The organism is Halosimplex yunnanense (assembly GCF_054504345.1).
Window position 1 is genome coordinate 220029 of record NZ_JBTJEL010000034.1, and the last position, 55074, is coordinate 275102.

The 55074-nt window shown below is 68.2% G+C and carries 60 protein-coding genes (2 of these 60 running past the window's edge); 25 read left to right on the forward strand and 35 right to left on the reverse strand.

The features are described from left to right. Together AB2U09_RS12445 and AB2U09_RS12450 are read right to left on the reverse strand one after the other, a co-directional pair. Positions 1-130: the 5' end (the start) of a TM2 domain-containing protein gene (locus tag AB2U09_RS12445; protein ID WP_459193044.1), read on the reverse strand. 320 nt of this gene lie to the left of the window's left edge; the window shows 130 of its 450 coding nt (coding positions 1-130); the start codon lies at positions 128-130; its stop codon lies off the left edge, out of view. Positions 131-202: 72 nt separating this feature from the next. Further along, positions 203-1003 (reverse strand): alpha/beta fold hydrolase, encoded by an 801-nt coding sequence (locus AB2U09_RS12450; protein WP_459193045.1) that lies wholly within the window; start codon positions 1001-1003, stop codon positions 203-205. A gap of 247 nt (positions 1004-1250) precedes the next feature. Here AB2U09_RS12450 and AB2U09_RS12455 point away from each other — a divergent pair, with 247 nt between their 5' ends. Next, positions 1251-1580: a hypothetical protein gene (locus AB2U09_RS12455; RefSeq protein WP_459193046.1), complete on the forward strand. Its 330-nt coding sequence runs from the start codon at positions 1251-1253 to the stop codon at positions 1578-1580. Between the two features lie 161 nt (positions 1581-1741). On the opposite strand, the gene AB2U09_RS12460 is transcribed toward AB2U09_RS12455, so the two are convergent. From AB2U09_RS12460 to AB2U09_RS12490, 7 genes are all read right to left on the reverse strand, one after another. Beyond that, the gene (locus AB2U09_RS12460) at positions 1742-1879 is read right to left on the reverse strand and encodes a hypothetical protein (protein ID WP_459193047.1); all 138 of its coding nucleotides are present in this window, start codon (positions 1877-1879) and stop codon (positions 1742-1744) included. Between the two features lie 2 nt (positions 1880-1881). Next, a complete protein-coding gene (locus AB2U09_RS12465; protein WP_459193048.1) occupies positions 1882-3648 on the reverse strand; it encodes a nitrite/sulfite reductase in 1767 nt (588 codons plus the stop codon). A 209-nt stretch (positions 3649-3857) separates the two neighbouring features. After that, positions 3858-4421 (reverse strand): molybdenum cofactor guanylyltransferase, encoded by a 564-nt coding sequence (mobA, locus tag AB2U09_RS12470; RefSeq protein WP_459193049.1) that lies wholly within the window; start codon positions 4419-4421, stop codon positions 3858-3860. A gap of 1 nt (position 4422) precedes the next feature. Continuing rightward, a complete protein-coding gene (locus AB2U09_RS12475; protein WP_459193276.1) occupies positions 4423-5730 on the reverse strand; it encodes an MFS transporter in 1308 nt (435 codons plus the stop codon). Positions 5731-6239: 509 nt separating this feature from the next. Beyond that, complete coding sequence (nasA, locus tag AB2U09_RS12480; protein WP_459193050.1) at positions 6240-8396, reverse strand: assimilatory nitrate reductase NasA; 2157 nt, start codon at positions 8394-8396, stop codon at positions 6240-6242. 227 nt (positions 8397-8623) lie between these two features. After that, positions 8624-9385: a ParA family protein gene (locus AB2U09_RS12485; protein ID WP_459193051.1), complete on the reverse strand. Its 762-nt coding sequence runs from the start codon at positions 9383-9385 to the stop codon at positions 8624-8626. A gap of 117 nt (positions 9386-9502) precedes the next feature. Then, positions 9503-9940 (reverse strand): HIT family protein, encoded by a 438-nt coding sequence (locus AB2U09_RS12490; RefSeq protein ID WP_459193052.1) that lies wholly within the window; start codon positions 9938-9940, stop codon positions 9503-9505. 725 nt (positions 9941-10665) lie between these two features. Between AB2U09_RS12490 and AB2U09_RS12495 the strand changes: the two genes are divergently transcribed. Together AB2U09_RS12495 and AB2U09_RS12500 are read left to right on the forward strand one after the other, a co-directional pair. Further along, complete coding sequence (locus tag AB2U09_RS12495; protein ID WP_459193053.1) at positions 10666-11004, forward strand: cupin domain-containing protein; 339 nt, start codon at positions 10666-10668, stop codon at positions 11002-11004. A gap of 84 nt (positions 11005-11088) precedes the next feature. Next, the gene (locus tag AB2U09_RS12500) at positions 11089-11463 is read left to right on the forward strand and encodes a NifU family protein (RefSeq protein ID WP_459193054.1); all 375 of its coding nucleotides are present in this window, start codon (positions 11089-11091) and stop codon (positions 11461-11463) included. A 108-nt stretch (positions 11464-11571) separates the two neighbouring features. Here the strand turns inward: AB2U09_RS12500 and AB2U09_RS12505 are convergent, their stop codons facing one another. Then, on the reverse strand, positions 11572-12654 hold the full coding sequence (locus tag AB2U09_RS12505; RefSeq protein ID WP_459193055.1) for a presenilin family intramembrane aspartyl protease PSH: 1083 nt from the start codon (positions 12652-12654) through the stop codon (positions 11572-11574). 309 nt (positions 12655-12963) lie between these two features. Between AB2U09_RS12505 and AB2U09_RS12510 the strand changes: the two genes are divergently transcribed. Together AB2U09_RS12510 and AB2U09_RS12515 are read left to right on the forward strand one after the other, a co-directional pair. Beyond that, a complete protein-coding gene (locus tag AB2U09_RS12510) occupies positions 12964-14517 on the forward strand; it encodes a sulfatase (RefSeq protein ID WP_459193056.1) in 1554 nt (517 codons plus the stop codon). Between the two features lie 2 nt (positions 14518-14519). Next, the gene (locus AB2U09_RS12515) at positions 14520-15545 is read left to right on the forward strand and encodes a lysylphosphatidylglycerol synthase transmembrane domain-containing protein (RefSeq protein ID WP_459193057.1); all 1026 of its coding nucleotides are present in this window, start codon (positions 14520-14522) and stop codon (positions 15543-15545) included. A gap of 60 nt (positions 15546-15605) precedes the next feature. Here AB2U09_RS12515 and AB2U09_RS12520 read toward each other — a convergent pair whose 3' ends face one another. The 6 genes from AB2U09_RS12520 to AB2U09_RS12545 all read right to left on the reverse strand — a co-directional run bounded on the left by AB2U09_RS12520 (position 15606) and on the right by AB2U09_RS12545 (position 19923). Beyond that, complete coding sequence (locus tag AB2U09_RS12520; RefSeq protein WP_459193058.1) at positions 15606-15848, reverse strand: DUF8593 domain-containing protein; 243 nt, start codon at positions 15846-15848, stop codon at positions 15606-15608. 114 nt (positions 15849-15962) lie between these two features. After that, complete coding sequence (locus tag AB2U09_RS12525) at positions 15963-16112, reverse strand: hypothetical protein (protein ID WP_459193059.1); 150 nt, start codon at positions 16110-16112, stop codon at positions 15963-15965. An 87-nt stretch (positions 16113-16199) separates the two neighbouring features. Then, positions 16200-18056 (reverse strand): UvrD-helicase domain-containing protein, encoded by a 1857-nt coding sequence (locus AB2U09_RS12530; protein ID WP_459193060.1) that lies wholly within the window; start codon positions 18054-18056, stop codon positions 16200-16202. 175 nt (positions 18057-18231) lie between these two features. Further along, the gene (locus AB2U09_RS12535) at positions 18232-18531 is read right to left on the reverse strand and encodes a DUF7521 family protein (protein ID WP_459193061.1); all 300 of its coding nucleotides are present in this window, start codon (positions 18529-18531) and stop codon (positions 18232-18234) included. 219 nt (positions 18532-18750) lie between these two features. Beyond that, positions 18751-19101 carry a winged helix-turn-helix domain-containing protein gene (locus tag AB2U09_RS12540; RefSeq protein WP_274322473.1) on the reverse strand — a complete coding sequence of 117 codons (351 nt, stop codon included), beginning with the start codon at positions 19099-19101 and terminating at the stop codon, positions 18751-18753. 645 nt (positions 19102-19746) lie between these two features. Then, the gene (locus AB2U09_RS12545) at positions 19747-19923 is read right to left on the reverse strand and encodes an HVO_0416 family zinc finger protein (RefSeq protein ID WP_459193062.1); all 177 of its coding nucleotides are present in this window, start codon (positions 19921-19923) and stop codon (positions 19747-19749) included. A 159-nt stretch (positions 19924-20082) separates the two neighbouring features. Here AB2U09_RS12545 and AB2U09_RS12550 point away from each other — a divergent pair, with 159 nt between their 5' ends. Beyond that, positions 20083-21390, forward strand: a complete 1308-nt coding sequence (locus AB2U09_RS12550) for an outer membrane protein assembly factor BamB family protein (protein WP_459193063.1) — start codon at positions 20083-20085, stop codon at positions 21388-21390. A 48-nt stretch (positions 21391-21438) separates the two neighbouring features. On the opposite strand, the gene crcB is transcribed toward AB2U09_RS12550, so the two are convergent. Then, a complete protein-coding gene (gene crcB / locus AB2U09_RS12555) occupies positions 21439-21795 on the reverse strand; it encodes a fluoride efflux transporter CrcB (RefSeq protein WP_459193064.1) in 357 nt (118 codons plus the stop codon). Beyond that, positions 21783-22172 carry a fluoride efflux transporter FluC gene (locus AB2U09_RS12560; RefSeq protein WP_459193065.1) on the reverse strand — a complete coding sequence of 130 codons (390 nt, stop codon included), beginning with the start codon at positions 22170-22172 and terminating at the stop codon, positions 21783-21785. The genes crcB and AB2U09_RS12560 overlap by 13 nt, the downstream gene beginning before the upstream one ends. 156 nt (positions 22173-22328) lie before the next feature. Between AB2U09_RS12560 and AB2U09_RS12565 the strand changes: the two genes are divergently transcribed. Then, entirely contained in the window at positions 22329-22775 is a 447-nt protein-coding gene (locus AB2U09_RS12565; RefSeq protein WP_459193066.1) for a DUF7382 domain-containing protein, read from the forward strand. Positions 22776-22824: 49 nt separating this feature from the next. On the opposite strand, the gene AB2U09_RS12570 is transcribed toward AB2U09_RS12565, so the two are convergent. The 3 genes from AB2U09_RS12570 to AB2U09_RS12580 all read right to left on the reverse strand — a co-directional run bounded on the left by AB2U09_RS12570 (position 22825) and on the right by AB2U09_RS12580 (position 24938). Further along, complete coding sequence (locus tag AB2U09_RS12570) at positions 22825-23571, reverse strand: protein-L-isoaspartate O-methyltransferase family protein (protein ID WP_459193067.1); 747 nt, start codon at positions 23569-23571, stop codon at positions 22825-22827. A gap of 85 nt (positions 23572-23656) precedes the next feature. Next, positions 23657-24283, reverse strand: a complete 627-nt coding sequence (locus AB2U09_RS12575) for a protein-L-isoaspartate(D-aspartate) O-methyltransferase (RefSeq protein WP_459193068.1) — start codon at positions 24281-24283, stop codon at positions 23657-23659. A 1-nt stretch (position 24284) separates the two neighbouring features. Further along, complete coding sequence (locus AB2U09_RS12580; RefSeq protein ID WP_459193069.1) at positions 24285-24938, reverse strand: HVO_0476 family zinc finger protein; 654 nt, start codon at positions 24936-24938, stop codon at positions 24285-24287. Between the two features lie 217 nt (positions 24939-25155). On the opposite strand from AB2U09_RS12580, the gene AB2U09_RS12585 reads away from it, so the two are divergent. Beyond that, the gene (locus AB2U09_RS12585) at positions 25156-26157 is read left to right on the forward strand and encodes a CPBP family intramembrane glutamic endopeptidase (RefSeq protein WP_459193070.1); all 1002 of its coding nucleotides are present in this window, start codon (positions 25156-25158) and stop codon (positions 26155-26157) included. Positions 26158-26161: 4 nt separating this feature from the next. Here AB2U09_RS12585 and AB2U09_RS12590 read toward each other — a convergent pair whose 3' ends face one another. The 4 genes from AB2U09_RS12590 to AB2U09_RS12605 all read right to left on the reverse strand — a co-directional run bounded on the left by AB2U09_RS12590 (position 26162) and on the right by AB2U09_RS12605 (position 29122). Further along, a complete protein-coding gene (locus tag AB2U09_RS12590; protein ID WP_459193071.1) occupies positions 26162-27118 on the reverse strand; it encodes an aminopeptidase in 957 nt (318 codons plus the stop codon). Between the two features lie 336 nt (positions 27119-27454). Then, the gene (locus AB2U09_RS12595; RefSeq protein ID WP_459193072.1) at positions 27455-27841 is read right to left on the reverse strand and encodes a methylglyoxal synthase; all 387 of its coding nucleotides are present in this window, start codon (positions 27839-27841) and stop codon (positions 27455-27457) included. 94 nt (positions 27842-27935) lie between these two features. Next, on the reverse strand, positions 27936-28223 hold the full coding sequence (locus tag AB2U09_RS12600; RefSeq protein WP_459193073.1) for a HalOD1 output domain-containing protein: 288 nt from the start codon (positions 28221-28223) through the stop codon (positions 27936-27938). Positions 28224-28657: 434 nt separating this feature from the next. Further along, entirely contained in the window at positions 28658-29122 is a 465-nt protein-coding gene (locus AB2U09_RS12605) for a deoxyuridine 5'-triphosphate nucleotidohydrolase (RefSeq protein ID WP_459193074.1), read from the reverse strand. 281 nt (positions 29123-29403) lie between these two features. On the opposite strand from AB2U09_RS12605, the gene AB2U09_RS12610 reads away from it, so the two are divergent. After that, positions 29404-31380: an aconitate hydratase gene (locus AB2U09_RS12610; protein WP_459193075.1), complete on the forward strand. Its 1977-nt coding sequence runs from the start codon at positions 29404-29406 to the stop codon at positions 31378-31380. A gap of 320 nt (positions 31381-31700) precedes the next feature. Beyond that, entirely contained in the window at positions 31701-32219 is a 519-nt protein-coding gene (rimI, locus tag AB2U09_RS12615; protein WP_459193076.1) for a ribosomal protein S18-alanine N-acetyltransferase, read from the forward strand. 1 nt (position 32220) lies between these two features. Here rimI and AB2U09_RS12620 read toward each other — a convergent pair whose 3' ends face one another. Together AB2U09_RS12620 and AB2U09_RS12625 are read right to left on the reverse strand one after the other, a co-directional pair. Then, positions 32221-32508 (reverse strand): hypothetical protein, encoded by a 288-nt coding sequence (locus AB2U09_RS12620; RefSeq protein WP_459193077.1) that lies wholly within the window; start codon positions 32506-32508, stop codon positions 32221-32223. Positions 32509-32597: 89 nt separating this feature from the next. After that, positions 32598-33854, reverse strand: a complete 1257-nt coding sequence (locus AB2U09_RS12625; protein ID WP_459193078.1) for an alkaline phosphatase family protein — start codon at positions 33852-33854, stop codon at positions 32598-32600. 189 nt (positions 33855-34043) lie between these two features. On the opposite strand from AB2U09_RS12625, the gene AB2U09_RS12630 reads away from it, so the two are divergent. Further along, positions 34044-35570 carry an aldehyde dehydrogenase family protein gene (locus AB2U09_RS12630; protein WP_459193079.1) on the forward strand — a complete coding sequence of 509 codons (1527 nt, stop codon included), beginning with the start codon at positions 34044-34046 and terminating at the stop codon, positions 35568-35570. Between the two features lies 1 nt (position 35571). Beyond that, on the forward strand, positions 35572-35949 hold the full coding sequence (locus tag AB2U09_RS12635; protein ID WP_459193080.1) for a hypothetical protein: 378 nt from the start codon (positions 35572-35574) through the stop codon (positions 35947-35949). 23 nt (positions 35950-35972) lie between these two features. Here AB2U09_RS12635 and ileS read toward each other — a convergent pair whose 3' ends face one another. Both ileS and AB2U09_RS12645 read right to left on the reverse strand, forming a co-directional pair. Continuing rightward, entirely contained in the window at positions 35973-39281 is a 3309-nt protein-coding gene (gene ileS, locus AB2U09_RS12640) for an isoleucine--tRNA ligase (protein ID WP_459193081.1), read from the reverse strand. Positions 39282-39749: 468 nt separating this feature from the next. Continuing rightward, entirely contained in the window at positions 39750-40283 is a 534-nt protein-coding gene (locus tag AB2U09_RS12645) for an 8-oxo-dGTP diphosphatase (RefSeq protein ID WP_459193082.1), read from the reverse strand. A gap of 231 nt (positions 40284-40514) precedes the next feature. Here AB2U09_RS12645 and AB2U09_RS12650 point away from each other — a divergent pair, with 231 nt between their 5' ends. The 3 genes from AB2U09_RS12650 to AB2U09_RS12660 all read left to right on the forward strand — a co-directional run bounded on the left by AB2U09_RS12650 (position 40515) and on the right by AB2U09_RS12660 (position 42253). Further along, the gene (locus AB2U09_RS12650; protein WP_459193083.1) at positions 40515-41642 is read left to right on the forward strand and encodes an ORC1-type DNA replication protein; all 1128 of its coding nucleotides are present in this window, start codon (positions 40515-40517) and stop codon (positions 41640-41642) included. An 81-nt stretch (positions 41643-41723) separates the two neighbouring features. Continuing rightward, the gene (locus tag AB2U09_RS12655; RefSeq protein WP_459193084.1) at positions 41724-42002 is read left to right on the forward strand and encodes a type II toxin-antitoxin system HicB family antitoxin; all 279 of its coding nucleotides are present in this window, start codon (positions 41724-41726) and stop codon (positions 42000-42002) included. Positions 42003-42007: 5 nt separating this feature from the next. Next, positions 42008-42253, forward strand: a complete 246-nt coding sequence (locus AB2U09_RS12660; protein WP_459193085.1) for a type II toxin-antitoxin system HicA family toxin — start codon at positions 42008-42010, stop codon at positions 42251-42253. Between the two features lie 2 nt (positions 42254-42255). Here the strand turns inward: AB2U09_RS12660 and AB2U09_RS12665 are convergent, their stop codons facing one another. The 3 genes from AB2U09_RS12665 to AB2U09_RS12675 form a co-directional block, all read right to left on the reverse strand. Further along, on the reverse strand, positions 42256-42654 hold the full coding sequence (locus tag AB2U09_RS12665) for a universal stress protein (RefSeq protein ID WP_459193086.1): 399 nt from the start codon (positions 42652-42654) through the stop codon (positions 42256-42258). A gap of 21 nt (positions 42655-42675) precedes the next feature. Beyond that, on the reverse strand, positions 42676-43638 hold the full coding sequence (locus AB2U09_RS12670) for a DUF8054 domain-containing protein (RefSeq protein ID WP_459193087.1): 963 nt from the start codon (positions 43636-43638) through the stop codon (positions 42676-42678). 81 nt (positions 43639-43719) lie between these two features. After that, a complete protein-coding gene (locus tag AB2U09_RS12675; RefSeq protein WP_459193088.1) occupies positions 43720-44415 on the reverse strand; it encodes a glycerophosphodiester phosphodiesterase in 696 nt (231 codons plus the stop codon). Positions 44416-44550: 135 nt separating this feature from the next. On the opposite strand from AB2U09_RS12675, the gene AB2U09_RS12680 reads away from it, so the two are divergent. The 7 genes from AB2U09_RS12680 (at position 44551) to AB2U09_RS12710 (ending at position 50099) form a co-directional block, all read left to right on the forward strand. Next, positions 44551-46176: an extracellular solute-binding protein gene (locus AB2U09_RS12680; protein ID WP_459193089.1), complete on the forward strand. Its 1626-nt coding sequence runs from the start codon at positions 44551-44553 to the stop codon at positions 46174-46176. A gap of 1 nt (position 46177) precedes the next feature. Continuing rightward, the gene (locus tag AB2U09_RS12685) at positions 46178-47158 is read left to right on the forward strand and encodes a carbohydrate ABC transporter permease (protein WP_459193090.1); all 981 of its coding nucleotides are present in this window, start codon (positions 46178-46180) and stop codon (positions 47156-47158) included. Further along, entirely contained in the window at positions 47158-48114 is a 957-nt protein-coding gene (locus tag AB2U09_RS12690) for a carbohydrate ABC transporter permease (RefSeq protein WP_459193091.1), read from the forward strand. Before AB2U09_RS12685 ends, AB2U09_RS12690 begins: the two co-directional genes overlap by 1 nt. A 3-nt stretch (positions 48115-48117) precedes the next feature. Further along, on the forward strand, positions 48118-49320 hold the full coding sequence (locus tag AB2U09_RS12695; protein WP_459193092.1) for an ABC transporter ATP-binding protein: 1203 nt from the start codon (positions 48118-48120) through the stop codon (positions 49318-49320). A gap of 2 nt (positions 49321-49322) precedes the next feature. Further along, entirely contained in the window at positions 49323-49526 is a 204-nt protein-coding gene (locus AB2U09_RS12700) for a DUF8005 family protein (protein ID WP_459193093.1), read from the forward strand. A gap of 103 nt (positions 49527-49629) precedes the next feature. After that, complete coding sequence (locus AB2U09_RS12705) at positions 49630-49872, forward strand: hypothetical protein (protein WP_459193094.1); 243 nt, start codon at positions 49630-49632, stop codon at positions 49870-49872. Between the two features lie 71 nt (positions 49873-49943). Continuing rightward, positions 49944-50099: a hypothetical protein gene (locus AB2U09_RS12710; RefSeq protein WP_459193095.1), complete on the forward strand. Its 156-nt coding sequence runs from the start codon at positions 49944-49946 to the stop codon at positions 50097-50099. A 72-nt stretch (positions 50100-50171) separates the two neighbouring features. Here the strand turns inward: AB2U09_RS12710 and AB2U09_RS12715 are convergent, their stop codons facing one another. Both AB2U09_RS12715 and AB2U09_RS12720 read right to left on the reverse strand, forming a co-directional pair. Continuing rightward, complete coding sequence (locus AB2U09_RS12715) at positions 50172-50423, reverse strand: hypothetical protein (RefSeq protein WP_459193096.1); 252 nt, start codon at positions 50421-50423, stop codon at positions 50172-50174. A gap of 71 nt (positions 50424-50494) precedes the next feature. Then, positions 50495-51064, reverse strand: a complete 570-nt coding sequence (locus AB2U09_RS12720; protein WP_459193097.1) for a rhomboid family intramembrane serine protease — start codon at positions 51062-51064, stop codon at positions 50495-50497. A gap of 87 nt (positions 51065-51151) precedes the next feature. Here AB2U09_RS12720 and AB2U09_RS12725 point away from each other — a divergent pair, with 87 nt between their 5' ends. Further along, a complete protein-coding gene (locus AB2U09_RS12725) occupies positions 51152-51613 on the forward strand; it encodes a GIY-YIG nuclease family protein (RefSeq protein WP_459193098.1) in 462 nt (153 codons plus the stop codon). A gap of 79 nt (positions 51614-51692) precedes the next feature. After that, positions 51693-54104: a sensor histidine kinase gene (locus AB2U09_RS12730; protein WP_459193099.1), complete on the forward strand. Its 2412-nt coding sequence runs from the start codon at positions 51693-51695 to the stop codon at positions 54102-54104. A gap of 69 nt (positions 54105-54173) precedes the next feature. Here the strand turns inward: AB2U09_RS12730 and AB2U09_RS12735 are convergent, their stop codons facing one another. Next, the gene (locus AB2U09_RS12735) at positions 54174-54449 is read right to left on the reverse strand and encodes a HalOD1 output domain-containing protein (protein WP_459193100.1); all 276 of its coding nucleotides are present in this window, start codon (positions 54447-54449) and stop codon (positions 54174-54176) included. Positions 54450-54960: 511 nt separating this feature from the next. Here AB2U09_RS12735 and AB2U09_RS12740 point away from each other — a divergent pair. After that, positions 54961-55074, forward strand: partial view of a helix-hairpin-helix domain-containing protein gene (locus AB2U09_RS12740; RefSeq protein WP_459193101.1) — the beginning only. The gene runs 540 nt beyond the window's last position; the window shows 114 of its 654 coding nt (coding positions 1-114); it begins with the start codon at positions 54961-54963; the stop codon falls past the right edge of the window.

Consider the following 55074-nt stretch of genomic DNA (forward strand, 5'->3'; position numbering starts at 1 on the left):
CGCCCGCGCGGCCACCGTCGGCCGATTCGCCTTCGAGACTGGTATCGTCCACGCTGTCGCTGACCCAGCTGTCGTCGGCGCCGTCGTCGTCCGGCCCGTCCCGACCGTGACCCGAATCCTCGCCTGACATGCCTCCATAGAGGCGTATCACGCGGGTAAAACTACCGGGAGAGTCACAGACTACTGGGATGGTGAACGACGGTCAGCCGTCGAAGTCCCCGAGGAGCGCGTCGTTGACGGCCGCGCTCTCCTCGATAAAGCAGAGGTGGCCACCTTCGACGGCCGTGAACTCCCCCCGGGGAAGGTCGTCGGCCAGGTCTCGACCCGCCTCCGTGGGAACTACCGCGTCGTCGACGCCGTGGTAGACCCGCGCTGGCGTCGTGACCTCGTAGAGCGAGTCCGAGCGATCGAACTCGCGCATCGCCGCGGCCTGCGCCTCGAACCCGACGCGGTCGGCGTCTTCCTCGCGGCGCCAGCCGACGATTTCGTCCGCCACGTCCTCGTAGGCGTCGACGTTCGCGGCGAAGGCGTTCCGCAGCGACGCGCGGAGCGCGTTCGGATCGTCCCGCGGAGCGAACAGCGAGTCGAGCGCGTCGGCGTCGACGCGGTCACCGCTCGCCGCGGTACCGAACAGCGTCAGCGTCGCGGCGCGACCGTAGCGGTCGGCGTACGCCAGCGCGACCATCCCGCCGAGTCCCGCGCCGACGACGTGGACGTCGCTGACGCCGTGGTCGGCGAGGACCGCTTCGAGGTCGTCGGTCAGCGTCTCGACGCTGTAGGGGCCCTCGGGCGTGCCCGACCGCCCGGTCCCCCGGAGGTCCCAGACGACCGTCTCGAAGCCCTCGACCAGCGCCGCGTGTTGCCAGCCCCACACCCACGCGCCGTAGCCCGCCGGGTTGACGAATACGACCGTATCGGCTTCTCGCTCGGCGTCCTCGGGCGGGTTCGGATCCCCTTTCGCCTCGTAGTAGAGGTCGACGCCTCCGTCCGTGACGACTGCCATTGCCTCGACGTTCGAACGCCCGCGGTAAGGGGCTCCCGGTTCGCGGTAAGACGCGCCTTCGGGCTTCGAGAGGCGCTGTACTGCCCGTCAAGGGGCCTGATCGTGCGACTTATTGCCGCAACGTGTGGTACCGCTTCGAACTGTAACTAATTGTTTACTCTGATCCGAGTAAGACTTTTAACCCCGCCATATCCTACGGTAGGTCGATGACAACGCAGACGCCCAACGACTCGAACGGTGACGGAAAATGATCTGGCAGGACCTCGTGTTCCTCTGCGGCAGCGTCTTCTCGCTGTGTGTCCTCATGCCGACGCTGCGCGACGCGAGCGCCCGCGTTCCGCTGGGGACGGCGCTTCCCTCCGCGTGCATCGGCCTCGTCTACGGCACGACGTTCTTCACGCTCGGGATGACGATGTCCGCCGTCGGTTCCATCTGCGCCGGGACGATGTGGTCGCTCATCGCGCTCATGCGCTCGCCGCACCAGTACAACCCCACAAACGGTGCCGCTGCCCGCGCCGCCCAGACCGACACCCAGTCGTCGAACGACTCCGGCGGCTACGCTTCGCACGCGGACTGAGATCGGATCTTCCGGGCCGGCACGGCGGTCGAACCACTCCTGCGAATTTCGCGGTTTTCCGAATGACGTCCCGCTAGCGGGCGAACGGGAATAGAACTCGAACAGGCGTCCCGAGCTACAGCAGGGAGAACGGAGCAGAGCGTAGATGCGGATCCCGGGGCTTACCGCGCGGTATCGTCCGCGATCCGGCGTCGCTCATCGGATGTCGCGGTCGCGCCGAACAGTTCCGGTGCCACGTCGAAGGCCGCCTCGGGTGCGGCGTCGCCGCCGTGCCCGGTGGACTCGCAGTCGGGCCGCATGGTCAGTCGTCCGCCGAGAGCGGTTGGCCCTCGGCGTCGGTGGGCGCGGGGCTCTCGCCGTCGGCGAAGGGGTACCACGACTGCTTGGCGTCGGTGAGACAGGGGTCCTCGTAGCCCTCGACCTCTTCGGGTTCGGCGAGTTCGACGATGGTCTCGTGGCCGGTGGCGTCGACCCACTCGCGGAAGGTCTGGCCCTCCTCGCGCAGCGCGGCGTAGGCCTCGACGAGGTTGGCGATCATCCCGGGCACCTCGTCGGCGGGGACGCGCTGGCGCACCCACTCGATGAACGACGGGTCCTCGCCGACGCCGCCGCCGACGCCGACGTCCATCGCCTCGACCATCTCGCCGTCCTTCCGGGCGCGCATGCCCTGCATGCCGATGTCGGCGGTCATCGCCTGCCCGCAGTCGGCCGTACACCCAGAGTAGTGCATCTTGATGCGGTCGACGTCGTCGGGCAGGTCCACGTTCTCGCCGAGCCACTGCAGCATGCGCGCCATCCGCGTCTTCGTTTCGGTCAGCGCGATGGAGCAGAACTCCGTGCCCGTACAGGCCATCGCGCCCTGCACGAACGGGTTGGGTTCGGGCTGGTAGGTGTCGAGCAAGTCCTCGTTGAGCAGGTTGGCGAGCTGGCCGTCCGGCACGTCCATCACGAGGGGGTTCTGTCGCCGGGAGAGGCGGACCTCGCCGGAGCCGTAGGCGTCGGCCAGGTCGGCGAGTTCGATGGCGTCCTCGGCGGGCATGCGCCCGACCGGGACCGACAGGCCGACGTAGTTCCTGTCGTCTTTCTGGTCGTAGACGCCGACGTGGTCGTGGGCGCCGCGGTCGGCGGACTTCCCCGCGTTGTACGTGTACTCGCCGCGGAGGTCCGTCCCCGCGCGTTCGAGTTCGAAGTCGAGGCGCTCGTCCATGGCCTCACGGATCTCGTCGGTGCCCCGCTCGTCGACGAAGAAGCGCGCGCGGTTCTTCGAGCGGTTCTCGCGGTTGCCCTCCTCGTGGTAGAGCTCGACGAACGCCCGGACGGTTTCCTTGGCCTGCTCGCGCGTAACGAAGATGTCAAGCGGGCGCGCCTCGCGCGGCTCCCGGCCGCCGAGACCCCCGCCGACGCGAACGTTGAAGCCCCTGACTTCCTCGCCATCGATCAGCTTGCGCGCGGGTTCGAGCCCGATGTCGTTGAGCGAGTCCTGGGCACAGCCCTGCTTGCACCCCGTCACCGAGATGTTGAACTTCCGGGGCATGTTGGCCAGGTCGTCGTCGTCGCGGATGTCGGCCTGGATCTCGTCGAGCAGTTCGCGGCTCTCGACGTACTCCTCGGCCTTGCCGGCGACGGGGCAGCCGGAGATGTTGCGCATCGTGTCCCCGCCCGCAGACCGCGAGGAGACGCCGACGGCCTCCAGCTTCTCCCAGATCTCGGGGACGTCCTCCAGTTTGAGCCAGTGGAGCTGGATGGACTGCCGCGTCGTGAAGTCGACCCAGCCGTTGCCGAACTCGGGGTTCTCGACGGGGCCTCTGGCGTAGTCGCGTGCAACCTCGCCGATGGCGCGCAACTGGCCCGGTTCGAGCACGCCACCGCAGTTGGTCAGCCGCATCATGAAGTAGCTCTCCTGACCGCTGCGGTGGTGGAACACGCCCCAGAACTTGAAGCGAGCGAACCACTCCTCGCGCTCGTCTTCCGGGATCGACTCCCAGCCCTGCTCCGCGAACTCCTCGAGTTTCTCGCGTACCTTGTCGCCGTACAGTTCGTCTTTCCAGGCTTCCTTCTTGTGTGGCATTGGATCGTCCTCCGTTTGTGTTTGTTCGAAATTTCGGCAGATACTCGAACGAACGTCTTCCGTTTTACGTTTCAACTAGCTAACTGCGACGAACATAAGCGTAATCGTTTACAAAATTCGAATACCTCTCGGAAATCCGGACGATCGGTCGAAATACAAACACCTTAAACGCATTTGGGTGGGGTCCGGGAGCGGCCGTCGCCGGTCGGTCAGGGGCCGAGTCGGTCGGTGGCCGGCGCGAGGTCCGCGCGCGAGCCGCGGGCCAGCGGGTAGGCGTCGACGTCGGGCGCTTGCGCGTCGATCACGACCGGATCGAGCCGCGAGAGCACGTCGTAGAGCCGTCCGGACCCCGAGGCGAGGGTGTGGTCGCAGGCGACGCGGGCGGCGTCTGCGTCGTAGACCGCGTGGAGCGGGTGCAGTCGGCGGTCGCTCTGGGGGACCGCAGCGGGGTCGCACGCCTCGAAGAGGTCCTCGAGCAGCGGCGCGTCGACCGTCGGCACGTCGCCGGCGACGACCGCGACCGCGTCGCCGCTCGCCACGCGGACGCCGGTCCGGATGGACGCCACCGGGCCGTCGTCGGCGACCGGATCGACCGCGAGCCGGTGATCGATATCCTCCAGCGCCTCCTCGACTGCCTCCCGGTGGTCGTTGCGACAGGCGACGACGACCTCGTCGACGACCGGCTCGACGGCGGCGCCCACTCGTCCGAGCGGCGAATCTACTGTCTCCGGGTCCGCATTTCCGATCTCGCTCAGCAGGAGCGCCGACCGCATCTCAGTCGTCCCCCGGGACTCGCGACTCGGCGTTCGGGCTGGCGTTGACGAACCCGCTCTCGGTCGCGATCTCGGCGATGTGGGGCTGGAACACCCACGCCGCCAGCAGGACGATCGGGATCATCGAGGCGGCGACGATGGAGTAGCCGAGGTGCAGGTTCGCCAGGAACGGCGCCGAGTAGACCAGCGGGTAGACGATCCCGCCGACCGTGCCGACGCCGCCGACGACGCCCGCGACGGCGCCGGAGCTGTTGGGGAACATCGCCGGCACCTGCGCGAAGATCGAGCCCTCGGCGAACGCGCAGGCCATCCCGACCACGAAACCCGCGCCGACGGCGACCAGTACCCGTCCCGAGAGGCCCGCGAGGGTCATGCCGAACATCGACAGGACGACGAACGACAGCGTCACGAACGTCCACTGCTCGCGGTAGCGCCCCTCGAACAGCGGGATGATGTTCTTCTCCTTGCGGGCGAGCAGGTCGCTGACGTAGCCGCCGATGGGCCGCAGCAGGCCAGCCGCGACGGAGAACGTCGCCGCGAACGTCGAGGCGAGCACGAGGTTGTCCGTGTCGAAGCCCTCGCGGTAGTAGGTCGCGAGCCAGCCGTTCATCGACAGTTCGAGGCCGAAGGTCATCACGTACGCGAGCGCGAGGACGACCGTCCCGTAGCGGGTGGCGGTGTAGAACCACCCCTTGAAGCTGGCGTTGTCGGCGGTGGCCTGGCGCTTCTCCTCGCTCTTGGCGGCCTCGCCGAGCGCGTAATAGACGACGGCCAGCAGGATGGAAACGACGCCCGTGTAGAAGAACGCGGCCCGCCAGTTGGTGTCGAACAGCGGTCCGCTCCAGTTCGACCCGAACACGCGGGGCAGGATGAGCGCGCCTCCCGCGGCGCCGGCGTTGCCGATGCCCGCGTAGATGCCCTCGGCCGTCCCCAGCTGTTCCTCCTCGAACCACTCGGAGACGTGCTGGATGCCGATGACGAACGTGATCCCGGCCGTCGCGACGATGAGCCGCTCGACGAAGAACACGGCGTAACTCTGGGCGAACGCGCTCGCGATCGAGAACACGCCGACGTACGTCAGCACGATGGCGAAGACGGCCGGCGCGCCGAACTTGTCCGAGAGCCAGCCCGTCAAGATCCGACCGAACGGGGCCAGCCAGATGGCCGCGCTCGCGAGGATCCCGATCTCGGCCAGCGAGAGGCCGAACTCCTCGGCCATCGGCCCCGTGAACGGGGCGAACGAGAACCAGATCAGGAACGAGAAGTTGAACCCGACCGTGGCGAGCACGAGCGTCCGCCACTTGGTCATCCTGATCAGTCCCACGCGTCTCCCACCTCCCCGGTTGCGGGTGCCGTAGCCGTCGCGCCCGACACTCCATCGACGGTTGCCGATTTTCCTGGCCGACAGATCGCCGAACCATAATCAATCACTATTTCCGTCTGTCCGTTCAGTATTTCACTCGATCTCATTTCGAACGTCCACCTTTCTACGGGTATATGCTGGACTGGCCAAACATATAACGCTAGTTGTTCAATTTGTAAAGATTAAATCGCTGCCGTTGGACGGACGGACGATATTAGGACGGATACTGTAGATATAAGGATGTAATTCGTCGAATCAGTGGACGGTAAACCTGACAGTTGTCGACTTCGAGCGGTCGGTCCGAGGCTCGCTGGGCAGATACTGAAGGCAAGCGGCGCGCGCCGGACGCGGGCCGGCATCGCCGTCTCACGGACAGCACTGATCGCCCGGAACGACGGGAAAACGGACGGGCAGACGACTCAGCGAGTCGAAACAGGTGAATCTCGGATCGAGAATCAATCGTCGGCGCGCACCGGCGCGTCGGCGGTGACGACCGACTCGTCGGCGGGCGCGACCAGCCGGACGGCGCACTGCTTGAAGTTCGGTTCCTTCGACTGGGGGTCCAGCGCATCGACGGTCAGCCGGTTCGTCGCGGGGTGGTGGATCGGAAGCCAGACGAGTCCGTCCGGGACGGCGGGGTCCGGATCGACGGACGCGCGGACCGCGTCGCGGCGGGACTCGACCACTACCTCGCCGTCCCTGATCGCCTCGCTGTCGGCGACGGTCTCGGGGTTGACCCGCGCGACGACCGGATCGAGGTCGTCCACGTCGCGCGAGCGGACGCCCGTGTTGTAGGCCTCCGACTCGCGGGCGGTCGTCAGCGTCAGCGGGTAGTCCTCGTCGACGGGTTCGGGGAGTTCCTCCTGTCGCCCGGTCGAGAAGCCGGCGCGCCCGCTCGCGGTCGGGAACGACCACGACTCCTCGCCGGTGTCCGGCTCCGATTCGACTCCGTTGTCGCCATCGCGCGGGACGTACCCGCGGTTGCCGTCGTCGCCGTCGTAGTAGCGATAGCCGGCGTCGGTCTCCGCGTCGGGCGCCGGCCAGCGGAGCGCCTTCAGGTCTTCCAGTCGGTCGTAGGTGATCCCCGACATGTCGGCGACGGTGCCCGCCGTCATGCCCGCGAACTCGTCGAAGAGGGTCTCGGGGTCGGGATCCGAATCGTCGAACAGCTCCGGGAACAGGCGCGCGCCGATGGTGGAGACGATCCGCAGGTCGGTCCAGACGCCGCTGGGCGCCTCCGTCGCCGCTCGCACCCGCGAGACGGTCCGCTCCATGTTCATCGCGGTCCCTTCGGATTCGCCCCACGTCGCGGCCGGCAGCACCACGTCCGCGAGATCGGTCGTCTCCGTCCGGAAAGCGTCCTGTGCGACGAGGAAGACGTCTTCGAGGTTCTCTTTGGCGACGCTCGCGTCGGGCATCCCCGCGACCGGGTTCGTCGCGACCGTGTAGGCCACGTCGATCTCGTCCCCGAGTCCGTCGGCGATGCCGACCGGTCCCGGACCGGGATCCGGCGGCAGACGTTCGACCGGGATCCCCCACTCCTCGGCGACGGTCTCGCGCTCGTCAGGGTCCTGAAACGGGCGGTGCCCCGGCCACGTGCCCTTGCAGGAGCAGACGCGAGTGCCCATCGAGTTGGCCTGCCCCGTCAGCGAGAACGGGCCGCTCCCCGGCCGGAGGTTCCCCGTCGCGAGACAGAGGTCGATGAGCGCCCGCGCGATGTCGGTGCCCTGGACGTGCTGGTTGACGCCCATCCCCCAGTAGCAGAGGGCGTCGCGCTCGAACGCGTCGGCGAGTCGCTCGACGTCTTCGGCCGAAACACCGGCGCGCTCGGCCGCCGCGTCGCTGTCAGGCAGGGTCGCCCGGAGCTCCTCGAACCCCTCGGTCGCCTCGGCGACGAACGCCTCGTCGACCCGGTCGGTCTCGACGATGCGCGCGAGGACGGCCCGTGCGAGCGCGAGGTCTTGCCCGGGTTCGGGCGCGACGTGTGCGTCGGCGTGTTCCGCCGTCTCGGTTTCCACGGGGTCGACGGCGAGCAGTTCGACGCCGCCCTCGCCGGCGGCCTGGCGGATCCACCGAAACATCACCGGGTGAGCGGCCGCCGGGTTCGCCCCCCAGACGACGTGCGCCTCGGCCTCGGGGATGTCGTCGTAGCTACAGGGCGGCGCGTCGCTGCCGAACGCCTGGTAGTAGGCCGTGACCGCGCTGGCCATGCACAGCGTCGTGTTCGCGTCGTAGTACCGGGTTCCAAACCCGCCGCGGGCAAGTTTCCCCAGCGCGTAGGCGGCCTCGTTGGTCTGCTGGCCGCTCCCGAGGACCGCTACCTCGCCGTCCCCGTCGAGCGCCCCCTGGAAGGCCCCGAGCGCCTCCGACAGCGCCACGTCCCAAGTGGTCGAGACGAGTTCGCCTCCGCGGCGGACCATCGGCCGGGTCAGCCACTCCCCGTCCGGGTCGGCGGTCTCCCTGACGCCGCGCTGGCAGGCCAGCCCCTGATTGACCGGGTGGGCGGCGTCGCCGCGGACGACGTCGATGCCGTTGCCGATGTCCGCGCCGCGCTGGAGGTGGCCACAGCCCACCGCACATCGCATGCACGTCGTCGGCACCCAGTCGCTCATCGATCGATCACCGTCTGTCGATAATCTATTGGCGATCGTACCGATCTACCACTATATCGTAGACGAACGCAAACCATTCTGTCGTATCGTATGCCATATTCACCGTACTAAACGCTATCCCTTGAACAATTAAAACACGATCTCACATGTTCGGCGGGACTTTGTATCGATGGTCCAGTTGCTACCGGCCGTCGCATCCAGTCGAGTACGAACGATCGGCCGTGTCTCTATTCGCGACCGGGCAGATAATCGGTCACCGACGAGGAGTCGGGTTCGGGCAGGTCGGGGTCGACGCCGGTGAGCGACTCGACCGCCGCCCCGAGCGCGGTGGTGAAGGCCGACGGCTCGACGGCTGTTGGCGCTTCGGAGAGCGCGGTCGCTTCGCTCGTCGGGATCACGGCGTCGGCCGCCTCGACGGTCGGAGAATCGGGGTTCCCTTGGTTGGCGACGATCGCGTCCACGCCGGCGTCGACGTCCCCGAGGCGGTCGCAGTGGCGCGGGACGGCCTCGACGCCCCGCTCGGTGTCGGGCACGACCAGCGCGACGGCGTCGGCGGCGGTCACCGCAGCGACCGCCTGGTTCGCGCCCACCGGCGGCACGTCGACGAAGACGGCGTCGTATCGGTCGGTCGCCGCCGACAGCCGTTCGGCGAGTCGACGCGCGCACTCGCTGGTCTTGGCCCGCGCCAGCCGCTCGAAGGCGGCCAGCGCCGGCGCGACGGTCACCGACCCCGGGACGTCCAGCGACAGCGTCGTTTCGGCCTCGGCCAGCGGCCGGTCCTCGGTGAGGACGCGCGTCACGTCGGGGTCGATCCGCTCGGGTACGAACGCGGCCAGCCCCTGCGTCGTGAACGACGCGTCCACGACGGCCGCATCGTAGCCGTCCCGTGCCAGCGCCGCCGCGAACTCCACCGAGAGCCGCGTCGCCCCCGCGCCACCGACGCCACTCACAACTGCATACACTTCACCACTCCCCTGCGTTCCGGTCATGTACCGCCATTGCCTCCTTCCAGTTGAAAAACCTACGTGTCCGCTGGCGGTCGATTCGACCGTCACAGGAGGGCGAGCGGATCCGGAGAAATGCCCACTGACAGCGTCGAAAACGCGTCAGTCGTCGACGCCGTCGGCGATCGAGGCCGCGATGTCGTCGAGTTCGTCGTCGTCGAGGTCGGGACGCCCGCCGCCGAAGATCGCGTGGATCGGTCCGCCGCCGCCGCCCTCGAATCGCGGGATGATGTGGCCGTGCGCGTGCGGTACTTCCTGTCCGGCCTCCTCGCCGTTGTTGAACGCGACGGTCGTCGCGTCGGCGTCGACGGCCGACTCGATCGGCTCGACGAGCCGGTGCATCACTGCGAACACCTCGCCCGCGAGGTCGCTCGGTACGTCCTGGACGTGTTCGTGGTGGTCCTTCGGGATGACGAGCGTGTGCCCCGGCGCCAACGGATTGGCGTCGAGGAACGCCAGCACGTCGTCGTCCTCGTAGACCGTCCGACTCGGTATCTCTCCGGCCACGATCTGACAGAAGATGCAGTCGTCTGCGCTCATGTGCGAGGGGTCGAAGGCCGACTAAATCAAGCTTAGCCATCTTTTTCCCCACCCGAGTTTCCTCGGCGCGCGAAGCGCGCCTGCGGGGAACCCGGCCGGCAAAAACATGGGTGAAAAAGGCCGCTCGCGCTCTGCGCGAGCGGTGAACCGGCGCCTGCGGCGCCGGATGCTTACAGCAGGGGACACCCGGACTACGGTGGCGCGCGCTGTCGCGCGCTTTCATGCGCGCGACGGAGCCGTGCGAGGGATGAGGGAGCGGAGCGAGCGAATCGGCTGGGGAGGCGTGTGGCCGTCTGCAGTGCTGTGGCGGTGCGGGTGCGGTTGCGGCCCTGGTGGACTGAAAGGGCGAGGCGCGCTCGCGTTTATTGTAGTCGCCTGAGCGACCACTACCCGAGTGCAACGAAGGTATGTCGCTTGGTTCGAGAGAGCTTCGCTCTCTCGTCATCCCGAAAATCTCCGATTTTCGGAGACAGCGACCGCGAGCGCGCCGAGGGCTTTCATCGCTTACTGATTCCTGCGGTAGCACCTCCGAGCGAGCGCGCCGAGGGCTTTCATCTCCTGCTGTCCGCGGCAGTCGAATCAGTTGTTAGCGAGCGCATCGAGGCCTTTCAGCGTCTACGGTCGACAGCGATCACTCTCGCTCGTGATCGACCTCTAATAACTCCCGAACAGACCCGCCGTAGTCACCACCCACGCTTAGGTGCGCTCGCGTCCACCAGGCACCTATGCAGGTCGAAGCACATTCGGCGAACGAGACGGTCGAAGTGGTCGACGGCGTCTACCTCACACAGCTGGCGGTGGGCGAGCGGACGAGCGTCCAGCACGTCCACATGGAGCCGGGGGCGGTGGTCCCGGAGCACAGCCACGAACACGAGCAGGTCGGGTACATCACCAGCGGGTCGGGCGTGTTCGTCGTCGACGGCGAGGAGTTCCCCGTCAGTTCGGGCGATTCCTACCACCTCGCGGCCGACGAACCGCACAGTCTGGAGAACACGGGCGACGACCCGCTCGATGGGATCGACGTGTTCGCGCCGCCGCGTGCGAATCCCGACTGGCAGGACTGAGACGGTCGAAACCGCGGCGACGCGGGGGCAGCAAACACGTGAGTCCAAAGGTCTAAGCCCCGTCGTCGCTAACGTCGAGACACTATGAGCACCGAAACCGAGGGCGGCGACGACCTCGAAGAGCGCATCTCGAACTTCCTGCGGCGCAACTTCCCGCAGATCCAGATGCACGGCGGCAGCGCGGCGATCGAGGAGATCGACCGCGAGGACGGCTCGGTCACCATCCAGCTCGGCGGCGCGTGTTCCGGCTGCGGCATCTCCCCGATGACCATCCAGGCCATCAAGACCCGCATGACCAAGGAGATCCCCGAGATCGAGACGGTCAACGCCCGCACCGGCGGCGGCATGGGCGGCGGCGAAGGCATGATGGGCGCCGACACCGGCCCCTCGATGCCCGGCGAGTCCCGCGGCGGCGAGATCGGCGGCGACGACGACGAAGGCCCCGAAGCACCGTTCTAAGCGCCGCCTCCTCGGTCGACTTCTCGTATTTTCGACTGCGTAGTTGCGACGCTGGACGTCGACGGCGCGCGTGAAACCTATCCGCGTTGCGTGGGCCCCTCGGTGCCGTTAGAGCCCGAGCGCCGACGTGATCGGGATCCCGGCCGCGACCGCACCGATCAGGTAACCGCCCAGTACCCCGGCGTTCAGCGGCGGGAGGCCGGCGTGGGCGCCTTCGACCCGGTGGACCAGATAGAGGAGGCCGCCCATCCCGACGAGGCCGCCGACGAGCGCGCCGAGTGCGGGCGCGTTGGCGTTCAGTGCGGGGACGATGGTGGGGGCGTCGAGGAACTCGCCGGCGCTGACCGCGAGCATTCCGGGGATGATCGCGTCACCGAGCCCGAGCAGGGCGATCTGGGAGCGCGCAGGGCTTTCGGTGTCCGCTGCATCGACTTCGGCCTCTTCCCCGTTTTCGGCCTCTTCCCCGGTCTCGGCGCCCTCGCCGTCCCCGTCGCCCATGAGGTCGAAGTCCGGGTCGCGCATCGAGAACTCGAGCGAGTGCGGGACCACGAAGACGATGGGCGCCTTGAGGTCGCCGAGGCCGCCGGCGAGTTCCTGCATGTGGCCGGAGACGTACACCGCGTAGGCGTCGTAGCCGGCCCACGCCACGAGGAGGACGACCACCGGAAGCGGGCCGAACCCGAGCCCGATCATCGGGATCGCCGCCGCGCCGAAGATCACCGCCGCGACGTCGTTGACGTACCACTCCGGGTAGACCCAGAGGACGACGAAGGTGACGGCCGCGACGGCGATGGAGGCGGGACTCGTCGGCAGGCCCATCAGCGCGCTTCCGGTGGAGGCGATCTCGCCGACCCCCGTGATCGCGACGAACGCGACAGCGGTGAGCGTGCTCGCGGACCCCAGCAGGAACGCCCGGATGAGCGCCTCGCCGTAGCCGTAGCGGAACGCACCGACCATGACGCCCGTCGCGACCAGCAGCATCACCGCGAAGACGCCCACGTTGCCGACGTCTCCGGGGTCCTCGAACATAGCCAGTCCCATCGCCGCGACCTCGTCGGTCAACACGAGTCCGAGGACGATCGTGGCCGCGTAGCACGCCACGATCCCGACGTAGGCGTACGTGCCCGACGGGATCCCGGTCGAGTTCGCGGCGCCGTCGGCGGTCGCGTCGTTCGTCGCGCGGTCGCTCATCGCTCGGCCCCCTGTTCCATCGTCTCCCCGTGTGCCGCCAGCCGTTGCATTGTCGAGTCCGACGGCCACCGCGTGCAAATATGTCTCGGACTGTTGCGAGGTGCTGGTGATACCCAGGTCGCCGTCCCGTCTGCGGCGGAACAGCGACGGAGCGAGGCTTTTGTGCTGATCTGGACGGGAGTCCACAGTCACCGTCGATTCCGTCCGCGAGCACGGGAACGGTGTCGTTGACGGCCGACGCAAGCACAGATCGACACCATCGATGACGGAATCACGGACTTTAATTCCGTGCGTGGCGGTTCTCTCTCTATGAGCGAGACAGACGGTCCGGGGAACGTCCTCTTCGTCGTCACGGACACGGTCCGGAAGAGCCACCTCTCGGTGTACGGCTACGACCGGCCGACGACGCCCAATCTGGAGGCGTTCGCCGACGACGCGCGGGTCTTCGAGCACGCCGTCGCGCCGGCGCCCTGGACCCTCCCCGTCCACGCCTCGCTGTTCACCGGCCTGTACCCCACCCAGCACGGTGCAACCCAGGAGAACCCCTATCTAGAGGGCGCGACCACGCTCGCCGAATCCCTCAACGCCGCCGGGTACGCCACGGCCTGCTACTCCTCGAACGCCTGGATCACGCCCTACACCAACCTCACCGACGGGTTCGACGACCAGGACAACTTCTTCCAGGTCATGCCCGGTGAGTTCCTCTCGGGCCCGCTCTCGAAGGCCTGGAAGACGATGAACGACAACGACACCCTCCGGAGTCTCGCCGACAGGCTCGTCGAACTCGGTAACACCGCCCACGAGTACTTCGCCGAGGGCGGCGGCGGCGACTCCAAGACGCCCGCCATCGTCGACCGCGTCCGGGACTTCGTCGAGGAGAGCGAGGCCGACGGCGACGAGTGGTTCACGTTCGTCAACCTGATGGACGCCCACCTGCCGTACCACCCGCCCGACGAGTTCGCCGAGGAGTTCGCCCCCGGCGTCGACTCGACGGAGGTCTGCCAGAACTCCAAGGAGTACAACTCCGGCGCCCGCGACATCGACGACGGCGAGTGGGAGGCCATCGAGGGGCTCTACGACGCCGAGATCGCCCACATCGACCACCACCTCGGGCGCCTGTTCGACTGGCTCAAGGAGACCGGCCGCTGGGAGGACACCCTCGTCGTCGTCTGTGCCGACCACGGCGAACTCCACGGCGAACACGACCTCTACGGCCACGAGTTCGGCATCTACGACCCGCTCGTGAACGTCCCGCTCATGGTGAAACACCCCGACCTCGACGCCGAGCGCGACGAGGAGACCACCGTCGAGTTGCAGGACCTCTACCACACCGTCCTCGACCACGCGGGCGTGAGCGCGGCCGCGGGCGGCGAGCCCTTCGACACCGCGCGGTCGCTCCTGCGGGCCGACTACCGCGAGTTCGCGAGCGTCGACGGACCGACCGGCGCCGAGTCCCGCTTCTCGGCCCACGACGACGGCGAACTGGACGACTACGCGTTCGTCGACTACCACCGCCCCATCGTCGAGCTGAACCAGCTCGAGAGCAAGGCCGAGGCGGCGGGGATCGAACTCGACGCCGACTCCCGGTTCTACTCGCGGATGCGCGCCGCCCGGCGGACCGACGGGAAGTTCATCCGCAACGAGCGCATCCCCGACGAGGCCTATCGGATCGACACCGACCCCGACGAACTGGAGGACGTGGCCGGTGACGAGGACGACGTCATCGCCGCCACCGAGGAGGCGCTGGTGACCTTCGAGTCGGAGATGGACGGCGAGTGGGCCGACGTCACCGACGAGGACGTCCTCGACGACATGGGCGAGGAGGCGAAAGACCGCCTCTCGGACCTGGGGTACATCGAGTAATCGTGCCCGAGTCCGAGGGGTTCACCGACCTTGCCGACCGCCGGACGGCGCTGAAGATCCTCGGCGGGTTCGCGGTCGCGCTCGTCGTCCTCGCCCTGCTCGCCTACGGTATCGGGCTGGAGAAGATCCAGCGCGAACTCGCCCGCGCGGACCCCCGGTGGCTCGCCGCCGGCTGTCTCTCGACCGCCGTCGGCCTCGTGGCGTGGGCGAAGGCCTGGCAGGTCGTCCTCCGCGTCGTCGGCTACGACGTCCCCTTCCGCGATCTGGTCGTCACCTACTACGCGGCGACGTTCGCCAACTACGTCACGCCGCTCGGGCAGGCCGGCGGCGAGCCGTTCATCGCCTACGTCCTCTCGCGGGACACGGAGGCCAGCTACGAGGACTCGCTGGCGTCGGTCGTCACGGCCGACCTGCTGAACCTCCTCCCCTTCTTCACGTTCGCCGCCATCGGGACGATCGTCCTCTTCGTACAGACGACGCTCTCCGGTCGAGTACAGGGTGTCGCGGGCATCCTCGCGGTGTTCGCCGTCGGCGCGCCCGTCGTGGCGGTGCTGGGCTGGCGCTCGCGCCGGCGCGTCGGTCGCTTCGCGCTCCGCGTAGTCGCCCCGGTCGCCAGTCGCACCCGCTTCGTCAGCGTCGAAGGAATCCGCGAGCGCCTGCGCGAGCTCAACGAGGCGTTCGAGCGCATCGCCGCCGACCCGCGAGCGCTCGCCCACGCGCTGGTCTACTCCTACGTCGGCTGGCTGTTCTTCGCGCTCCCGCTGTACTTCGCTGTCCTCGCCGTCGGCCGGGAGATATCGCTGTTCCTCGTGTTCTTCATCGTTCCCGCGAGCACGCTCGCCGGGCTGACCCCCTCGCCCGGCGGCCTCGCCGGCGTCGAAGCCGCGCTCGCGGGACTCCTCGGCACCCTCGCCGGCTTCTCGTTCGCGACCGGCCTCTCGATCGCCATCGTCTATCGGCTGGCGAGCTACGTCTTCGCCGTCCTGCTGGGCGGCCTCGCCGCGATCTGGGTCGTCACGCGCTCCTGAACCGTATCGACGGCACCCCGCCTCCCGTATCCGGCGAAGACGGCGGACAACGGAGCCTGTTCAGAGCGATCCGAGCCGTATCTCGTCGTCTGTGACCGATTCGATGTCGCTCTCGTCGAGCGGGAAGCTGTCTTCGCTGCGACTGCCCCACCCGAGCTTCGACATCACCGTGTCCGAGACGCCCGGATCCGGCTCGATGTGCGCCTGCCCGCCGCGGACTTCGACGACGCGACCGATCTCCTCGCCGCCGCTGTCGACTACTTTCTTCCCTTCGTCGGCGTCTGTGATGCTGGTGTCTGCCATTGCGTCTCCGCGTACGCCGGTACGTGACCTGTACCTCTGCCTTGCTGGCGCAGGCCACGCACCCGGAGCGCGATCGCGATCGCCGAGTGAACTCCGCGGGTACCCGTCGCCCGGTCACTCGACGAGCGGTTCGAGTTCCGCCTCGTAACACGAACGGCAGACGTAGCGGTCGAAGGTCCCGGCGTCGCTCTGCGTGTTGACGATCAGGTGGACAGTCTCGGCGAACGGGACCGTCTCGCCGCAGATACCACACTCCTCGGGCACTGTCGCTCTAACTGCGTGGGTAGGTCACACACTGCAAAGAAGGTGCGGGTCAGCGGAGTGCCGGCGGAAACCGACGGGACGGAGGTCTCAGTCCGCGGCGACGGCGTCGTCGAGTTCCTGAGCGTTCGCGATGACGTCGTCGATGGAGTCGCCGGTCGGCTCGTTGTTCAGCAACACGTCGATGGGCAGCGTCGGCGCGCCGTCGACGAGGTTCTCCATGATGATCAAGCGCTCGCGGGCCCGGGACATCCCGACGTAGAACACGCGGCGTTCGTTGTCGGTGAGGGTGGGGACCGGCGAGGTGTGCTTGGTGAACTCCTCGTCGCCGGGCACCTCGCGGTCGGACTGGTCGACGGTCGCGGCCATCTGCTCGACGACCTTCTCCGTGAGGTCGGTCGCGACGAAGACGTGGTCGGCCTCGCGACCCTTCGCGCTGTGGATGGTGCCGACGCGGACGCGGTCGGTCTCCATGCCCGTGTACTCGCCGCTGAAGTACGCCTCGACGCTGCGCTCCTGGAAGCTCGTGACCTTCCGGAGCATGTCCGCGGCCGCTCGCGGGTCCGGGACGAACGGCGCGAAGTCGCGGATCGTCTCGGGTTCGACCGACAGCTCTTCCAGGTCCTCGACGTCCGCCGCCTCCTCCATCTCGTCGAGCTCGTCGAACAGGTCGTCGCGCTCGCCGGACCCGAACGCCGAGTCGGCGAGCATGTCGGCCAGCCGGCGGGCCTGCAGGCCCGTGACCGACTCGTCCTCGTCGAGCGACTCGATGGCCTTGACGTACTGGGTGAGCCGGTCGGTCCACATCCGCTGGTCGGTCAGGCAGGTGAAGGGGATGCCCTCGTCGATGAACTCGTCGATGAACTGGAACATCTGGTAGCGAGCGCGGAAGAGGATCATCGCCGTCCCTTCCTCGTCCTGCTCGATGGTCCGCCGGACGTTCCTGACGAGGTCGATCATCGAAGGGTTCTGGACGCCCTCGACGCGGCCGCCCTCCTTGCGCGGATTGAGGTCTTTCTCCTGGCGCTTCTCGATGTGGCTGACCTCGCGGTTGACGACGTTGAGGATCCGGGAGGGCAGTCGGTAGGAGTTGGGCAGGATGTTGTCGTCGGTGACGTCCTCCTCCAGCAGGAGGTCGGGGTCGGCGCCCTGCCAGGCGTAGACGACCTGGTCGTCGTCGCCCGCGATGAGGACCGTCTCCATGTGGGGGCGCCACTCCTGATAGACGTCGTACTGGAGGGTCGTGATGTCCTGGAACTCGTCGATGACGAGGTAGTCGACGCTGGGGAGCAGCGACCGCTGGGCGACGCGCTCGAGCATGTCGGCGAAGCCGACCACGTCGTTTTCGCCCTTGTACTCGCGCCACGCGCGGATGGTCTCAGGGACGCTGATCCGGTCGTCGTCGCTCGGCCAGGTCGGCGTGTACTTGTTGCCGGTCTGGGCGTTCTCGTCGATCTCCGGCGGGAGCCGGACGACCTCGTCGTCCCACTTGAACGGGACGTCGTACCAGTCGGCCACGTCGCGGCGGGTCCGCTGGAGCCACTGGCTGGTCGCGATGATCTTGTTGCCGATGGTCGTCGAGCGGGCGGACCGACGGCGCGAGCCCTCGTACTCGTCCTCGTACTCGATGCCGAACTCGTCGCAGAAGTCCTCCTTGTCGGACTCGCCGACGACGTCACCGCGCGAGAGGTTGAGCAGCTCGTAGGCCTTCGCGTGCATCGTGCAGACGTTGCCCTTGAGCGCCCGCGGCGACTCCCCCAGTCGCTCGGCGAGGCGCTCGCGGATCTCCGCAGCGGCCGCACGCGTGTACGAAACCACCAGCACGTCGCGGAACTCCACGTCGTCGTTCTCTTCCAGCAGGGTCTCGACCCTGTCGAGCAGTGCCGTCGTCTTCCCGCTCCCGGGACCACCAAACAGGCGCGTCACCTGGGTGGACGCTTCAGTCATTGGCCCACGAAAGGGGCTACACACGCATAAACGACGTGGGTTGACGACGACGAGCGTTCGGCCCCCGCAGGCCGGCGTCCGCGGCGATCGAGCTAGCGAGGCCGGCCCGAGGGCGGACGTAGACGGGTCACACCTGTGGGAAGTACCGTAGCGAGAAGCGGTCTGGGGCGCCCGTTCAATCGCGGTACAGCGAGACGTACAGCATCGTGAAGCCGATGATGAAGGGGACGGCCTCGGTCATCCGGAAGAACAGCCGGACCGTCTCGGCCGCTTCGCGGGCGCCGACCTGCGCGATCACCGTGCTCGCGACGCCCATGCTGATGAACGCGAAGCCCATGAACGCGTACTGCAGTCGCTCCGTCGGCCGCTGTCGATACGCCTGGAAACTGATGAGCGTGATCCCGAGCGAGAGCCCGAACACCGCCATCCGCATCAGCGCCAGTATCCCCCGCATCACCGCGACGACGTCTACCATTGTTCGCGTCGTCTGTCCGACAGCACGGTCTCCCATATAGTTTCGCCGGTCCAGCCCGGACGCCGTCCCGGAGTTCGGACAGTTGACACTGTTCGCAGGCCGTCGGACGCACGGCTCACTCGCCGTCGAACGGATCGGCCGCGACTGGGGGGAGCGTGGACCCACCGCCACGCTCGTCACCCACTCGTCGTCGCCCGCTCGTCGCCGTTCGCCCGTCTCTCACTCCGGGTTGAGGTCGTCCCAGAGCTGGCTGAATCGGTCGGGGAGGTTCTCCTCGCGGTAGATACGCACCTTGTACTCGTCGTCCTCGAGGGAGATGACGGTCGACTCGAAGTTCGACTCGTAGACCTTGTAGTGGTTGCCGTCGTCGGCCACGAGGGTCTGGTCTTTCACGAGATCGTACTGGCTGAGCATCTCGATGCGGCGGTAGACCGTCGGGAGCGACAGGTCGCACTCTTCGCTGAGATCCTTCGCCGACTGGGGCTCGCGACTGATCGCGGCGAGCACACGGCGGGCGTGTTCGTCACCGATGGTGTCGAGTATCTCCTCGATAGCCCGTTCTTCGTCCACTACCGGTGTGATCTCTCGACCTCTTACATATGCCTTTCGAGGGTCGGCTCTTTCAGCCTCAGAAAACGCGCCTATCCCATTATAGGACTGCCCCCAGTAGCATCGAGTGCGGACCAAGTGCGGGCCCGACGGACCCCGATCGCACCGTGTGCATCCGTGTGTGCCAGTGGTGGGGTGTGGGTTCACCGGTTCGCGGAGGGAGCACCGGACAGCGTCGTGACGTCGTTCGACGCTCCCCCGCGGACCGGCCGGGGTCTCCGGGCTCGCACGCGGTCCTCGCCGGCACGAGCGCGTTGCCGGAGGTCGTTCCCGACGCTTCCCCCCAAACGCGTCATCCCCCCGACGCAGTCGGGAACGAACGGGTCCCCCGACCCGCCGGGTTCCCCCTCCCGGCCTCCGTTGCCCGCTTTCCGGTGGACTTCCCCCTATTCCCCCCAACGTTCCCCCTTTCTCCAGCGTGTCCGGGGACGAAACCGACACCTCAGTAGTGTCACCTGTCGACGCGCTCGCCAGCGCCACGCCTCGTAGCCAACTCCGTTTTGTGGCCAGTCTCGCGGCCACCCCCGTCTCGAAGCGATACAGCGGCTGCTGGCGGGACGATCGCCCTCCAAAAAATGACTGCTCGTTTACCGCTCTATCGTCGCGTCAGGCCGGCTCCCAGCCGCATACCGAGCACGTTGTCGCGGCCGAATCGTGGAGTCCCCCGCAGTCGGGGCACTGCTTTTTGTTATAACTCTCTTCCCAGCCCGTCGACTCGACATCGTGCCCACGATCGGTCAGAAACTCGTCGAACATGTCGTCGGTGCTCGGTGCGGACGCCATACATGCTATGGTATACCACATCAGCATATAGGTCTATTGGTATGCGAAACCTTTGCACACTACTTCGGGCGATCCCGGAGCCGGCGGGCGGTCGACGCCGATCGCGAGCGATCCGGACGAACCCCAGAACATATGAACCAGTTCACCGATACGTCGCCTATGACACGGAAGCGGACGAGTCGTCGTCAGTTCCTGGCGGCAGCGCTGAGCGCGGCGGCTGTCGGTCTGAGCGGGTGCGGTTCCGACGACGGGACGGCGACGCCGGGGGACGAACCGACGGAAACGGCCACGCCGACGGACACGTCGACGGCGACGCCGACGGCGACGCCGACAGCGACGCCGACGGACACGCCGACTGAGACACCGACCGCCGAACCGACGGACACGCCGACGGCGACGCCGGGGGCGGAGTCGTTCGCGTCGTGGCCCACGTTCATGCGCAACGGCGGCCACTGGGGCCACCACCCCGACGCACGCGCGCCTCACGACGACGTATCGGTCGACTGGAAACGGTCGTTCGATCAGGACCAGATCAACGCGACGGCGGTGCTGGCCGAGGGGACGCTGTACGTCGGCGCCGGAGGCGCGGGGGACTCCGACGGGTCGTTCCACGCGCTCGACCCCGTCACCGGGGAGACGAAGTGGTCGAAAGACGTCGCTGCGCCGGTCACCAGCGCTGCCGCGGTCGGCAACGGGTTCGTCTACGTCGGCACGACCGAAGGCGTCCTCTACGTGCTCAAACCCACCGACGGGTCGGTGTATCTCGATATCGACCTCACCTCGACGGAGGACTTCACCCCGCCAGTCGTCGTCGACAGGGACGTCTACGTCGGGTCGACCGGCAGTCGCGTGTACAACTTCGACGGCCTCGACAGCACCCGGGAGTGGAACCAGGACACCCACGGCGCCATCACGGCCTCGCCGGCGGTCGGCGACGGGATGATCTACGCGCCGAGCGCCGACCACGACCTCTACGCGATCACGGCTGGCGGCAACATCGAGTGGCAGAAGACCCTCGGCGGGAGCGTCAACGGCGTCGCCTACCGCGACCGCCGCCTCTACGCCACTTGCGAGGACGGGACGCTCTCGCAGATCAACATCCGGGGTGGCACCGACTGGGAGACGCCCCTCGGTTCCGGGATCGCGAGCACGCCTGCAGTCACCGACGAGCAGGTGTTCGCCGGGACCCGCGACGGCACGCTCTACGCGGTCGACACGAGAGACGGCGTCGAGCGCTGGCGGTTTACCCAGCCGAGCGACGGCGTGACCGCGTCCCCCGTCGTCGCCGACGGCACCGTCTACGTCGGCAGCCGCGACGGCTTCGTCTACGCCGTCGACGCCGAGACGGGCGACGAGGAATGGACCTTCGAGACGGGGAACAACATCGATAAAGCCGCCCCCGTCGTCGCCGGCGGCCGCGTCTACATCGGCAGTCAGGACGGCACCTTCTACGCACTCAGCGAGTGACGGGCTGAGATCTCCGGAGCAACTCACTCCTGATCCAGACCGGACTGATCACCATACTGCACCGACGAGCACGCCACCGAGCCACACCGCGACGAGCGCGCCGCCGAGATTGACGAGCGCGTTCGCAATCGCGCGGCGGCGTTCGCCATCTTCGTAGCGCCGGACCGTCTCGAACGCGAACGTCGAGAAAGTCGTGAACGCGCCGCAGAATCCGGTCCCGGCTGCGAGCGCGATCGATTCTCCAACGGGCGCCGAAAGCACCGCTCCAAGCGCGAGGCTGCCGAGCACGTTCACCGCGAGCGTGTCGATCGTCCATGCGTCGATCCGTTCGCCGAGCAGGTACCGGGCCAGCGCACCCGCGACGCCGCCCAGTCCGACGAGGACGACCGGCGTCACGACAGCCACCTCGCGACCCGACGCCCGCAGAGGACGCCCGCGAAGCCGAGTCCGTAGTTCGCCGCGACGTTCGCCACAGCCAGCACCGGCGCCTGTCCGCCGGCGAGTCCCGCTGTCTCCGCCGCGAACGTGCTGTAGGTCGTGAACGACGACAGGAACCCGGTCCCGACGATCAGCCGCGTCTCCGCGCTCAGCGCGCCACCGAAGCGCCGCTCGTACAGCACGACGCCGAGGAGGAAACTCCCCAGGGCGTTGGCCGCTAGCGTCCCCCAGGGGACGGCACCGGGGAGCGCGAGCGCGACGAGGTGTCTGGCCGCGGCGCCGGCGAACCCGCCGACGCCGACCAGCGCGAGCGGTCGCACGCGCGCCGCGAAATCCTCGAACATCTGTCCGCCCGAAGCGACTGCGTCGGGGTATTCGTAGCTTTCCGTTCGGCCCGACCTCCGTCATCACCCCCAATCGTCAAACGAATAGGTCGCCGCCTACTCGCCGGTAAACCCTCGCACGAGCGTTTATGAGTGGTGCCGGGACCAGGGCCGCCCATGGAGCCACGAGCGCTCACGGGAGACGAACGCGCTATCGAAGGACTGCCGATCAGACTCGTCATCGCGCTGGTCGTCGGCGTCGCCAGCCTGAGCGTGATGATGAACACGCTCGGGGGGATCCAGACCCTCGGCGTCACGGAACTGGACGTCAGGCCGACGCCGGAGGTCATCGGTGAGAGTGCGATCGACCTCTCGGTCGAGGTGGTCGGGCCGCAGGGCGACCGGGTCGCCAACGCGACGGTGGTCGCCTCGGGCGGCACCGCGACGCTGGATTCGGTGACGACCGCGCGGACGAACGCCGACGGGACAGCGACGTTGTCGGTCTCGCCCTCACTGGGGCCGAATCAGGACGAAGGGACGATACAGTTCGAGGTGAAACCGCCTGCGGGCGGACAGTACGCCGACGACCGCGGGAACACGGAGGTGCTCGTCGTGAAGAAGTAGGCCCGAGCAGGACCTGAGTCGGCCGACCGATCGCGGCCGCGCTCGCCGGTCAGCGGCGGGGCGCGTCGTCCCAGTCGATCCACTCCTGCTCCCAGCCGGTACGGCCCTCGGCGTTGCGCCGTGCGAACTCGCGGTCCTCGCGGCGGGTCCGGTTGCGCTCGACCGTATCGGCCTGCTCGCCCTCGACGAGCATCGGCTGGAAGGCCACGCCGCCGAGCTGTTCTGCGATCTCGCCGTCCTCGACGACGACGAGGCTCTGGTCGCCGGCGCCGTGGGGCATGACCAGTCGCCCGTCCTCGGCCAGCTGGTCGACCAGCGCCGAGGGCGGACTGACGGCCGCGGCTTCGAGCAGGATGCGGTCGTACGGGGCGTACTCGGCGAGGCCGTCGGCGCCGTTGCGCCGGTCGACGAGGACCCCGTCGTAGCCGGCCTCCGCGAGGTTCCCCCGCGCTTCGACGACGAGCCGGCGGGCGATGTCGACGGCGTGGACGTTGCGCTCGCCGGCGAGTTCGGCGACGACGGCGGCGGTGTAGCCGACGCCCGCGCCGACGACGAGGACGGAGTCACCCTCGCGCACGTCGAGCGCTTCGAGGAGGCGCGCGACGGTGCTCGGTGCGAGGACGCGCGTGCCGAGGCGCTCGAACGGGCGATCCGCGTAGGCGCCGTGGTCCTCGGCGACGAACGCCTCCCGGGGGACTTCCCGCATCGCGACGGACAGCCGGTCGCTCCGGAGACAGCCCTTGCTCTCGTGTTCAAGGCTGTCGACCATGTCGTCGCGCAACACCGCTGAGTCCATGGGTTTCCGTCCGCCCTCGACGGTAATGAATGGCGCGGCTTGCGGGGGGTCGCCCCCGGCCCGTCCGGGCGTCAGAAGTGGCCGCTCACTGCAACTCGACGAAGCGGACGGCGCCGTGGTCCTCGCGGTCGAGGGAACCGTCGGCACGCCGGCGAGCGCGGACGAGCGTCTGGCGACCACGGCCGACCGGGGCGAGCACGTACCCGCCGGGGCGGACCTGCTCGACCACGTGGTCGGGGAGCGACGGTGCGGCGCAGGTCAGATACGCCCGGTCGTAGGGCGCGTGCTCGGACCAGCCTTCTTTGCCGTCGCCGGCGCAAACTGACACGTCCTCGTATCCCAGTCGTACCAGGCGCTCGCGGGCCTGCTCGGCGAGGGTGTCGTGGTACTCGACGGAGTAGACGTGTTCGGGGCCGACGAGTTCGGCGGTGACCGCGGCGTGGTAACCGCAGCCGGTCCCGACCTCCAGCACCGCGTCGCCCGGCCGCAGATCGAGCAGGTCGGCCATGATAGCGACCATGTGCGGGGCGCTGATAGTCTGTCCTTCGCCGATAGGAAGGGGCTTGTCGCGGTAGGCGCTCTCGCGGCGGCCGTCGGGGACGAACTCGTGGCGGGGGACGGCGGCCATCGCGTCGAGGACGCGCTCGTCGTCGACGCGGCCGCGGTCAGCGAGGTCTTCGACTAGCCGCTGGCGGGCGGCCTCGGGGTCCATGCTACCACGCGGACCAGGCCGACGAGGACTCGTCACGCGCGTACAACCGGTTGATGTCCTTCGCGAAGGCGCTGTCGCCGTCGAAGTCCAGCTTCTCCTGGTGGTAGCCGTGGGCGTCGTCGCGGATGTGGATCCCCTCGACGGTGAACTCCTCGCCGCCGAGTTCGTCCGCTTCGCCCACTTCGAACTCGTAGTCGCCGGGGACCTGCACGGTCAGCGAGCGCGTCTCGTCGTGGCGGCCGTCGCTCGGGTGCAGCGTCAGGTTGACGGAGACGTTGCCGACCGCGCGGGTCCAGATGGTGCGGACCTCCTCGGCGTCGGCCTCCTCGACGCGCTCGTCGCCGTCGAGTTCGAGGCTGGTGATCCGGACGGTCATGATCGCTTCCTCGGTGTCGAGGAGGAACTCCTCGCCGACGGCGAGCTGTTCGCCCTCGGGCACGTCGGCCGTGGCGGTGAACGACTCCCCGCCCTGCGAGACGACGACTTCCCGCTCGAACTCGGTCTCCGATTCGAGCTGGGCCTTGTGGGTGTGGCCGCACTCCGTACAGCGGATCGTGGCGTGACCGCCTCCCGTCGTGAGCACTTCGTGGACCGTCTCGAGGTCCGGCGAACACGACGGACAGGCGACGGCGGCCCGCTCCGTGGTTTCGGTCATGTCCACACGTTGCCGGCGAGCGCGTAAAAGTCCGCTGAGTCGCCCCGGCTCGCGGACGCTCGCCCGTCTTCCGACTCCGGGCGAGCGCCGATCGCGACGGAGTCACCCGGTTGAGGCCCGTGGCGGTCGCCGGGAACTGCCGCGACCGGGGCCGACTCCGGGCCCTGGATCGAACGGTGGTGAATATTCACGTAGCCGGGCGGCGTACTCTCGGTCGATGGACTCTGATCTGGGGCGGCCGGCCGGTTCCACGGTCGAGTCGGCCGGCAGCGGGGGCGGACTGGAACGCCGCCGGCTCGCGATCTTCCTGGGGGCCGCGTTCGCCGTCTCGTGGGCGACGGCCGCCGTCATCTACGCGCTGGGAGGCATCGGCGCCGGACCGACGCTCGGCCCTGGGATCCCGCTGTGGCTCCTCCTGCTCGCGGGACCGTACATGTGGGGACCGGCGATCGGCCACGTCGCCGCCCGCTGGCTCACCGGCGAGGGATTCGACCGGGAAGCGATGCTCCTGTGCGTCCGGACGCGTCCGCTTCCGTGGGTCGTCGGGTGGCTCGGCCCGCTCGTCCTCATTTTCGCGGGCGCTGGCCTCTACTTCCTCGTCTTCCCCGGTCGGTTCGGTGGACTGGAAGCGGTCGCGGACCTGCTGGCGACTCTCGAGGCCGAGACCGGCCAGGAGATCCCTCTCTCGCCGACGGCGTTCCTCGGGATCCAGATCGTCCAGGCGGCGGTCGCCGCGCCGCTGCTCAACAGCCTCGCGACCTTCGGCGAGGAGTTCGGCTGGCGGGCGTACCTCCTGCCGAAACTCGCGCCGCTGGGCTGGCGGCGAGCGCTGCTCGCCCACGGCGCCGTCTGGGGTATCTGGCACTGGCCGGTCATCGCGATGGGGTACAACTACGGCACGGACTACGCGGGCGCGCCGTGGCTCGGCCTGCTCGCGATGGCCGTCGCGACGGTCGGCCTCGGCGTGTTCCTCGGCTGGGTCACCCTCCGGAGCGGGAGCGTCTTCCCCGCCGTCGTCGGCCACGCGATGATAAACGGCAGCGCCGGGCTGGCGACGCTGTTCGCGACCGCCGTCCCGAATCAGGTGTTCGGTCCGACGCCCGTGGGACTGATCGGCGTCGTCCCCTGGTTCGCCGTCGCCGCCGTCCTCTTCGCCCGGCCGGAGTGGCTCCTGCCGGACGACGACGAAAGCGCGGATCGGATCGCAGAACGGGTCTGACCGGTCAGTTCGCGCTCGGCAGGTCGATCGCTTCCCCGTCGGCGTACACCGTCGGCTCGGTGATGATCCCGTCGAGGTGGATCGGCGCGTGGGTATCCCCGCCGATGCCGTGGTCGTCGCCGATGGCGATGTGGACGGTGCCCGCGGCCTTCTCGTCGAGCAGGACCGAGCCGACCAGTTCCTCGACGGCGAGGTTGGTCCCGATGCCGAGTTCCGCGAGGTTGTAGGCGGCGTCGCCGACGTCCTCGGCGGCCTCCTCGACGTCGGCGCGGACGGCGTCGTCGGAGATGTCGGTCACGTAGCCGTCCTCGACCTCGAACTCGAGGGTCTGGCCGTCTTCGAGCTGTCCGTGGGGCATCATCGTCCCGTCGACGACGAAGCGACCGTTGGCGTCCTCGGGGCTGTGGAAGATCTCCCCGGCGGGGAGGTTCGACATCTGGCCGGGCTCGTGGACGATGCCGGTGTCGAGTTCCCACTCGCGGTCGCCGGGTTCGAAGGTGATGTCGGTGCCCAGTTCGGTCGTCACGCGGATCTCTTCGGCGTCTTCGACCTGCTCGAGGAGGCGCTCGGACTCGGCGGCGATGGACTCGTAGTCGGCGTCCAGTCCCATCAGGAAGACGCCGTCGGTGATACCCGGGAGGGTCGCGACGCGGGCACCGGCCTCGTTGGCGTCCGTGCGGGCCTGCGTGTGCGTGAGGCTCTTGGTGGTCGGCGCGAGCACCACGTCGGCGCCGGCCATCGCGGCGGCGACGGGTTCGGGCGGCTCCTCGCCGTGCTGGTCGCCCGGAGGGTAGCGGACGATGGCGGCGTCGTCGGTGATCTCGCTGGCGACGCCGTACAGGGCTTCGCCGATGGCCTGTCGTTTGTCGTCGGTGACGATCACGCACGACTCGCCGGCCTGCAGGTCCATGCACTGTCTGATCGCCGTTTCGGCGGGCGCGCGTAGCGATGAGTCGCTCATGTCCGCACCCGAAGTGCGGCCGCCGGTTATGTGTTGTCCTCGGGCGGCCGCCGACCGCCGGTTTCGCCTGCCAACGCACCGACGGCGGTAACTACAATCGCTCTTTGAGCCTCGCCAAGGGGTTTAAGAGGGGGGTTCGTAGGACAGGACGCCTTCCCACCCCTGCCCGCTGTCGGCCCTCCACTGCCCCGTTCCCGCTCTCGCTCGCGGTCCTGCCCGGACCGCCCTCCGTTCCTGTCTTCATACTCTCTCGGCCCGTACCGCCTTCGTCAGCACGCTTTACGGCGGCGAGGCGGCCGAGGGGCACGGTCCGGGAACGGTCTGCGTCTTCGTAGCTCATTCCATCCGGTCGGCGTCGGCGGCGAGCCCGTCGAGGACGTACTCCGCGCTCGTTCGGGTCGTCGCCAGCGGCGTGTCGTGGACGTCGCAGATCCGCAGGAGCGCGCTGATGTCCGGTTCGTGGGGCTGGGCGGTCAGCGGGTCACGCAGGAAAATGATACCGTCGAGGCGGTCCTCGGCGACCTCGGCGGCGATCTGGGCGTCGCCGCCGATCGGCCCGGACTCCTTGCACTCGACGTCGAGGCCGGTCTCCTCGGCGACGCGCTTGCCCGTCGTGCCCGTCCCCACGAGGTCGAACGTCGACAGCAGCGACTCGTAGCTCTCCGCGAGGTCTATCATCTCGGGCTTCTCGTCGTCGTGAGCGATGAGCGCCAGTCGGGTCATACCGAGAGATGGGTCCCCGGGCTGTTAGTCCTGTCCCGCGCGGCCGCGGTCGGACTGCCCGCACTGGCCCCACCCACTCGGAGTCGGCGCGTCCTCACTCGGCGGCGTCGACCGAGACGTGGCCGCCGCCGTCGATGGTGACGTCGTGGCCCTCGACGCCGAACGTCAGCGACGCGTCGTCGTCGTCGCTCTCGAGGAGCGTCTCGATCTGATCGAGGTCGACGTACGCTTCGGCGTCGTCGACGTCGTCGACGTCGAGGTCGGTCGCGTCGGCCACCGCCGTTCCGATGGCCTCAGTAATCGGTCGGGGACTCACCCACCCTTCGATCTCCGCGTCGCCCTCCCCGGGAGCGAGCACGTACAGATCCTCGTTTGCTGGCATACTCCCTACGTCACCGGAACGGTATATAGAACCGCGAGTGCGGTTTCACGCTCTGAAAGAACTTCCCCGTCCCGTCGGTCGACTGGCCGCGTTCACGCGTGCCGGCTCGCGGGGGTTTTTTGCGGTCGCTCCACGGCGCTTCCGCTCGACGGGTTTCGGTTCGGCGTCGAGATTGCAGAAAATCGGGGAAATCCCCCCCGATAGACCGGTGTTGGAGGCGTTCCGGTGTTGGATGTCAGAGGCACGGTCCGGCCGGGCTCCCCCCAACACCGTCCCTACGTTCACCCACAGTCTCGATTAATCTTACGACTTCGTGCAACCTGTTCGCATAGTTGACAATCATCCGTGACACGGCCGCTCGTCCGCGTCGGGGTCGCCCGTCCGCGTCGATGTCGCTCGTCCGCGCCTCATCGCCTTCGACGGTGCGACCGCGCTCACTCCAGCCCTTCGCGCTGGTAGGACCCGTCGTACGTGTCGGCGTGCTCGGCATCGGCGAGGACGAGCTGTGCGATCCGGGCGCCCCGTTCGATCTCGATGGGGTGGTAGACTTCCAGCAGCCCCTCTCCGCGGCCCTCGTAGCCGGCGTCCCAGACGGCCGTGTCGAGCATGCAGGAGTTGCGCAGCAGCGACGACCGCGGGTAGAGGAAGCCGACGTGCCCGTCGGGGATCCGGACGGTATCGGCGTACTCGACGACGTAGCCGCCCGAGTCGAGGGCGTAGACGCCGTCGTCGGGGTCGCGCTCGCGACGCTCGCCGACGGTCTTGCCGTCGGTCCCGATACGGCCGGGTTCGACCTGCTCGTAGACCGCGCCGAGGCGCAGGTCGACGCCGTTGGGCTGGATCTGGTCGTCGTCCACGCCGCCGAGGACGTCCGCGACGAACTGCCCGCTCTCGAACATACCGGTGATGGCACCGACCCGAGCAAAGCCGTTTCGCTCTCCCGGCAGCCGGAGTAAAGCCCTTCGCGCGTGTACAGGCCCTCGACGACCGCCGTCTCGCGTGTTCTGTGGATTGTCGAACTGAATGACGGCGTTCGTCGAAGCCGAACGCGATCACGCCCCTCCTGAATTGAAACTCTGCTGTCAGTAACCCGATCGCAAGACGGCGGCGGGGTGGCAACTGACAACACTCGCGGAAACTCGCGGGTTTTATATCCGCGCGTCTGCCATTGTCGGACGTTATGGGACAGACACTCACGGAAAAGATTCTCGACGACCACCTCGTCGAGGGCGAACTCGAACCCGGCGAGGAGATCGGGATCGAGATCGACCAGGTCCTCACGCAGGACACCACCGGTACGCTCGTATGGCTGCAGTTCGAGGCGCTCGATCTGGACGACGTCCAGACCGAGGTCGCCGCGCAGTACTGCGACCACCAGACCTACCAGTTCGACTTCAAGAACACGGACGACCACCGCTTCCTCCGTTCGGCGGCGGGTAAGTTCGGCGCGCACTTCTCGCGCCCGGGCAACGGCATCTGCCACAACGTCCACAAGGAGAACTTCGCCGCGCCGGGCAAGACGATGCTCGGTTCGGACTCCCACACGCCGACCCCCGGCGGCATGGGCGAACTCGCTATCGGCGCCGGCGGCCTCGACGTCGCCGTCGCGATGGGCGGGGGCGCCTACTACATCGACATGCCCGAGGTCGTCAACGTCCGTCTGGAGGGTGAGCTCCCCGAGTGGGCCACCGCCAAGGACGTCATCCTCGAGCTGCTGCGTCGCCTCTCGGTGAAGGGCGGCGTCGGCAAGATCTTCGAGTACACCGGCCCCGGCGTCGAGAGCCTCTCGGTGCCCGAGCGGACGACCATCACCAACATGGGCACTGAGCTCGGTGCCACCTCCTCGATCTTCCCGACCGACGAGAAGACCGAGGAGTACCTCGAAGCGGTCGGCCGCCCCGAGGACTACGAGCAGGTCGAACCCGACGAGGACGCCGAGTACCACGACGAGATCACGGTCGACCTGTCGGAGCTCGAACCGCTCATCGCCGAGCCGTCGATGCCCGACAACGTCGTGCCCGTCCGCGAGGTCGCCGGCACGGACGTCGACCAGGTCATGATCGGCTCCTGTACGAACGGCGCCTACGAGGACATCCTGCCCGCGGCGAAGATGCTCGAGGGCCGCGAGATCAACAAGACGACCGAGATGATCGTCGCGCCCGGCTCCAAGCAGGCCTCCGAGATGCTCGCCCGCGAGGGCTGGACGGCCGAGATGATGGCCGCCGGCGTCAACTTCTCCGAGGCGACCTGCGGCGCGTGTATCGGGAACGGCCACGTGCCCGCCTCGGACTCGGTCTCGCTGCGTACCTTCAACCGCAACTTCGAGGGTCGCTCCGGCATCGAGGACGACTCGGTGTACCTCTGCTCGCCGGAGGTCGCCACCGCGGCCGCCCTCAAGGGCGAGATCGTCGACCCGCGCGATCTGGCCGACGAGACCGGCGACCTGGAGGACCCCGGCTTCGAACTCGCCGACAACTACGTCGGCGTGAGCAACTCCGACCTCATCACGCCCGACGAGGCCGTCGACGACGAGCTCATCAAGGGCCCGAACATCGGCGACGTGCCGCTGAAGGACCCGCTCCCGGCCGACCTGGAGGGCGAGATCCTCCTGAAGATGCCGGACAACATCACGACCGACCACATCAGCCCGGCCAACGCCGACGTGCTGATGTACCGGTCGAACATCCCGAAGCTCTCCGAGTTCACGCTCACCCGCGTCGACGAGACGTTCCCCGAGCGCGCGCTCGAGAGTGACGGCGGCGTCCTGCTCGCCGGCGAGAACTACGGTCAGGGTTCCTCCCGCGAGCACGCGGCGCTGTGCCCGATGTACCTCGGTATCGACGCCGTCCTCGCCCAGAGCTTCGCCCGCATCCACAAGGCGAACCTCTTCAACTTCGGCATCGTGCCGCTGACGATCGACGAGGACACCTACGCGGACATCGAGCAGGGCGACGACGTCGAGATCGTCGACGACGTCTCCGAGGCGGTCCGCTCCGGCAAAGAGGAGTTCACCATCCGCGTCAACGACGACTGGGAGGCCTCGGCGTACCTCGACGCCTCCGAGCGCGAGCGCGAGATCCTCGCCGACGGTGGGAAACTCACCCACGTCAAACAGCAGTACGAGTCTGAGGGCTCCGGCGCGCCCGCCGACGACTGACGCGACACCTTCTCCGTTTTTTCACCAGTCCCGAGCGGCGGCGCTGTCGAGACCGACGGTCGGGCTACACCGCAGGAGTCGGACGGCGGCGCGGTCGCTGTCGAGGCCTGAGTCACGAGCGACCGGGAATCCGCACGGAAGAGAGTGGGGTGGGGAGGGTGGAGTGGCACCCATCTGGGGTGCATCGGGACGTGTGACCGGCCGAGTTAAGAATTTTGTGGACCGAAGCGGGACACTGGCGACGGCCGCCGTTCGCGTCGCTCCGGTCCCGACGGGGCCGGGCAGTAGACATTTGTACGGTGGCTTCCTACCCGGCGACAGTGACTACCGTCGCACCGGACGAGTCCGCGGACCCGGACGTTCGGATCCGCGAGGCCGAGCGCGCCGACCTGCTCGCGGTCTTTCACATCGAACAGGAGGCGTTCCCCCAGCCGTGGCCGTTCTCGGCGTTCGAGCGTTTCCTCGGCGAGCCGGGCTTTCTCGTCGCGCAGGTCCGCGACGAGGAAGACTCCCGGGAGACGGCGACGGTCGGCGACGACGGCCGCGTCGTCGGCTACGTCGTCGCGGACGTGGTACCCAACCACGGCGAGGGGCTGGGCCACGTCAAGGACATCGCCGTCGCCGAGGAGCGCCGCAGCGAGGGGATCGGTCGGCGCCTGCTCCAGCGCGCGCTGACCGCGCTCGCCGCCCAGAACGTCGGCGCCGTGAAGCTCGAAGTCCGGGAGTCCAACGACACCGCGATGGAGCTGTACCGCGGGTTCGGCTTCGTCCACCGCAGCACGCTCCCGGGTTACTACGCCAACGGCGAGGACGCGCTGGTGATGGTCCGCGAGTTCTGAGCTACGCGTCTTCGGTTCCGTCTCTGAGCGCTTCGGCTATCGCCTGCAGGTCCGCCTTTCTGAAGCTGTCGGCGCTGTCCTCGCTCTCGCCGTCGAGTCCGGCGACGGCCGCGCGGATCGCCGCCCGCATCGCCGGTTTCGACGGTTGACTACTCGTGTCGACGTCGGCGTCGACGGCGTCGCAGATGGCTGCGAGCGCTTCCTTCGTGAACGAACTCGACACCTCGCGCTCGAACCGGCCGACCGAGACGCGGATCTCGTTGCGCAGCGCGTGGACTGTCGGTGACATGGTGTTGTCGTCGCGGCCGTCGGTGGTGTACGTTGTGGTCGATGAGTCAGATGATCATGGGAAGCGGGCCTCACCGCGAACAGCGGTCGTCACTGGAGCGTCGAGACCCTCGCAGCGGCGAAGGGGACGAGCATCTCCTCAGGGTGGAGACCGCCGTGGTTGCCGACGTAGCCGCGGTCCTCCCCGTCGTCGTACCAGACCGTCCGCTCGCGGTGGGTGACGATTACGTCGCCCGCGCGGCGGCGCGCCCGCTCACAGGGATTCGGCCCGAACAGCCCGTCGGCCAGCGCCTCGTGGCCGGTCGTCACGAACGCGTCGAGTTCCTCGTCGAGCGCGGCGGCCACGCGGTCGGCTGCACCGTCTTCGAGGTGGAGATGTGTCGACCGGCGGCTCCCGACCGGTGGCACCGTCTCACCGTCGGGATCGGTCTGCAGCGCGTCGGCGACGCCGTCGACGGCGCAGACGTCGACGTAGCTGTGCGGTTCGGTGTCGACGAGGCCGTGGTCGGCGGTCACGAGGAGGAGCGTCTCGGCGGCCGTCTCCGGATCCAGACCCGCGACGAGCTGGCGCTGGACGGCGTCTGCGACGGCGCCGAGTTGTGCTCGGTGGCCGGCCGACTCGGTTCCCTCGTAGTGGGCGAGGGCGTCGGCTTTCCCGAAGTACGCGTAACAGAGCGTCGGCCTATCGGCCGATTCGAGCGTCCGGCGGACGGTCAGTGCCATCTCGGCGGCATTGGTAGCGCTGTGGTCCGTGGCGGCGCCGAGCATCGCGTCGGACGACGGGCTGCCGCTGATGGATTCAGGCTGGACGGCGTGCGCATCGACACCGTCGGATACGAGCGCGTCGTAGACCGGATCGCCGGTAAACAGCTCCGCGGGCTCTATCACATCGGCGGCAGACGTGCCGTCTCGGTGGGTGAACGGCAGTCCCTGGACGACCGCGCCGACTTCCGGGTCGTACCAGTCCCAGCCAAGCATCCCGTGTTCAGCCGGTGTACGCCCGGTGTGTATCGTCGGGATGGCCGACCCCGTCTCGGAGGGGTACACCGAGGTCAGCGGCGTGACCGCCCCGCGGGTGTCGAGCGCGTCGAAGAAGGCGTAGCGGTCGGCGTCAGCCCGCCAGCGGTCGAGGCCGAACCCGTCGACCAGCAGGAGGACGACGTGAGAGACATCGGTGTCGACGCCGGCGAACACGTCGTCGGGAAGCGCCCTGCCGGTGTCGACGCCGAACAGGTCCGTCGCGGTCGGGCCGACGTTGCCGAAGCAGTAGCCGTCGTAGTCGGGGAACAGGTAGTCGTCGCGCTCGTGGTCGTCGCGGAGGGCGGCGGCGATGTCGTCGCGTCGCATGAGCGCGGCTTCGCGGAGACAGGTGAAAAGCGGCGGGGCCGATGTGTGAATCGGTCCCGAAGTAGACGGCCGCTTGGAACTCGCCGACCTCGCTCGGCGCGCGAACCACTCGCGTTGCTGGTACTCGATCAGTAATGGCATCTAACCTACAAGAATCGATTTAGCCGGCGTCATTCACAGTAGATTTGTATGTCAACAGATAGCGAGCCGCAAGATCCGGCGGAGCGGAAGTCGGCGATCGTGAAGCGTCACGAACAGACAGCGGACGAAGTACTCCCGGACCATCGGGAACTGTTCATCGGCGGCGAATGGGTTCCGAGCGCCTCCGGAGAGACGTTCGAGACGACCGATCCGACGACCGGCGAGACGCTCGCCGCGGTGCAGGCCGGCAACGCCGAGGACATCGACCGGGCCGTCGCCGCCGCGTGGGAGGCCTACGAGGAGCGGTACAGCGAAACGTCGACGGCCGAGCGGCAGGCGATGCTCGAATCCATCGCCGACGCCGTCGAGGAACACGAAGAGGAGTTCGCACGCCTCGAAAGCCTGGACAACGGCAAACCCATCACCGAGGCGCGCATCGACATGGCCCTCGTCGCCGACCACTTCCGGTACTTCGCCGGCATCGCCCGCGCCCACGAGGGGGTGACCGTCGACACCGACGACAGCAGGCACGTCCAGACCCTCCGCGAGCCGTACGGCGTCGTCGGACAGATCATCCCGTGGAACTTCCCGCTGCTGATGGCGGCCTGGAAGCTCGGGCCCGCGCTGGCGGCCGGCAACACGGTCGTGCTCAAACCCGCCGAGGAGACCCCGATGTCCGTCCTGAAACTGATGGAGGTCACCGAGGACGTGATCCCGGACGGCGTGGTCAACGTCGTTACCGGGTTCGGCGCGGAGGCGGGCGCGCCCCTCTCCGAACATCCGGACGTCCGGAAACTCGCGTTCACTGGGTCGACCGAGGTCGGCCGGGAAGTGATGAAGAGCGCCGCGGACACCATCACCGACCTGACGCTGGAACTGGGCGGCAAGAGTCCGCTGATCGTCTTCCCCGACGCGGACCTCGAACGGGCCGTCGAGACGACCATCACGGCCATCTTCTTCAACACCGGGGAGTGCTGCTGTGCCGGGTCGCGGCTGTTCGTCCACGAGGACGTGAAAGACGAGTTCCTCGACGAGCTAGCGGCCGCGGCGGAGGAGTTGACCGTGGACGACCCGCTACTGGAGTCGACGGACCTCGGGCCGAAGGTGACCGCCGAGCAGGTCGAACGGACCATGAGCTACATCCAGGAGGCCGAAGAAGCAGGCGCGGCGTTCGTCACCGGCGGGAGCCAGCCCGACGACGAGGCCCTCTCCGACGGCTGTTTCGTCGCGCCGACGCTCATCGACGACATCGACCACGACAACAGGGCCGTCCAGGAGGAGATCTTCGGGCCCGTCCAGGAGGTGTTCACCTGGAGCGACTACGACGAGATGATCGAACTGGCCAACGACGTGGACTACGGGCTCGCGGCGGGTGTCCTCACCGAGGACCTGACGAAAGCCCACCAGGCGGTCAGGGACATCGAGGCCGGCAACATCTGGGTCAACACCTACAACGACTTCCCGGCGGGCCAGCCCTTCGGCGGGTACAAGCAGTCCGGGATGGGCCGGGAGACCGCCCAGGAGGCCGTCGAACACTACACGCAGACGAAGACCGCCAACATCTCGCTGGAGTAGCGTGACCGTCCCGTTCCCGGAGCTATCTCCGGGTCGGATCCGGGCAGGGAACGTCTCGGTGGCGCCCGACGGGACGGCCTACGTCGTCCCCTCGGGGATGCACGAGCGACTGCGAGACGCGGTCGTGACTGACACTGGCGAGCGATCAGGGGACCCGAAAGTCGACCTCGCGCTGGCCGGGTGGGCATCGCTACAGAGCGACGGGATGACCGACCGGGTGAACGTCGACGCCCCCGACGGCTTCGCGAACGAGACCATCGTCAGGCGATTCGCCCGATCGCACGACGCCGGGTCCGTCGCCGTGGCGTACCACCCCAGCGGCGAGGTAAGCCGGTGGACAGAACCCGCGGCCGTTACTCTGCCCGACTCGTCGAACTGAGTGGACGTGGTCCGCCGTCCCCCTCAGTCCGACGCTTCGGCGGCGGCGATGGACGCGATGGCGATCTCGACCTCGACGTCTTCGACGTCCCAGGTCTTGCGGTGGCCGTCGGCCACGTCACCGACCTCGGTCGCGCGCACCTCGTCGGCGATGAGGGCCTCGTGTTCGGCGACGAGGTCGGCGACGCGGCCGTCGCGGACCTCGTATTCGAGGCGGATGGACTCCTCCATATCGAGGTCGAGTTCCTTGCGCATCTCCTGGACGCGGCGGACGACCTCGCGGGCGTAGCCCTCGCTCTCGATGTCCTCGGTGAGGGTGGTGTCGACGTAGACGACGCCCTCGCTGTCGAGGGCCTCGAACTCGGCGCCGGCGACGCCGTCGGGCGTGTGGCGGACGAACTCGACCATCTCCGCGTCGAGGTCGACCGACTCGCCGAGCGCGTCGGCGACGGCCGATTCGAGCGCCTCGACGGAGGCCTCGGTGACGCGGGCGTCGTTGAGCGCACCCATGACGCGACCGGCGTCGTCGCCGAACTCGGGGCCGAGCAGGCTCATGTCGGCCTCGGCGGAGTAGGCGAGTTCGCCCCACTCGCCGTCGGGACCGACGACCTCGACGTCGCGGGCGTTGAGCCGGTCGGCGAGCAAGTCGGCGCGACGCTCGACCGTGTCAGCGATGGCGGCGGCGTCGGCCTCGCCCGCGTCGTCGACGTCGACGACGACGCGCTGGACGGGCCAGCGGAGCTTGCGCTCGGCCTGCTGGCGGGCGTTCGACCCCGCTTCCTCGACGGCGCGGACGACCTCGATGTCCCGTTCGAGGTCGGCGTCGCGCCACTGGTCGTCGGGCTCGGGCCAGTCGCACATGTGGACCGTCGGGTGGCCGGCGTCGCCGGTCAGCGAACCGTAGACTTCCTCGGCGACGAACGGGGCGAACGGCGCGAACAGCGCGGCGACCGCTTCGAGGACGGTGTACAGCGTCGCGTAGGCGGCGCGCTTGCTCGGGGAGTCGGACTCGTCCCACATGCGCTCGCGGACGACCTGCACGTAGAACCGCGAGACGTCCTCGACGACGAAGTCGAGCAGTGCGTTCACGGCGCGGTCGTTCTCGAAGTCCTCCATCGCGTCGGTCATCTCCGCTTCGACGGTCTGGAGCCGGGAGAGTACCCACTCGTCGACGAGTTCGAGGTCGTCGGCCACGTCGTCGAGGGCGACCGAATCGGGGTCGAAGTCGTCGGCGCGCATGTACGGGAGCGGGAAGCGCGCGACGTTCCAGAGGATGTTCAGCCGGCGCTGCATCTCCTGGGTCTCGTCCCACGAGAAGTTCATGTCCTCGCCCTGAGCGGTCACCGAGAGCAAGAAGAGGCGCATCGGATCGACGCCGTACTCGTCGATGACCTCGTGGGGGTCCACGAAGATGCCCTTGGACTTGGACATGCCGCGGCCGTCCGGCATGTTGGCGTAGCCGTGCATGAGGACCTGCTTGTAGGGGATCTCGCCGGTCGCGGCGGTGGACATGCCGAGCTGCGACCAGAACCACCCGCGGGTCTGGTCGTGGGCCTCCATGATGAGGTCCGCGGGCCACAGATCGTCGAAGCGGCTGTCGTCCTCGGGGTAGTTCAGCGTGCCCCACGTCGCCACCGAGGAGTCCAGCCAGACGTCGAAGACGTCCGGGACGCGCTCGTAGGTCGTCCCGTCCTCGGTGATCGTCAGGTCGTCGACGGTGTCCTTGTGGAGGTCCACCTCGTCGGGGTCGACGTCCTGATCCACGCGCTCGGCGAGTTCCTCGCGGTCGCCGATCACGATGGCCTGCTCCATGCTCCCGTCCCAGCCTCCGGCGGTTTCACCGCCTTCGTCCGCGGACGAGTCCGCGCTGGGGATCCAGATCGGGATCGGGATGCCCCAGTAGCGCTGGCGGGAGACGTTCCAGTCGGGCGCGTCCTCGACGAAGTCGCGGAAGCGGTTGTCGCGCGCCCACTGGGGGTACCACTCGGAGTCCTCGATGTTGTCGAGGAGTTCGTCTTTGATGTCGGTGACCGTGATGAACCACTGGTCGGTGACGATCTGGATGATGCCCGTGTCACAGCGCCAGCAGTGGCCGTAGCTGTGAGAGGTCGTCTCCTCAGCGAGCAGCGCGCCGTTGGCCTCCAGATCCGCGATGATGTCGTCGTCGGCGTCCTTGACGAACTCGCCGGCGTAGTCGCCTGCACTGTCGTCGTAGACGCCGTCGGCGCCGACGGGACAGAAGATGTCCAGCCCGAGTTCGGTCCCGCGCTCGAAGTCCTCCTCACCGTGCCCCGGCGCGGAGTGGACGAGGCCGGTACCGTCGCCCTCGGTGTCGACGTACTCGCCGGTATAGACCTGCAGCGCGCCCTCGCCGCTGGTGGCGTCGGGGACCTCCTCGCGGAGCGGGTGTTCGTAGCTCCAGCCGACCAGGTCCTCGCCGGTCAGTTCCTCGACGACCTCGTAGTCGTCGTAGCGCCCCGTCGAGAGGACGCTGTCGACCTTCGCGTCGGCGACGTACAGCCGCTCGGTCTCGCCGTCCTTCGTTGCATCGACGCCGACGTACTCGCCATCGCCGTCGACGGCGACGAACGTGTTGGCGGGGATGGTCCACGGCGTCGTCGTCCAGATGACGAGACTCCCCTCGCGGTCGTCGAGGTCGAACTTCACGTAGACCGACGGGTCCTCGACGTCCTCGTACTCGACTTCGTTGTTGGCGATGGCGGTCTCACAGCGGGGGCACTGGGAGATGGAGCGCTGGCCCTGCTCGACGAGGCCGCGCTGGTGGGCCTTCTCGAAGCCCCACCACGCCGCTTCCATGTACTCCGGCGTGACTGTCCGGTAGGGGTCGTCCCAGTCCATCCAGACGCCGAAGGACTTGAAGTCGTTCTGGAGGCCCTCCAGTTGCTCGTTCGCGTAGGCCTTGCACTCGTCGATGAAGTTCTGCTCGCCGAACTCCTCGATGTCCTTCTTGTTCTCGAAGTCCAACCGCTCCTCGACGCGGGTCTCGATGGGCAGGCCGTGCATGTCGTAGCCCGGCCGGTCGGTCACGTCGTAGCCCTGCATCCGGAGATAGCGGATGTAGCAGTCCTTCAGCGTCTTGTTCCACGTCGTCCCCATGTGGGCCGCGCCGGAGGTGTACGGCGGGCCGTCGACGAAGAAGAAGTCCTCGCCGTCGGATCGGTGCTCGACCGTCTGCTCGTAGGCGTCGACGGCGTCCCAGTAGTCGAAGACGCGGTCCTCGACCGCGTCGGGGTCGTACTGGTCGGGGACGTCCGCGAACCGCTCGGTGCGGGCCGCGGGTTCCCCGTCTCCGTCGGCGTCGTCCGTGCTCATACCTCCACGGACCCGCCCGACGCTCTTGGAAACTTCGATTACGTGGCCGTGAGTCGCTGGGGTTGATTTGGTCGGGTATGTGAGCTGCCAGGTCCATTCGACTCACTCGCTAAGAGTAGGCGCGACCGCAGGGATTGCTGAGCGTTGAAAGCCCTCGGCGCGCTCGCTACCTGGAGACTGTACCGTAGCGAACAACAGGCGATGAAAGCCCTCGGCGCGCTCGCAGTCGCTGAGGCGGGATATCCGCGCTCTCCGCACAGCCCGCGCGGATAGTGGCCCGCTCAGGCGACTAAAGTGGACGCGAGCCCGCCTCGCCCTTTCAGTCCGCCAGGACCGCGCCGCACAGCACCGCAGACAGCCACGACCTCCCCAGCCGATTGCGCTTCTCGGCCTGCGGCCTGCGATGCTCATCCCTCGCACGGCTCCGTCGCGCGCATGAAAGCGCGCGACAGCGCGCGCCACCACCGTTCAGTCCGGTCGCCCCTCGAACTCAACGCCGATCTCCATCTCGTAGCGTACCAGCGACTCGCCGTCGTCGCTCAGCACGAACTCACCGCGGAAGGTCTCGCCGGCGACGAGGTGGGGCAGCCACACGCGGTCGTCGACCCACATCTCGTCGTAGGGCAACTCGCCGACGGGGTGGTACTCCGGGACGGCCTCCGCGGTCGCCTCGGGCTCGCCGTCGACGCCGTCGGCCGCGAATACGTGGACGTGCATCGAGTCGTCGTCGATCGTTCCGTCGCGGAAGTGGAAGTCGAACGCACCGCGCCGCTCGAGTCCGACGGGGTCGACGCACAGTTCCTCGCGGACTTCCCGGCGAGCCGCCTCGCGCGGCGTCTCGCCGGCCTCGACCTTCCCGCCGGCGCCGACCAGTTTGCCCGCGCCCAGCCCGCGCTGTTTCCGGATGAACAGCATCTCGCCGTCGACGACGGGGTGACACAGCGTCGCTTCGGTCGCCTGCATCGTTCGATACTGCTCGCTGTCACCCCGCGGCGACTTCACTCAACCGGGAGCCCGACTGCTCGGATATCCGACGGAGGGCGATCCGACGCTTCACTTTCGCTTCGCGGTGTGAACGGACTCGCTGGGTCGGGCCTGCCGCGATCCAGTCCGCGGGACGCGAGTCAGATTTCACGGCATCGGGACCTGAAATGGACCGGGAACTACCGCTCTCGTTTCACTTTCGCCGCGACTGGCAAACGGTTAAGTGGTGCGCGGAGCGTGGTGAAAGTAATGACGGAGGACCCCGAGGAGGGGATGCTGTCGTGGGACGAATCGGTGTTCCGCGACGAACACGTCTTCGAGATCGACTACCTGCCGGAGACGTTTCTCCACCGCGACACGCAGATGGAGACGCTGAAGTACGCGCTCCGCCCCGCCGTCCGGGGTTCGCGACCGCTGAACGTCGTCGCGCGCGGGCCGCCCGGCACCGGCAAGACCACCGCCGTCCAGAAGCTGTTCGGCGAGCTACAGGCCCAGACCGACGTGAAGACCGTCCGCGTGAACTGTCAGGTCAACTCGACGCGCTACTCGGTGTTCTCGCGGCTATTTGAAGGCGTCTTCGACTACGAACCGCCCTCGTCGGGCATCTCGTTCAAGAAGCTGTTCTCGCAGATCACCGACCAGCTCGTCGCCGACGACCGCGTGCTCGCGGTCGCGCTCGACGACGTGAACTACCTCTTCTACGAGGACGAGGCCTCGGACACGCTCTACTCGCTGCTGCGCGCCCACGAGGAGCAGGGCGGCGCCAAGATCGGCGTCCTCTGCATCTCCTCGGACCTCGACCTGGACGTCATCGACGAACTCGACACGCGCGTCCAGAGCGTCTTCCGGCCGGAGGACGTCTACTTCCCGAAGTACGACCAGCCGGAGATCGTCGACATCCTCAAAGAGCGGGTCGACCGCGGCTTTCACGAGGGGGTCATGTCCGCGCCCGTCCTCGACCGCGTCGCCGAATGCACGGAGGAACAGGGCGGTGACCTCCGGGTCGGAATCGACCTGATGCGCCGCGCGGGGCTGAACGCCGAGATGCGCGCCAGCCGCGAGATCGAGATGGAGGACGTCGAGAAGGCCTACGACAAGTCGAAGTACGTCCACCTCTCGCGGCGCCTGCAGGAGCTGTCGGACTCCGAGAGCGCGCTCCTCGAAGTGATCGCCGAGCACGACGGCAAGCGCGCGGGCGACATCTACGACGTGTTCAACGACGAGACCGGGCTGGGCTACACCCGCTACTCCGAGGTGACGAACAAGCTCGACCAGCTGGGGATCATCGACGCGCGCTACGCCGACGTGGAAGGCCGCGGTCGCTCCCGCGAACTAACGCTCAACTACGACGCCGACGCCGTCCTCGAACGGTTGTAGCTCTTGGAGACGACTATTCGAGTGACGCCCGAATCGGTCTGTGGGCGAAGGTTTATCGCCGAGACCGCGTAACGTCGCCACATGGCGAGTGCGACAGATGACTCCGAGGGTGACGGTCCCGACGGTATCGAGTTCGTCCGGGAAGACGACGGGACGATCACTGCTCGGGATCTGGAGACCGGCCTCGCACGTGGCGGCGACAGCCGCGCCGAAGCACTTGCGCAACTTGCGGAGGTCTTGGAACTCCACGAGGGCGGCGGCGAGCCGATCGAGAACCCGGACGAGTTCCTGCGGGAGGAACTGGACGTCGAACCCGACGAGCGCGACGGCGACGAACCGCTCCCCGAGTTTCTCCGCTAATCCCGATGGTGCGGACGACGTTTTCGGGCCGGGAGATCATCTCAGTGCTGACCGATTTCGGGTACCGTCCGGTCTCGCGGTCCGGTAGCCACGTTCGGCTCCGATACGAGAACACCGACACCGGGGAGGTCAGGAACGTCGACGTCCCGATGCACACGGAGATCCGGATCGGGACGCTTCGTTCTATCGCCGACCAGTGCGGTGCCGAAGACTTCGAGGCGTGGTGTCGCTGGATCGACGACCACAGGTAGGGTCACAGTTCCGCCAGTGGCACGACGACCACGGGGACGTCCACGTCGCCGAGCAACGCACGGACGGTCGATCCCGGCACGTCGCGGTCCCGTTCTTGAGCTTCTGCGGCGTCCGGGTCACCGCGGCGCGGGCCGACGACGACTACGTCTGCGCCGCGCTCGGCGAGGACGGCGCGGATCTCTTCGGCGGGGTCGCCTTCCCGTTCGAGCACCTCGACGGTCGCCGGTAGCAGCCGGGTTCGGGCGACGTTCGCGGCGTCGCCGGCGTCCCGGTCGTCCAGATCGGGCTCGGCGACGGTCACCACGAGTACCTCGTCGTCGGCGCCGAGGCGGTCGCCGAGGTAGTCGGCGGCCGCGGCGGTCGTGTGGACCGACGCCGTCGCGAGCAGGTAGCGCGTCATACCCGCACGTACCCAATGCCCTCACTCGAAGGCGGCGAACTGCGTCCGGCACTCCCTGCAGACGAGCGCGCGGAGCGGGTGGCCCTCGGCGTCGGTGCGCGGCGGGCCGCAGCAGCCGCCGGCCTTCCCCTCGGCGAGCGGGGTTTCGCAGACGGGACAGTCGTCGAGGAAGATCGCGAGGCCGTGGGCGGCGACCGCACGCGGCCCGGGGTCGAGGTCCGCCGACTCGGCCAGCGCCCGCGCGGCGGCCGTCTCGGCGACCGCGACCGGCCGCCGAAGCCACACCTCGCCCGACGGTTGACCGGTGCCGTCCGAGAGGACGACGTAGGTGCGGTCGCGGTCTGTCACCGACTCGGCGGCCTCCGCGGCGGGCGCCGCCGCCAGCGTTGCGGCCGCGAGCCCGTCGGGCGACCGGTCGCGGAGCCGCCCGATCTCCGTTTGCCAGCGTTCCTCGAACGTCGCTGCGAGTCGCACGTCGTCACCGTCGGCGTCTGCGATGCCTGCCTCGATGAGGTCCCCGAGGACCGCCTCCCCGTCGGCGACCGTCGCGTCGGCCAGCGTCGCCGGCGCGCGGCCGGAACCGTCATCGCGCTCGTCGGGCGTCGATTCACCCTCGCTGGATGCCTGCTGACTGCTTCCGGACCCCGTTCGGTCGGATCCGGACGTAGCCCGGTCACTCCCCGACGACGGACCGGCGGGCGCGGCCCGCGCTCGCGGCGGGTGGCCGGCAGCGGCGGAGAACGGGTCCCACGGCAGTCGGGCGACCAGTCGAGGCGCGAACCGCGGCGTGTAAGGGACCACGTATCCGCGGAGCCAGACGGCCGCGGTCCCCGCGACCGCCAGCAGCGCGCTCGCGGGGAGCGAGACGGGTGCGAGCGCGAGACAGCCGAGCGCGAGCAGGCAGAGGTTGGCCGCCGTACACGGCCAGCACCGGTCGGCGCCGGTGTGGTCGGGTCGGCGGATCCTCGGGCGAGATGGTCGCATACGTGACAGTTCGGCGGGTGACCGTTTGAGGGTGTCGGCGGTTTCGACGCGTAAGACGGTGCTACTGTGCGTAAGTGGCGATTACGGCACCGACAGCTCCCACGTGTCGGAGGTAACGCCGTCGACGCCGCGCTCGGCCAGCGCGCCGGCGGTCGCGGCCCTGTTCGCTCGCTCGCCGGCCGCGTCCAGCAGCCCCCAGGCGTAAACGCCGAACCCGGCGTCGTGCGCCCTCTCGACGACGTCCCCGTCGAGGCACTGTCGCGCGTGCGGGTGGACGTTGTCGCACTCCAGCACCGACGCCAGATCGAGGTTCGCGTCCGAATGCTCGCCGAACAACAGCCCCGTCTCCGGATCCCAGTCCGAGCGAGTGATCTCGGCCAGCGCCGGCGCCGAGAAGCTGGTGAGGCGAACGGCCGGCCGACCGTCGCGGTCGGCCAGTTCGCTTCGCACGTCCGCCCAGAGACCCGGTTCCTTGAGTTCGACGTGCAGCGTCGTCTCGTCGAGGACGGCGTCGAGGATCTCGCCGAAAGTGGCGACCCGCTCGTCGGACCCTTCGACGCGCAGGTCACGGAGCGTCGCCAGATCGAGGTCGGCGACGCGGCCGCTCCCGTCGGTGAAGTCGTCGACGCGCTCGTCGTGGGCGGCGACGAGTTCGCCCGAGGCACACCGCCTGAGGTCGATCTCGACGGCCGGGAGGCGCTCGGCGGCGGCCGCGACCGCTCGGGGTGTGTTCTCGGGGCCGTGATCGGCGCAACCGCGGTGACCGACGAGTTCCATGCTTGGTGTCGGGCGGCCGTCATCAAAGCACCCGCGACGGTTTCGGCGCGCTGGGGGCGGTAATCCGACGTTATTCCGGGAATGTCAACGGATGCCGGACTATACCTTAGTCTGCAAGGCCGGATCATCCGGAATATGCCGGACGAATCCGCGTCGTCGAACGGGGAACAGAGCGCGTCGTCGAGATCGCGCCGACGGTTCGTGAAGACGGTCGGCGTCGCCGGGGCGGTCGGGCTGGCTGGCTGTCCGGGAGGCGGTGACGGCGAGGGGACGGCGGACGGCGGAGGCGGTGACGGTGACGGAGGCGGCGACGGTGACGGGACCGGAGACGGCGGAGGCGGGACGCCCGGTGGAGGCGGTGACGGCGGTGGCGGAGCGACCGTCGAGATGGCGATGCCGTCGAACGTCACCGACCGGGCCGAGGACACCCGCGAGGCGCTGTACGACGCGGGGCTCTCGCAGGACATCGAGGTCAGCTTCCTCTCGACCTCGGAGATCTCGGGCGACGTCCAGTCGCAGTACCGCAGCTGGCTCAACGCCGGCCGGGAGACGCCCGACATCTTCCGGATGGACAGCGGGTGGACGATCCCCTTCATCGTGCGCGACCAGCTGGTCAATCTCGGCGAACACCTCTCGGACGACGCGCTCTCGATGATCGAGGAGAACTACTTCGACGCGCCGATCCAGTCCGCACGCGCACCGGAGAACGCGGTCGGTGGCGGAGACGGCGGCACCGCCACGGGGTCCGGGGGCGATCTCGGGAGCAACCTCTACGGCGTCCCGTGGCAGGTCGGGTTCCCGACGATCCAGTACCGCAAGGATCTGGTGACCGACGCGGGTTTCGACCCCGAGGGGAACAACTGGGCGACCGAGCCGATGACCTGGCAGCGCTTCTCGGAGGTCATCTCCCAGACCTACGAGAACGCGGACGTCGAGTACGGCTTCAACTGGCAGGGGACCGACTACGTCGGCCTCTCCTGCTGTACGTTCAACGAGTTCATGACCACCTGGGGCGGCGCGTACTTCGGCGGCCGCGAGAACCTCTTCGGCCCCGTCGGCGAGCGACCGATCACCGTCGAGGAAGAACCCGTGTTGCAGGCGCTGCGGATGATCCGGACGCTCATCCACGGCTCCAGCGACGGGGAGGCCCTCGACGGCTACCAGCAGATCTCGCCCAACGCCGTCCTGGAGTGGACCGAGGGGCCGTCACTACAGCCGTTCACCAACGGCAACGCCGTCGCGCTGCGGTACTGGCCCAGCGGCATCTTCGAGGCGGCGACGGCCTTCGAAGAGTCCGACAACCTCGCGCCCGAGGACCTCGGGACGATGCCGATCCCCTACGCGGTCACCGAGGACGAGTCGGAGTACGACAACATCGGCGGTACCGCCTCGGCGCTGGGCGGGTGGCACCTCACCGTCAACCCCAACTCCACGAACGTCGACGCGGCCGTGCAGGTGATCGAGGCGACGATGCAGGAGAGCTTCCGGTCGTTCCAGTTCAGCGAACTCGGCTACCTGACCGGCGACCAGCGGCTGTTCGACCCCGCGAACGTCGGCGACGTCGACCCGTGGGGCCCCCACCTGGAAACGCTCCAGATCGCCGGCGAGAACGCCATCCCGCGGCCGGTCACGGTCGTCTGGCCCGACCAGTCGTCGCAGGTCGCCAGCCGCGTCAACGCCGTGATCGCCCAGCAGCAGGCCCCCGGCGAGGCGATGTCCGCGCTCGCGGGGAGCCTCGAAGAGATCGAGCAGAGCGTCTAAGATGGCGACCAGCGACGAGCACTCACGGAGCCGCCTGCGGTCGGCAGCCGTCGCCCCGGCCAACTGGACCGAGCGCCTCTCCGAACAGCAGTTCGCGTACGTCCTCCTCGTCCCGACGCTGCTGCTCGTCTCCACGATGGCCCTGTGGCCGCTGGTGAGCACCTTCGAGATGTCGCTGCGGGCCGACGCGCTGTTCAGCGCCGAGTACGTCGGCGAGTTCGTCGGCTTCGAGAACTACGTCGAACTGCTGACCGGCCAGCGCAACGCCGTCCTCGGGAGCCCCTTCGTCGACTTCGCCCAGCCGTTCCAGAGCGCGCTGACGGTGACGCTCATCTACGTCGCCATCGCGGTCACGCTCGAGACGATCATCGGCTTCGGACAGGCGCTCGTGCTCGACCAGAGCTTCCGCGGCCGGCGCTGGGTCCGCGTCGCGATCCTCATCCCGTGGGCGGTGCCCATCGCCATCCAGGGGCTCATCTTCTGGCTGTTCTTCCAGCCGGGGGTCGGGTTCGGGACGACGATCATGCGCGACTGGCTCGGGATCTTCTCGCAGAACCCGCTGATCAACAGCGTCGACACGATGATCATCGTCATCGTCGCCGACGTCTGGAAGACCTCGGCGTTCATGGCGCTGCTCATCCTCGCGGGCCTCCAGAGCGTCGACCGCAGCCTCTACGACGTCGCCCGCGTCGCCGGCGCCTCGCGGGTCCAGCAGTTCCGGTACATCACCTTCCCGCTGGTCCTGCCGGCGCTGCTGGTCGCGCTGCTGTTCCGGACGATCCAGTCGATGCGCGTCTACGGGATCATCGAGACGACCGGCGGCTGTTCGACGATGCCGTCGCTGACGTGCATGGTCGTCGATACGTTCCGCTCGGGCCGCTACGCCACCTCGGCGGCCGTCGCGTTCATCACTGCCGGTATCGTCGCCGCCGTGGCGATGATCTACATCGTCAAGTTCGCCGACCTGGAGGTGGGGACCTGATGGCCTCCGCGTCCGCGGACCGGGACGGCGACGGCGAGGACGACGGCGGCCCGCTCCAGCGCCGGGTGCGGGGCGCCATGGAGAACCCCGGCGACGCCTACCAGTTCCTCTTCTACGTCGTCACCGCCTTCTTCCTCGTGACGACGCTGTTTCCCTTCTACTGGCTGCTCGTGCTCGCGCTGACGCCACAGGGCGAGTTCAGCGACCTCGGCCTGCTGCCCAACGGGTTCAACCCCTACTCGTTCGTCGAGATGTTCGAGCGGCTGCCGTTCCACGTCTACATGTTCAACAGCATCGTCATCGCGCTGGTGACGACGACCATCGTCCTGCTGGTCGCGACGCTGGCCGGCTACGCGTTCGGCCGCCTCGACTTCCGCGGCAAGACGCCGCTGTTGCTCGTCCTGCTGGCCATCTCGTACTTCCCGCCGGCGGCCTTTATCATCCCCCTGTTCCAGTTTTTCACCGGGAACATCGAACTCCTGACGCTGCCGGTCGTCGGGACGCTCTCCAGTCCGGACTGGTTCAACACGCCCGGCGCGATGGTGGCGCCGTTCAGCGCGCTGTTCCTGCCGCTTTCGATCTTCATCCTGACGACCTTCTACAGCCAGATCCCGGACGGGCTGGAAGACGCCGCGCGCGTCGAGGGGGCGACGCGGCTGGGCGCGCTCTTCCGGGTGATCGTCCCGCTGTCGGCGCCGGGCGTGGCGACCGCGGGCGTGCTGACGTTCATCGGCGTCTACAACGAGTTCTTCATCTCCTTTTTGATGACCGACGGGCAGGCGGAGAACTGGGCGCCCATCGTCTGGGGCGTCGTCAACTACCAGGGCCAGTACCAGGCCTTCTACAACCTGATGGCGGCGGCGAGCATCGTCGGGGTCCTCCCCGTCGTGATCCTCGTCGTCGTCGCGCAGGAACGCATCGTCAGCGGACTCACCGCAGGCGCACTCAAGGAGTAACTCATGGGAGACGTCATCCTCGAACACGTCACGAAACGCTACGCGGACGTCACCGCCGTGGACGACATGAACCTCGACATCCAGGACGGCGAGTTCGTCACGCTCGTCGGCCCGTCGGGGTGTGGGAAGTCGACCACGCTCGAAACCATCGCCGGCCTCACGATCCCCAGCGAGGGGAAAATCACTATCGCCGGCGACGACGTGACGACGAAACCGCCGAAAGACCGGGACATCGCGATGGTGTTCCAGAACATCGCGCTGTTCCCGCACATGGACGTCCACGACAACATGAGCTTCGGGCTCCGCCTGCGCGATTTCCCGGACGAGGAGATCGACCGCCGCGTCGCGCGCGCCGCGGAGATCCTCCAGATCGAGGAGCTGGTCGACCGGATGCCCGACGAGCTCTCCGGCGGCCAGCGCCAGCGCGTCGCCATCGGCCGCGCCATCGTCCGCGAGCCCGCCGTGTTCCTCATGGACGAGCCGCTGGCGAACCTCGACGCCAAGCTCCGGGTCCACATGCGCACGGAACTCCAGCGGCTCCACAAGGAACTGGAGACGACGATCATCTACGTCACCCACGACCAGGCCGAGGCGATGACGATGAGCGACCGCATCGCCGTCATGAACGAGGGGCACCTCCAGCAGATCGCCCCGCCGCTGGTCTGCTACGACGAACCGGCCAACCTGTTCGTCGCCGGGTTCATCGGCTCGCCGAGCATGAACTTCGTCGAGGGCGTCGTCGAGGGCGGCGAGATCGCGACCGCGGGCTTCGACGTCGAGTTCGACCCCGCGCAGGTCGCCGAACTCGCCGAGGGCGACGACGTGACCGTCGGCGTCCGCCCCGAAGACGTCTACCCCGCCAGCAAAGCCGGTGCGCTCGCCAACCCGACCCGCCCCATCCGCGCCCGGACGGACGTGCTCGAACCGATGGGCGACCAGATCTTCGTCTACCTCGTCCTGCAGGGCGAGGACGCCAGCGGCGACGACACCGGCACCGCCGGCGCCGCCAGCGCCCACGGCGCCGACGAACTCCTGATGAGCGTCGAGCCCGACAGTGACCTGGCCTCCGACGAGGATCTGGAAGTCGTCCTCGACCGCGGGAAGATCCACGTCTTCGACACCGCGAGCGGCGACGCGCTCTGTCACGACATCGTCCACTCGGGGACGGTGGGCGGCGGCCACCCCGGCGCCCGGGAGGAGAGCTAACCGTGGTCTCGACCGGCGCGCTGCTGTACTTCGGGATGGGGACCCTGCTCTTTTTCTTCTGGGTCTACGGCATCTACGCGTTCGTCCGCGACTGCCGGCAGACGTACATTCCCGGATTCAAGGGCTGGCTCGCCCGCCGCCGCGAGCAACAGGCGGAGCAGGAACGCGAACAGGAGCGCGAGGAGCGCGAGAAACAGTTGTACTGAGCGCTCGTTCGCCCCCAGCGATTCTCTGGACCCGAACGGCCCGGTACATGGAGGCGATAGTTCCAATAGAAAACATATCCTCCGTCTGAAAGTCGAACAGATCGTGCTATCGAACGCCGCCGAGTCGTTCAGATACGCGTTCAGTCGCGACCTCCTCGCGCTCTATGGTGCCGTCGTGGTCGGGCAGTGGATTATGGACCTCTCACATATTGTGACGGCGCTGGTGCCCTTCCTGCCGCGGTTCGTCGAGCGGCTGCTCTCCCGGTCGATATTCCTCCTCGGGCTCGCGCTGGTCGTGGGTGGCGTCGTCGGCGTCCTCCACCGCGTCGTATCTGACGCCGGGTAACGACGGGGGATGGACGATGTCCGGCGCGGAACAGCGAAGATTTTTCGGCGCGGTTATCCAACTGGACACGAATGAACGTCCGGACTGACTCGTATCCGCTCTGGCTGCTCGTCTTTCTGGTGCCGGCGATCGTCGTCGGCGCGGTGAACGATTCGGTCGTCGCGGCGTCGCTGACTGCCGTCGTGCTGGCCGCGCTCGCGTACCTGTACTTCAACTACCCGTTCTGACGGGGAATTCCCCGCTCGCTCGCGCCGGCCGCCGACTGCGCCGGCGGACACTCCGAGTGCCGGAGGGGCGCGTTACTCGACGACGGGCAGGCCGTCGGCTCTGAGCGAGTCGAACGACCGGGAGAGCGCGAACCCGACGACTATGGCTGCCATCGCGGCCAGCGCGACCGGGACGAGCAGTTCCTCCATCCCGGAGGCGGCGAGGGTCAGCGAGACCGTCGTGGCGAGGAGGGCGATCGACAGCACGATCTCGAGGGTCACGTCGTTCAGTGCCAGCCACGTCGACGGGGCGACTCGACGGTCTGCCGCTGAGTTGTAACTCACAGCGTATCAACCGTCCACTGACAATTTAACTCTTCTGCAAGGTTCCGCGGGACTCGTCCGCTCGTTCGCGCTCACCGCGACGGCCGCAACAGATGTGCCCGCCCGCCCAGCAGACCGATCAGCAGGCCGGTGAAGTGGGCAACGAGCGCCACGCCGCGGCCCGCGGTCGCGACGGTGATCCCGCCCGCGACGACCACGAAGATGGCAAGCTGTGCGCGCGGGCTGAGCGGCGTGCGGTCGAGGACGGTATCGCTCATGCGGTTGCCGGCCAGCAGGTAGCCGACGAGTCCGGCGATACCGCCGCTGGCGCCGAGGACCCCTACCGAGGGCCCGACCAGGCCGCTGACCCACACTTCGGTCAGGCCCGCCAGCGCACCGGTGGCGAGGAAGAAGGCGTGAAAGCGCAGGTTCGAGGTCTGGCGTTCGAGATAGAGGCCGACGAGCAGCAGGACGACGACGTTGGCGACGAGGTGGCCGACGCTGAGGTGGGCGTAGACGCTGGTGACGATCGTCCACGGCTGGTGGCCGACCGGCGCCGAGAGGGCGAACGCGAGCGGGATCCGGAGCAGGGCGACGGCGCGCTGGAGGAGGAAGACGGCCACGATCACGCCCACCAGCGTCAACGTCGGACTTCGCGACACGTCCGGTGGTTCGACCACCGGCTACAAGAAAGGTCGGGGCGGGCGGAGCGGAACGCACTTGCCCGCGGTCGCCGAACCGCGGAGTCGATGACTGGGTCGACTGCGGAGGGGACGTACACGCTCGTACTCGAACTGGGCGCACCGGCGACCATCGAGGTGGGCGCGCTCGGCGCTCGCGAGTTCGACGCCGGCTGGTACGCCTACACCGGGAGCGCGTTCGGCCCGGGCGGGTTCACCCGCGTCGAACGCCACCGGGAACTGTGCGCCGGCGAGCGCGACGCCCGCCACTGGCACGTCGACTACCTGCTCGGCCACCCGGACGTGACCGTCGAGGCGGTCGGTCGCACGCCGGACGAAGACGTCGAGTGCGAGGTGAGCCGCACGCTGGCGGGTGAGCAGAGCGGCGGTGACGGCGACGACGCGGAAGCCCGCGAGCGCGTCCCGGCGTTCGGTGCGTCGGACTGCGACTGCGACTCCCACCTCGTCTCCGCTGTGGACGGGGCGTCGCTCCGGCGGGCGGTCGAGCGAGTACACCGCAAATATCGTTAATCTATGTGTAGCCCGGTCGAAATAAACTCATACGTTTAAGTACACCCTCCCGAAAGAGGGTGTAGACCGGCCACGAGACATGAGCGGCACACCGACGATACGGGTTCTGCACGTCGACGACGACCGAGACCTCCGGGATCTGGTCGCGGCGGCGCTCGAACGCGAGGACGAGCGCTTCGACGTGCTGACGGCGAGTGGCCCGGCCGACGCGCTGGACGTGCTCGACGAGGAGCGCGTCGACTGCGTCGTCTCCGACTACGACATGCCCGGCCCGACCGGCATCGAGTTCCTCGCGACCGTCCGCGAGCGCGATCCGGATCTACCCTTCATCCTCTACACGGGGAAGGGCAGCGAGGAGGTCGCGAGCGAGGCGGTTTCCGAGGGCGTGACGGACTACCTCCAGAAGGGGACGGGCACCGACCAGTACGCGCTGCTGGCCAACCGGATCGACAACGCCGTCGCGGCCGCGCGGTCGCGGCGGGCGCTCGAAGAGCGCAACCGGCGGCTGGAGACGCTGATCAGCAACCTCCCGGGGCTCGTCTACCGCTGTCGGAACGAACCAGGGTGGCCGATGGAGTTCGTCGCCGGGGAGTGCGAGACGCTCACCGGCTACACGGCGGCGGAGCTGGAGCGCGGCGCGGTCGACTGGGGCGAGGACGTCCTCCACCCGGCGGACCGCGAGCGGCTGTGGGAGGCGGTGCAGTCTGCGATCGCCGCGGACGAGCCGTTCGAGGTGCGCTACCGGATCCGGACGGCCGACGGCGAGGTCCGCTGGATGTGGGAGCGGGGACGGGCCGTCGGGGACGACACCGGGCGGATAGAGGGGTTCATCACCGACGTGACCGAGCGCCGCGAGCGCGCGCAGACGCTCGAGCGCTACCGGTCGATGGTCGACGCCATGCCCGACGCGGCCTGTATCTACGACGCCGAGGGCCGCTTCGAGATCGTCAACGACTACCTGGCAGAGTTCTTCGGGACGACGCCCGAGGCCCTCGAAGGCCACCGGAGCGCGCTCGTCGCGGAGATCCGCGCTGGGGCCCCGCCGGGCGAGGACCCGTTCCAGGAACTCGTCGACGGCGACCGCGAGGAGTTGCAGGGCGAAGTCGAGACGACGTTCCCCGAACACGGCGAGGCCGTTCTGGACTACCGTCTCGCGCGGCAGGTGATCGACGGCGAGTTCGACGGCGTGGTGGGGGTCGCCCGGGTCGTCACCGAGCGGAGGCGTCGCGAGGCGGCGCTGAGCGCGCTCACGGAGGCGACCCAGCGATTCATGGGCGCGCCGGACCGCGTGACCGTCGCCGAGCACGCCGTCGAGACGGCGGCGGCGGTACTCGACAGGGAGGTCAGCGGGCTCTGGTTCGTCGACGACGACGGAACGACGCTGCGTCCGGTCGCGGCGACCGACGCGGCGTCCGAACTGATCGGCGACCTCCCGACCTACACCGGCGGCGAGAGCCTGACGTGGGAGGCGTTCCGGAGCGGCGCGGTCACCGTCTGCGACGACCTCGGCGCCGAACCGGACCGGTACAACCCGGAGACGCCCATCGGGAGCGAGATCATCCTCCCGCTGGGTGAGTACGGCGTTCTCGTCGCCGGCGCGACCGAGCGGGCGGGCTTCGACGAGGTCGACGTCTCGCTCGCGCGGATCCTCGCCAACACCGTCGAGGCGGCGCTCGACCGCGCGGCCCGCGAGCAGGAGTCCCGCGAGCACCGCCGCGAACTCGAACGCCAGAACGAGCGCCTCGACGAGTTCGCGGGCATCGTCAGCCACGACCTGCGCAACCCGCTGCAGGTCGCGACCGGCCGCGCCGACCTCCTCGCAGAGGAGGTCGACAGCGACCACCTGACCGCGATCCGGCACGCACACGACCGCATGGGCTCGCTCATCGACGACCTCCTCACGCTCGCCCGCGAGGGCGGGACTGGCCTCGCCCTCGAAGCCGTCGACCTCGGTCCGGTCGCGCGGACTTGCTGGGAGGCTGTCGGCCGCCCCGATGCCTCACTGGTCGTCGAGCGCAGCGGATGCGTCCGCGCCGACCGCCGACGGCTCCAGCAGCTCCTCGAGAACCTGATCGGCAACGCCGTGGAGCACGGCCTCGCGGACGCCGAGCAGCAGCGACCCGATCCGTCGAACGGGTCAGCCCGATCGAGCGGATCGGCCGGGGCGTCGGGAGCAGAAGACGTTCGGATCGATGGGGAACGCGAGGGAGCGGCGACCGATCCGGCGGCGACCGATCCGGCGGTGACCGTCAGAATCGGCACACTCGAGGACGAGTCGGGCTTTTTCGTCGCCGACGACGGGCCCGGGATCCCGGAGGAGCGACGAACGGAGGTGTTCGCGAGCGGTTACTCGACTCGCGTCGACGGGGCGGGGTTCGGGCTCTCGATCGTCGAACAGATCGCGGATGCCCACGGCTGGTCGGTCACGATCACGGAGAGTGCGTCCGGCGGCGCCCGCTTCGAGATCACCGGCGTCGACGTCGCCGACTAACAGTCGTCGTCCCCCCAACCTGCGGTGGCCTCGACTCCGGAGCGTCGCGTCTCCGGAGCGCGGACGCGGTTACTTCCCTGCTGCAGTTCGATTGGCCGATTCGTCGCCGTGGCTGCCGGCCGCGGTCGTTGGCGTAACGCTGACCTCGCCAGCCTCGTTGACGACGACCTCGTAGCCATAGTACGTAAACGTGACTTCGAGTGCTCCCCCGTCTCGGCGATCCGCCGACTCGATCATCGATTCCAGCGCACCCACGTCTACCACGTCGTAGAGCGGTTCGTCCAGATGTAACGGATCGACGCCCTCACGCGCGGCGATCTGCCTGGTTACCTTTGTACTCAGCATTTCACCCATCACCGTGCGTCGCCTCGAAACGGACTGGCTTAATTGTGGCGATGCACATGCAAGATTCTGGAGCGATAGCCGGTCTGCCTGTTAGTTTCGGCAATTTCAAATATAACGCACTGGTTGCATAAAAATGTTTTTGATTTTACTTGTACCGCGGTCCAATCACATCGCGGCGGCCACCCGTCCGCGTGCAGTTCGAGGGTTCCCGGATCGGTCCCGGAGCTGCGAGACACCCCTCTCGGATCATGTGCCGGAACGGTCTCGACCGAGCGGTGAAGAGTCTCCCGGTCGACACGTCCGCCGTGTCTGCCACAGGTGACAGCGACCTGCCCGAAGCACTTGCACGCCTGCTCGACGGCTGCCTCGACGGCCGGCGCGCCGGCCGAATCGACCGCCGCTGACTGACATCTGCCACCGGCTGACTGCTGTCGAGTCGCTCCCACGGATCCCGGTCCGGTGTTCGACTCGCGACGCAGTGTTCAACCGCACCGAGCCCCTAGAACCGTCGATGTCGGTCACGGCACTGGTCGACGATCGTGAGCCGGACGCCGTCGCCGCTGCGGTCCGCGCTCATCCCGACGTGGCGGCGGTCGACGTGTGCCGCCTCGACGCGGGCGACATC

What these genes read in the sequence shown, in the direction of transcription:
- AB2U09_RS12450 (WP_459193045.1), bottom strand. Translation starts at nt 1,003, where the DNA reads ATGGCAGTCGTCACGGACGGAGGCGTCGACCTCTACTACGAGGCGAAA.
- AB2U09_RS12455 (WP_459193046.1), top strand. Translation starts at nt 1,251, where the DNA reads ATGATCTGGCAGGACCTCGTGTTCCTCTGCGGCAGCGTCTTCTCGCTG.
- AB2U09_RS12460 (WP_459193047.1), bottom strand. Translation starts at nt 1,879, where the DNA reads ATGCGGCCCGACTGCGAGTCCACCGGGCACGGCGGCGACGCCGCACCC.
- AB2U09_RS12465 (WP_459193048.1), bottom strand. Translation starts at nt 3,648, where the DNA reads ATGCCACACAAGAAGGAAGCCTGGAAAGACGAACTGTACGGCGACAAG.
- mobA (WP_459193049.1), bottom strand. Translation starts at nt 4,421, where the DNA reads ATGCGGTCGGCGCTCCTGCTGAGCGAGATCGGAAATGCGGACCCGGAG.
- AB2U09_RS12475 (WP_459193276.1), bottom strand. Translation starts at nt 5,730, where the DNA reads ATGACCAAGTGGCGGACGCTCGTGCTCGCCACGGTCGGGTTCAACTTC.
- nasA (WP_459193050.1), bottom strand. Translation starts at nt 8,396, where the DNA reads ATGAGCGACTGGGTGCCGACGACGTGCATGCGATGTGCGGTGGGCTGT.
- AB2U09_RS12485 (WP_459193051.1), bottom strand. Translation starts at nt 9,385, where the DNA reads ATGACCGGAACGCAGGGGAGTGGTGAAGTGTATGCAGTTGTGAGTGGC.
- AB2U09_RS12490 (WP_459193052.1), bottom strand. Translation starts at nt 9,940, where the DNA reads ATGAGCGCAGACGACTGCATCTTCTGTCAGATCGTGGCCGGAGAGATA.
- AB2U09_RS12495 (WP_459193053.1), top strand. Translation starts at nt 10,666, where the DNA reads ATGCAGGTCGAAGCACATTCGGCGAACGAGACGGTCGAAGTGGTCGAC.
- AB2U09_RS12500 (WP_459193054.1), top strand. Translation starts at nt 11,089, where the DNA reads ATGAGCACCGAAACCGAGGGCGGCGACGACCTCGAAGAGCGCATCTCG.
- AB2U09_RS12505 (WP_459193055.1), bottom strand. Translation starts at nt 12,654, where the DNA reads ATGAGCGACCGCGCGACGAACGACGCGACCGCCGACGGCGCCGCGAAC.
- AB2U09_RS12510 (WP_459193056.1), top strand. Translation starts at nt 12,964, where the DNA reads ATGAGCGAGACAGACGGTCCGGGGAACGTCCTCTTCGTCGTCACGGAC.
- AB2U09_RS12520 (WP_459193058.1), bottom strand. Translation starts at nt 15,848, where the DNA reads ATGGCAGACACCAGCATCACAGACGCCGACGAAGGGAAGAAAGTAGTC.
- AB2U09_RS12530 (WP_459193060.1), bottom strand. Translation starts at nt 18,056, where the DNA reads ATGACTGAAGCGTCCACCCAGGTGACGCGCCTGTTTGGTGGTCCCGGG.
- AB2U09_RS12535 (WP_459193061.1), bottom strand. Translation starts at nt 18,531, where the DNA reads ATGGTAGACGTCGTCGCGGTGATGCGGGGGATACTGGCGCTGATGCGG.
- AB2U09_RS12545 (WP_459193062.1), bottom strand. Translation starts at nt 19,923, where the DNA reads ATGGCGTCCGCACCGAGCACCGACGACATGTTCGACGAGTTTCTGACC.
- AB2U09_RS12550 (WP_459193063.1), top strand. Translation starts at nt 20,083, where the DNA reads ATGACACGGAAGCGGACGAGTCGTCGTCAGTTCCTGGCGGCAGCGCTG.
- AB2U09_RS12560 (WP_459193065.1), bottom strand. Translation starts at nt 22,172, where the DNA reads ATGTTCGAGGATTTCGCGGCGCGCGTGCGACCGCTCGCGCTGGTCGGC.
- AB2U09_RS12565 (WP_459193066.1), top strand. Translation starts at nt 22,329, where the DNA reads ATGGAGCCACGAGCGCTCACGGGAGACGAACGCGCTATCGAAGGACTG.
- AB2U09_RS12570 (WP_459193067.1), bottom strand. Translation starts at nt 23,571, where the DNA reads ATGGACTCAGCGGTGTTGCGCGACGACATGGTCGACAGCCTTGAACAC.
- AB2U09_RS12575 (WP_459193068.1), bottom strand. Translation starts at nt 24,283, where the DNA reads ATGGACCCCGAGGCCGCCCGCCAGCGGCTAGTCGAAGACCTCGCTGAC.
- AB2U09_RS12580 (WP_459193069.1), bottom strand. Translation starts at nt 24,938, where the DNA reads ATGACCGAAACCACGGAGCGGGCCGCCGTCGCCTGTCCGTCGTGTTCG.
- AB2U09_RS12585 (WP_459193070.1), top strand. Translation starts at nt 25,156, where the DNA reads ATGGACTCTGATCTGGGGCGGCCGGCCGGTTCCACGGTCGAGTCGGCC.
- AB2U09_RS12590 (WP_459193071.1), bottom strand. Translation starts at nt 27,118, where the DNA reads ATGAGCGACTCATCGCTACGCGCGCCCGCCGAAACGGCGATCAGACAG.
- AB2U09_RS12595 (WP_459193072.1), bottom strand. Translation starts at nt 27,841, where the DNA reads ATGACCCGACTGGCGCTCATCGCTCACGACGACGAGAAGCCCGAGATG.
- AB2U09_RS12600 (WP_459193073.1), bottom strand. Translation starts at nt 28,223, where the DNA reads ATGCCAGCAAACGAGGATCTGTACGTGCTCGCTCCCGGGGAGGGCGAC.
- AB2U09_RS12605 (WP_459193074.1), bottom strand. Translation starts at nt 29,122, where the DNA reads ATGTTCGAGAGCGGGCAGTTCGTCGCGGACGTCCTCGGCGGCGTGGAC.
- AB2U09_RS12610 (WP_459193075.1), top strand. Translation starts at nt 29,404, where the DNA reads ATGGGACAGACACTCACGGAAAAGATTCTCGACGACCACCTCGTCGAG.
- AB2U09_RS12620 (WP_459193077.1), bottom strand. Translation starts at nt 32,508, where the DNA reads ATGTCACCGACAGTCCACGCGCTGCGCAACGAGATCCGCGTCTCGGTC.
- AB2U09_RS12625 (WP_459193078.1), bottom strand. Translation starts at nt 33,854, where the DNA reads ATGCGACGCGACGACATCGCCGCCGCCCTCCGCGACGACCACGAGCGC.
- AB2U09_RS12630 (WP_459193079.1), top strand. Translation starts at nt 34,044, where the DNA reads ATGTCAACAGATAGCGAGCCGCAAGATCCGGCGGAGCGGAAGTCGGCG.
- ileS (WP_459193081.1), bottom strand. Translation starts at nt 39,281, where the DNA reads ATGAGCACGGACGACGCCGACGGAGACGGGGAACCCGCGGCCCGCACC.
- AB2U09_RS12650 (WP_459193083.1), top strand. Translation starts at nt 40,515, where the DNA reads ATGACGGAGGACCCCGAGGAGGGGATGCTGTCGTGGGACGAATCGGTG.
- AB2U09_RS12655 (WP_459193084.1), top strand. Translation starts at nt 41,724, where the DNA reads ATGGCGAGTGCGACAGATGACTCCGAGGGTGACGGTCCCGACGGTATC.
- AB2U09_RS12660 (WP_459193085.1), top strand. Translation starts at nt 42,008, where the DNA reads ATGGTGCGGACGACGTTTTCGGGCCGGGAGATCATCTCAGTGCTGACC.
- AB2U09_RS12665 (WP_459193086.1), bottom strand. Translation starts at nt 42,654, where the DNA reads ATGACGCGCTACCTGCTCGCGACGGCGTCGGTCCACACGACCGCCGCG.
- AB2U09_RS12670 (WP_459193087.1), bottom strand. Translation starts at nt 43,638, where the DNA reads ATGCGACCATCTCGCCCGAGGATCCGCCGACCCGACCACACCGGCGCC.
- AB2U09_RS12675 (WP_459193088.1), bottom strand. Translation starts at nt 44,415, where the DNA reads ATGGAACTCGTCGGTCACCGCGGTTGCGCCGATCACGGCCCCGAGAAC.
- AB2U09_RS12680 (WP_459193089.1), top strand. Translation starts at nt 44,551, where the DNA reads ATGCCGGACGAATCCGCGTCGTCGAACGGGGAACAGAGCGCGTCGTCG.
- AB2U09_RS12685 (WP_459193090.1), top strand. Translation starts at nt 46,178, where the DNA reads ATGGCGACCAGCGACGAGCACTCACGGAGCCGCCTGCGGTCGGCAGCC.
- AB2U09_RS12690 (WP_459193091.1), top strand. Translation starts at nt 47,158, where the DNA reads ATGGCCTCCGCGTCCGCGGACCGGGACGGCGACGGCGAGGACGACGGC.
- AB2U09_RS12695 (WP_459193092.1), top strand. Translation starts at nt 48,118, where the DNA reads ATGGGAGACGTCATCCTCGAACACGTCACGAAACGCTACGCGGACGTC.
- AB2U09_RS12710 (WP_459193095.1), top strand. Translation starts at nt 49,944, where the DNA reads ATGAACGTCCGGACTGACTCGTATCCGCTCTGGCTGCTCGTCTTTCTG.
- AB2U09_RS12725 (WP_459193098.1), top strand. Translation starts at nt 51,152, where the DNA reads ATGACTGGGTCGACTGCGGAGGGGACGTACACGCTCGTACTCGAACTG.
- AB2U09_RS12730 (WP_459193099.1), top strand. Translation starts at nt 51,693, where the DNA reads ATGAGCGGCACACCGACGATACGGGTTCTGCACGTCGACGACGACCGA.
- AB2U09_RS12735 (WP_459193100.1), bottom strand. Translation starts at nt 54,449, where the DNA reads ATGCTGAGTACAAAGGTAACCAGGCAGATCGCCGCGCGTGAGGGCGTC.